Annotated in this window: 54 protein-coding genes (2 of these 54 only partly in view); 23 read left to right on the plus strand and 31 right to left on the minus strand. The window is 73.3% G+C overall.

From position 1 onward, the window contains the following. Together ACH4TP_RS26685 and ACH4TP_RS26690 are read right to left on the minus strand one after the other, a co-directional pair. Window positions 1-542, minus strand: the start of a protein-coding gene (locus ACH4TP_RS26685) for a molybdopterin-dependent oxidoreductase (RefSeq protein ID WP_398439328.1). The gene continues 1,657 nt to the left of window position 1, outside the view; only the first 542 of its 2,199 coding nucleotides appear in the window; it begins with the start codon at window positions 540-542; its stop codon lies beyond the left edge, outside the window. A 75-nt stretch (window positions 543-617) separates the two neighbouring features. Next, window positions 618-1,280: a TetR family transcriptional regulator gene (locus tag ACH4TP_RS26690; RefSeq protein ID WP_398439329.1), complete on the minus strand. Its 663-nt coding sequence runs from the start codon at window positions 1,278-1,280 to the stop codon at window positions 618-620. A 391-nt stretch (window positions 1,281-1,671) separates the two neighbouring features. Here ACH4TP_RS26690 and hmgA point away from each other — a divergent pair, with 391 nt between their 5' ends. From hmgA to ACH4TP_RS26705, 3 genes are read left to right on the plus strand one after another with little or no spacing between them, the layout of a single operon-like run. Then, entirely contained in the window at window positions 1,672-2,985 is a 1,314-nt protein-coding gene (hmgA, locus tag ACH4TP_RS26695; protein WP_398439330.1) for a homogentisate 1,2-dioxygenase, read from the plus strand. Between the two features lie 42 nt (window positions 2,986-3,027). Beyond that, a complete protein-coding gene (locus ACH4TP_RS26700) occupies window positions 3,028-3,777 on the plus strand; it encodes a GntR family transcriptional regulator (RefSeq protein ID WP_389228629.1) in 750 nt (249 codons plus the stop codon). 14 nt (window positions 3,778-3,791) lie between these two features. Further along, the gene (locus ACH4TP_RS26705; RefSeq protein WP_398439331.1) at window positions 3,792-5,003 is read left to right on the plus strand and encodes a type ISP restriction/modification enzyme; all 1,212 of its coding nucleotides are present in this window, start codon (window positions 3,792-3,794) and stop codon (window positions 5,001-5,003) included. Here the strand turns inward: ACH4TP_RS26705 and ACH4TP_RS26710 are convergent. Beyond that, the gene (locus ACH4TP_RS26710) at window positions 4,990-5,733 is read right to left on the minus strand and encodes a TetR/AcrR family transcriptional regulator (RefSeq protein ID WP_398439332.1); all 744 of its coding nucleotides are present in this window, start codon (window positions 5,731-5,733) and stop codon (window positions 4,990-4,992) included. The genes ACH4TP_RS26705 and ACH4TP_RS26710 overlap by 14 nt on opposite strands. Before the next feature lie 63 nt (window positions 5,734-5,796). On the opposite strand from ACH4TP_RS26710, the gene ACH4TP_RS26715 reads away from it, so the two are divergent. Genes ACH4TP_RS26715 through ACH4TP_RS26725 form a run of 3 tightly spaced genes read left to right on the plus strand, consistent with a single transcriptional unit; the run spans window position 5,797 to window position 8,754 of the window. Then, window positions 5,797-6,735, plus strand: a complete 939-nt coding sequence (locus tag ACH4TP_RS26715) for an ATP-binding cassette domain-containing protein (RefSeq protein ID WP_398439333.1) — start codon at window positions 5,797-5,799, stop codon at window positions 6,733-6,735. Next, complete coding sequence (locus ACH4TP_RS26720) at window positions 6,732-7,508, plus strand: ABC transporter permease (protein ID WP_398186156.1); 777 nt, start codon at window positions 6,732-6,734, stop codon at window positions 7,506-7,508. Before ACH4TP_RS26715 ends, ACH4TP_RS26720 begins: the two co-directional genes overlap by 4 nt. A 49-nt stretch (window positions 7,509-7,557) precedes the next feature. Next, window positions 7,558-8,754 (plus strand): CaiB/BaiF CoA transferase family protein, encoded by a 1,197-nt coding sequence (locus ACH4TP_RS26725; RefSeq protein WP_398439334.1) that lies wholly within the window; start codon window positions 7,558-7,560, stop codon window positions 8,752-8,754. A 152-nt stretch (window positions 8,755-8,906) separates the two neighbouring features. Here the strand turns inward: ACH4TP_RS26725 and ACH4TP_RS26730 are convergent, their stop codons facing one another. Beyond that, entirely contained in the window at window positions 8,907-9,179 is a 273-nt protein-coding gene (locus tag ACH4TP_RS26730) for a hypothetical protein (protein WP_389228646.1), read from the minus strand. A 321-nt stretch (window positions 9,180-9,500) separates the two neighbouring features. Between ACH4TP_RS26730 and ACH4TP_RS26735 the strand changes: the two genes are divergently transcribed. Then, on the plus strand, window positions 9,501-10,454 hold the full coding sequence (locus ACH4TP_RS26735) for a protein kinase (RefSeq protein ID WP_398186149.1): 954 nt from the start codon (window positions 9,501-9,503) through the stop codon (window positions 10,452-10,454). Here the strand turns inward: ACH4TP_RS26735 and ACH4TP_RS26740 are convergent. After that, window positions 10,438-11,244, minus strand: coding sequence for an SGNH/GDSL hydrolase family protein (locus ACH4TP_RS26740; protein ID WP_389228652.1), 807 nt, complete (start codon window positions 11,242-11,244; stop codon window positions 10,438-10,440). The two genes, ACH4TP_RS26735 and ACH4TP_RS26740, sit on opposite strands and share 17 nt — an antisense overlap. A gap of 212 nt (window positions 11,245-11,456) precedes the next feature. Between ACH4TP_RS26740 and ACH4TP_RS26745 the strand changes: the two genes are divergently transcribed. Continuing rightward, complete coding sequence (locus ACH4TP_RS26745) at window positions 11,457-12,578, plus strand: DUF5925 domain-containing protein (protein ID WP_398186144.1); 1,122 nt, start codon at window positions 11,457-11,459, stop codon at window positions 12,576-12,578. A 1-nt stretch (window position 12,579) separates the two neighbouring features. Here ACH4TP_RS26745 and ACH4TP_RS26750 read toward each other — a convergent pair whose 3' ends face one another. Then, window positions 12,580-12,954 (minus strand): GntR family transcriptional regulator, encoded by a 375-nt coding sequence (locus ACH4TP_RS26750; protein ID WP_389228658.1) that lies wholly within the window; start codon window positions 12,952-12,954, stop codon window positions 12,580-12,582. A 74-nt stretch (window positions 12,955-13,028) separates the two neighbouring features. Here ACH4TP_RS26750 and ACH4TP_RS26755 point away from each other — a divergent pair, with 74 nt between their 5' ends. Continuing rightward, window positions 13,029-13,952: a GNAT family N-acetyltransferase gene (locus ACH4TP_RS26755; RefSeq protein ID WP_398439336.1), complete on the plus strand. Its 924-nt coding sequence runs from the start codon at window positions 13,029-13,031 to the stop codon at window positions 13,950-13,952. Continuing rightward, window positions 13,933-14,412 (plus strand): DUF402 domain-containing protein, encoded by a 480-nt coding sequence (locus tag ACH4TP_RS26760; RefSeq protein WP_389228664.1) that lies wholly within the window; start codon window positions 13,933-13,935, stop codon window positions 14,410-14,412. Before ACH4TP_RS26755 ends, ACH4TP_RS26760 begins: the two co-directional genes overlap by 20 nt. Window positions 14,413-14,440: 28 nt before the next feature. On the opposite strand, the gene ACH4TP_RS26765 is transcribed toward ACH4TP_RS26760, so the two are convergent. The 4 genes from ACH4TP_RS26765 to ACH4TP_RS26780 form a co-directional block, all read right to left on the minus strand. Next, complete coding sequence (locus ACH4TP_RS26765; protein ID WP_389228667.1) at window positions 14,441-14,851, minus strand: DUF6299 family protein; 411 nt, start codon at window positions 14,849-14,851, stop codon at window positions 14,441-14,443. Between the two features lie 127 nt (window positions 14,852-14,978). Further along, window positions 14,979-16,469, minus strand: coding sequence for a tripartite tricarboxylate transporter permease (locus ACH4TP_RS26770; RefSeq protein WP_389228670.1), 1,491 nt, complete (start codon window positions 16,467-16,469; stop codon window positions 14,979-14,981). A gap of 3 nt (window positions 16,470-16,472) precedes the next feature. Beyond that, the gene (locus ACH4TP_RS26775; protein ID WP_389228673.1) at window positions 16,473-16,967 is read right to left on the minus strand and encodes a tripartite tricarboxylate transporter TctB family protein; all 495 of its coding nucleotides are present in this window, start codon (window positions 16,965-16,967) and stop codon (window positions 16,473-16,475) included. Continuing rightward, entirely contained in the window at window positions 16,964-17,947 is a 984-nt protein-coding gene (locus tag ACH4TP_RS26780; RefSeq protein ID WP_398186135.1) for a Bug family tripartite tricarboxylate transporter substrate binding protein, read from the minus strand. Before ACH4TP_RS26780 ends, ACH4TP_RS26775 begins: the two co-directional genes overlap by 4 nt. Before the next feature lie 133 nt (window positions 17,948-18,080). On the opposite strand from ACH4TP_RS26780, the gene ACH4TP_RS26785 reads away from it, so the two are divergent. Together ACH4TP_RS26785 and ACH4TP_RS26790 are read left to right on the plus strand one after the other, a co-directional pair. Further along, on the plus strand, window positions 18,081-18,749 hold the full coding sequence (locus ACH4TP_RS26785; protein ID WP_398439337.1) for a response regulator: 669 nt from the start codon (window positions 18,081-18,083) through the stop codon (window positions 18,747-18,749). 108 nt (window positions 18,750-18,857) lie between these two features. Continuing rightward, window positions 18,858-19,811 carry a lytic polysaccharide monooxygenase gene (locus ACH4TP_RS26790; protein WP_398439338.1) on the plus strand — a complete coding sequence of 318 codons (954 nt, stop codon included), beginning with the start codon at window positions 18,858-18,860 and terminating at the stop codon, window positions 19,809-19,811. Here the strand turns inward: ACH4TP_RS26790 and ACH4TP_RS26795 are convergent. Next, window positions 19,808-20,677: an esterase/lipase family protein gene (locus ACH4TP_RS26795; protein ID WP_398186123.1), complete on the minus strand. Its 870-nt coding sequence runs from the start codon at window positions 20,675-20,677 to the stop codon at window positions 19,808-19,810. The genes ACH4TP_RS26790 and ACH4TP_RS26795 overlap by 4 nt on opposite strands. Window positions 20,678-20,888: 211 nt before the next feature. Between ACH4TP_RS26795 and ACH4TP_RS26800 the strand changes: the two genes are divergently transcribed. Further along, a complete protein-coding gene (locus ACH4TP_RS26800) occupies window positions 20,889-21,938 on the plus strand; it encodes a DUF3533 domain-containing protein (protein WP_398439339.1) in 1,050 nt (349 codons plus the stop codon). Between the two features lie 402 nt (window positions 21,939-22,340). On the opposite strand, the gene ACH4TP_RS26805 is transcribed toward ACH4TP_RS26800, so the two are convergent. The 10 genes from ACH4TP_RS26805 to ACH4TP_RS26850 all read right to left on the minus strand — a co-directional run bounded on the left by ACH4TP_RS26805 (window position 22,341) and on the right by ACH4TP_RS26850 (window position 32,912). After that, window positions 22,341-23,222: a S1 family peptidase gene (locus ACH4TP_RS26805; RefSeq protein ID WP_398439340.1), complete on the minus strand. Its 882-nt coding sequence runs from the start codon at window positions 23,220-23,222 to the stop codon at window positions 22,341-22,343. A 47-nt stretch (window positions 23,223-23,269) separates the two neighbouring features. Continuing rightward, entirely contained in the window at window positions 23,270-24,130 is an 861-nt protein-coding gene (locus ACH4TP_RS26810; RefSeq protein WP_398439341.1) for a S1 family peptidase, read from the minus strand. Window positions 24,131-24,318: 188 nt separating this feature from the next. Next, entirely contained in the window at window positions 24,319-25,107 is a 789-nt protein-coding gene (locus tag ACH4TP_RS26815) for a DUF1684 domain-containing protein (RefSeq protein WP_398439343.1), read from the minus strand. Next, complete coding sequence (locus ACH4TP_RS26820) at window positions 25,104-26,414, minus strand: NtaA/DmoA family FMN-dependent monooxygenase (protein WP_398186111.1); 1,311 nt, start codon at window positions 26,412-26,414, stop codon at window positions 25,104-25,106. Before ACH4TP_RS26820 ends, ACH4TP_RS26815 begins: the two co-directional genes overlap by 4 nt. Then, entirely contained in the window at window positions 26,411-27,424 is a 1,014-nt protein-coding gene (locus tag ACH4TP_RS26825) for an LLM class flavin-dependent oxidoreductase (protein ID WP_398186108.1), read from the minus strand. The genes ACH4TP_RS26820 and ACH4TP_RS26825 overlap by 4 nt, the downstream gene beginning before the upstream one ends. A 103-nt stretch (window positions 27,425-27,527) precedes the next feature. Further along, window positions 27,528-28,499 carry an ABC transporter substrate-binding protein gene (locus tag ACH4TP_RS26830; RefSeq protein ID WP_389228709.1) on the minus strand — a complete coding sequence of 324 codons (972 nt, stop codon included), beginning with the start codon at window positions 28,497-28,499 and terminating at the stop codon, window positions 27,528-27,530. 28 nt (window positions 28,500-28,527) lie between these two features. Beyond that, window positions 28,528-29,319, minus strand: a complete 792-nt coding sequence (locus ACH4TP_RS26835) for an amino acid ABC transporter ATP-binding protein (RefSeq protein WP_398186105.1) — start codon at window positions 29,317-29,319, stop codon at window positions 28,528-28,530. Then, window positions 29,316-30,227, minus strand: coding sequence for an amino acid ABC transporter permease (locus ACH4TP_RS26840; RefSeq protein WP_389228715.1), 912 nt, complete (start codon window positions 30,225-30,227; stop codon window positions 29,316-29,318). Before ACH4TP_RS26840 ends, ACH4TP_RS26835 begins: the two co-directional genes overlap by 4 nt. Before the next feature lie 34 nt (window positions 30,228-30,261). After that, the gene (locus ACH4TP_RS26845) at window positions 30,262-32,067 is read right to left on the minus strand and encodes an FAD/NAD(P)-binding protein (protein ID WP_398439344.1); all 1,806 of its coding nucleotides are present in this window, start codon (window positions 32,065-32,067) and stop codon (window positions 30,262-30,264) included. Continuing rightward, entirely contained in the window at window positions 32,064-32,912 is an 849-nt protein-coding gene (locus ACH4TP_RS26850) for an amino acid ABC transporter permease (RefSeq protein WP_398186096.1), read from the minus strand. Before ACH4TP_RS26850 ends, ACH4TP_RS26845 begins: the two co-directional genes overlap by 4 nt. Window positions 32,913-33,316: 404 nt before the next feature. On the opposite strand from ACH4TP_RS26850, the gene ACH4TP_RS26855 reads away from it, so the two are divergent. After that, window positions 33,317-33,796, plus strand: a complete 480-nt coding sequence (locus tag ACH4TP_RS26855; protein WP_398439345.1) for a GNAT family N-acetyltransferase — start codon at window positions 33,317-33,319, stop codon at window positions 33,794-33,796. Continuing rightward, entirely contained in the window at window positions 33,793-34,770 is a 978-nt protein-coding gene (locus ACH4TP_RS26860; RefSeq protein WP_398186093.1) for an ABC transporter substrate-binding protein, read from the plus strand. The genes ACH4TP_RS26855 and ACH4TP_RS26860 overlap by 4 nt, the downstream gene beginning before the upstream one ends. Window positions 34,771-34,807: 37 nt before the next feature. Here ACH4TP_RS26860 and ACH4TP_RS26865 read toward each other — a convergent pair whose 3' ends face one another. Further along, window positions 34,808-36,127, minus strand: a complete 1,320-nt coding sequence (locus tag ACH4TP_RS26865; protein WP_398439346.1) for a DUF5685 family protein — start codon at window positions 36,125-36,127, stop codon at window positions 34,808-34,810. Between the two features lie 322 nt (window positions 36,128-36,449). Between ACH4TP_RS26865 and sepF the strand changes: the two genes are divergently transcribed. Then, window positions 36,450-36,884 carry a cell division protein SepF gene (gene sepF, locus ACH4TP_RS26870; protein WP_388852841.1) on the plus strand — a complete coding sequence of 145 codons (435 nt, stop codon included), beginning with the start codon at window positions 36,450-36,452 and terminating at the stop codon, window positions 36,882-36,884. A 43-nt stretch (window positions 36,885-36,927) separates the two neighbouring features. On the opposite strand, the gene ACH4TP_RS26875 is transcribed toward sepF, so the two are convergent. Next, entirely contained in the window at window positions 36,928-38,871 is a 1,944-nt protein-coding gene (locus ACH4TP_RS26875; RefSeq protein ID WP_398439347.1) for an MFS transporter, read from the minus strand. Between the two features lie 406 nt (window positions 38,872-39,277). Between ACH4TP_RS26875 and ACH4TP_RS26880 the strand changes: the two genes are divergently transcribed. Beyond that, complete coding sequence (locus ACH4TP_RS26880) at window positions 39,278-40,162, plus strand: phosphatase PAP2 family protein (protein WP_389228737.1); 885 nt, start codon at window positions 39,278-39,280, stop codon at window positions 40,160-40,162. 80 nt (window positions 40,163-40,242) lie between these two features. Here ACH4TP_RS26880 and ACH4TP_RS26885 read toward each other — a convergent pair whose 3' ends face one another. After that, on the minus strand, window positions 40,243-40,440 hold the full coding sequence (locus ACH4TP_RS26885; RefSeq protein WP_398439348.1) for an I78 family peptidase inhibitor: 198 nt from the start codon (window positions 40,438-40,440) through the stop codon (window positions 40,243-40,245). Window positions 40,441-40,767: 327 nt separating this feature from the next. Between ACH4TP_RS26885 and ctaD the strand changes: the two genes are divergently transcribed. Beyond that, the gene (ctaD, locus tag ACH4TP_RS26890) at window positions 40,768-42,462 is read left to right on the plus strand and encodes a cytochrome c oxidase subunit I (RefSeq protein WP_398439349.1); all 1,695 of its coding nucleotides are present in this window, start codon (window positions 40,768-40,770) and stop codon (window positions 42,460-42,462) included. Here ctaD and ACH4TP_RS26895 read toward each other — a convergent pair. From ACH4TP_RS26895 to ACH4TP_RS26910, 4 genes are all read right to left on the minus strand, one after another. Continuing rightward, window positions 42,419-43,387 carry a helix-turn-helix transcriptional regulator gene (locus ACH4TP_RS26895; protein ID WP_398186079.1) on the minus strand — a complete coding sequence of 323 codons (969 nt, stop codon included), beginning with the start codon at window positions 43,385-43,387 and terminating at the stop codon, window positions 42,419-42,421. The genes ctaD and ACH4TP_RS26895 overlap by 44 nt on opposite strands. A gap of 113 nt (window positions 43,388-43,500) precedes the next feature. After that, entirely contained in the window at window positions 43,501-44,775 is a 1,275-nt protein-coding gene (locus ACH4TP_RS26900) for a glycosyltransferase family 4 protein (RefSeq protein ID WP_398186076.1), read from the minus strand. A 74-nt stretch (window positions 44,776-44,849) separates the two neighbouring features. Continuing rightward, window positions 44,850-46,142: an ABC transporter substrate-binding protein gene (locus ACH4TP_RS26905; protein ID WP_398439350.1), complete on the minus strand. Its 1,293-nt coding sequence runs from the start codon at window positions 46,140-46,142 to the stop codon at window positions 44,850-44,852. Beyond that, window positions 46,120-46,638: a hypothetical protein gene (locus ACH4TP_RS26910; protein ID WP_398186073.1), complete on the minus strand. Its 519-nt coding sequence runs from the start codon at window positions 46,636-46,638 to the stop codon at window positions 46,120-46,122. The genes ACH4TP_RS26905 and ACH4TP_RS26910 overlap by 23 nt, the downstream gene beginning before the upstream one ends. 116 nt (window positions 46,639-46,754) lie before the next feature. Here ACH4TP_RS26910 and ACH4TP_RS26915 point away from each other — a divergent pair, with 116 nt between their 5' ends. Genes ACH4TP_RS26915 through ACH4TP_RS26925 form a run of 3 tightly spaced genes read left to right on the plus strand, consistent with a single transcriptional unit; the run spans window position 46,755 to window position 50,574 of the window. Then, window positions 46,755-47,153: a hypothetical protein gene (locus tag ACH4TP_RS26915; protein WP_398186070.1), complete on the plus strand. Its 399-nt coding sequence runs from the start codon at window positions 46,755-46,757 to the stop codon at window positions 47,151-47,153. Further along, a complete protein-coding gene (locus tag ACH4TP_RS26920) occupies window positions 47,141-49,918 on the plus strand; it encodes an ATP-binding cassette domain-containing protein (RefSeq protein ID WP_398439351.1) in 2,778 nt (925 codons plus the stop codon). The genes ACH4TP_RS26915 and ACH4TP_RS26920 overlap by 13 nt, the downstream gene beginning before the upstream one ends. Beyond that, on the plus strand, window positions 49,915-50,574 hold the full coding sequence (locus tag ACH4TP_RS26925; protein WP_398439353.1) for an ATP-binding cassette domain-containing protein: 660 nt from the start codon (window positions 49,915-49,917) through the stop codon (window positions 50,572-50,574). Before ACH4TP_RS26920 ends, ACH4TP_RS26925 begins: the two co-directional genes overlap by 4 nt. Before the next feature lie 4 nt (window positions 50,575-50,578). Here ACH4TP_RS26925 and ACH4TP_RS26930 read toward each other — a convergent pair whose 3' ends face one another. Beyond that, window positions 50,579-51,256, minus strand: a complete 678-nt coding sequence (locus ACH4TP_RS26930) for a transglycosylase family protein (protein WP_398439354.1) — start codon at window positions 51,254-51,256, stop codon at window positions 50,579-50,581. A gap of 216 nt (window positions 51,257-51,472) precedes the next feature. Here ACH4TP_RS26930 and ACH4TP_RS26935 point away from each other — a divergent pair, with 216 nt between their 5' ends. Continuing rightward, the gene (locus ACH4TP_RS26935) at window positions 51,473-52,255 is read left to right on the plus strand and encodes a hypothetical protein (RefSeq protein ID WP_389228770.1); all 783 of its coding nucleotides are present in this window, start codon (window positions 51,473-51,475) and stop codon (window positions 52,253-52,255) included. A gap of 197 nt (window positions 52,256-52,452) precedes the next feature. After that, complete coding sequence (locus ACH4TP_RS26940) at window positions 52,453-52,710, plus strand: hypothetical protein (RefSeq protein WP_398186057.1); 258 nt, start codon at window positions 52,453-52,455, stop codon at window positions 52,708-52,710. Window positions 52,711-52,783: 73 nt separating this feature from the next. Here ACH4TP_RS26940 and der read toward each other — a convergent pair whose 3' ends face one another. Continuing rightward, window positions 52,784-54,232, minus strand: coding sequence for a ribosome biogenesis GTPase Der (gene der, locus ACH4TP_RS26945; RefSeq protein ID WP_389228776.1), 1,449 nt, complete (start codon window positions 54,230-54,232; stop codon window positions 52,784-52,786). A gap of 77 nt (window positions 54,233-54,309) precedes the next feature. After that, window positions 54,310-54,760 carry the 3' portion of a lysophospholipid acyltransferase family protein gene (locus tag ACH4TP_RS26950; RefSeq protein WP_389228779.1) on the minus strand. Its footprint extends 236 nt past the window's final position, so the window shows 451 of its 687 coding nt (coding positions 237-687); its start codon lies beyond the right edge, outside the window — the gene reads right to left on this strand; it ends in the stop codon at window positions 54,310-54,312.

A 54,760-nucleotide genomic window follows, 5' to 3' on the forward strand; every position in this document is an offset into this window, starting at 1 on the left:
GCGGTGCACAGGCTGCCGTTGGAGTCCAGCGGGTTGGCCCCGAGGATCAGCAGGTGGTCGGTGCGGTCCAGGTCCGGCACGGGGACGGCGAAGGGGTCCCCGAAGAGCAGCCCGCTGGAGACGTGCTTGGGCATCTGGTCGAGCGTGGACGCGGTGAAGAGGTTCCTGGTGCGCAACGCGCCGATCAGCAGGGGCGGGTAGAGGGCGCCGGCGATCGTGTGCACATTGGGGTTGCCCAGGACGATGCCCACGGAGTCCGGCCCGTGTTCCTCGACGAGCGGCCGGATTCGGGCGGCGATCGTGTCGAACGCCTCGTCCCAGGTGGCCTCCTGGAGTCTGCCGTCCTTGCGGACCATCGGGGTGCGGAGCCGGTCGGGGTCGGCGTCGATGGCGGGGAAGGAGGCCCCCTTGGGGCAGATGAACCCCTGGCTGAAGACGTCGTCGCGGTCGCCGCGCGCCCCGGTGACGCGGCTCCCGTCGAGCGTCAGGACGAGTCCGCAGGTCGCTTCGCAGAGGGGGCAGATGCGCAGGGCGGTGGGCATGGCGTCTCCCTGGGGGCGTCGGGTGACGCCGAGCATACCGACCGGTAGGCACGGGCGGGAGGGGCCTGTGGAAGGTCAGGAGAGCGAGGGCGCCAGGTAGGCGTGGAGCAGGCACCGCGTCTCGGCGACGAGCGCCGCGTCCCCGCCGGGGTCCGCGCGGAAGGCCAGCCGGACCAGGGCGTCGGCGGTCTCGACGCCGACGAGCACCTTCCGGTGCAGCTCCTCGTCGGCGGCGCGGCCCAGGTGGGTGGCGAGGAGCGCGCAGATCCGTTCGGCGACGAGCCGGTTGGGATCCTCCGCAGCGGCTTCGGCCGCTCCGTCCGCCGCGGCCTCTCCGGGGGCGGCGGCGGGCAGCCCGAAGTCGACGAGCGCGAACCCGGGGACGGTCCGCTTCATCTCGATGAACTCGTCGAGTACGCCGTCGATGGCGCCGTGCGCGTCGAGGATCGGCGCCGCGGCGAACCGGTCCGAGATCCGCTCGGCGTACCGGTCGAGGTTCCGGTGGGCGAGGGCGGCGACCATCGCCCGCTTGTTGCCGAAGAAGCGGTACACGGAACCGATGGGGACGCCGGCACGTGCGGCGACGGTCCGGGTGCTCAGCTGCTCGTACCCGGTCTCGTCGAGGAGTACGGCGCAGGCGTCGAGGATCCGGGCCAGCCGCTCGGCGCTGCGCTGCTGCACGGGGGCGCGGCGGAGCGCCGGCTGGGTTCGGGGGCGGGTCTGAGGCACGGGGTCCATGATGCCGCTCCGGTCCGGATGAGGCGATCAGCGGTCCGGCGCACGGACCGGTCGGCCTTGCGGACGAGGAGGTCGGGTTCGCCGGTGCGGAGCCTCGGCACGCTGCCGGTGCCGTCGGGGAGGGTGACGGGCCGTTCCTCGTGGGCCTGGGCCAGAGGAGCGGTGAACAGGGCCGCGGCGAGCGCCACGAGCACGACCGAGAGCACGGAGACGAGTCTTCGGGTCCACGAGGTCCACGACATGCGCGAGAGAGTAGAGCAATGTTCATCTTCTTGAACCCCCTGCGCGCGCCGATCCGGGCGCCGGAGGCCGGTGCCCCGTTGACGTGGGGCGCGCGGAATCCTACGGTCATCCATAGGATTCCCTCGCGGGCTCAGGACAGGAGCGGTCGATGACCACGGAGCAGGCCAGGAAGACGGCCGAGGCGCTCACCTACAGCACCGGTTTCGGCAACGAGCACAGCTCGGAAGCGGTCCCCGGCGCACTGCCGGACGGCCGGAACTCGCCGCAGCGCGCCCCCCTCGGCCTCTACGCCGAGCAGCTCAGCGGCAGCGCCTTCACGGAGCCGCGGGCCCACAACCGCCGCTCCTGGCTCTACCGGATCCGCCCCTCGGCCGCGCACCCGCCGTTCACCCGGATCGACAACGGCACCCTGGTCGGCGCCCCCTTCACCGAGACCGTGCCGGACCCCAACCGGCTGCGCTGGAACCCGCTGCCCGAGCCGGCGCCCGGCACCGACTGGCTGGCCGGCCTGTGGACCCTCGGCGGCAACGGCGACGCGACGCAGCGGGCCGGCATGGCCGTGCACCTCTACCACGCCAACGCCTCCATGGAGCGGGTCTTCGGCGACGCCGACGGCGAGCTGCTGATCGTCCCGGAGCGCGGCGGCCTCCTCCTCCGCACCGAGCTGGGCCTGCTCGCCGCCCACCCGGGCGAGGTGGCGCTGATCCCGCGCGGCGTCCGCTTCCGCGTCGAGCTCCTCGACGAGACGGCCCGCGGTTACGTCTGCGAGAACTACGGCGCCCCGTTCCAGCTCCCGGACCTCGGCCCGATCGGCGCCAACGGCCTGGCCAACGCCCGTGACTTCCGCGCCCCGGTCGCCGCCTACGAGGACGTCGAGGGCCCGGTCGAGGTCGTCAACAAGTACTGCGGCAACCTCTGGTCGGCGACGTACGGCCACTCGCCGCTCGACGTCGTCGCCTGGCACGGCAACCACACCCCGTACGTCTACGACCTGCGCCGCTTCAACGTCATCGGGACGATCTCCTACGACCACCCCGACCCGTCGATCTTCACCGTCCTCACCTCGCCCTCCGACACCCCGGGGCTCGCGGGCGTCGACTTCGTGGTCTTCGCCCCGCGCTGGCTGGTCGGCGAGGACACCTTCCGCCCGCCGTACTTCCACCGGAACGTGATGAGCGAGTACATGGGCCTCATCGAGGGCGCCTACGACGCGAAGGCGGAAGGCTTCGTGCCGGGCGGCGGCTCCCTGCACAACATGATGTCCGCGCACGGCCCCGACCGGGAGACCTTCGACAGGGCGAGCGCCGCCGAGCTGAAGCCGCAGAAGATCGACGACGGTCTCGCCTTCATGTTCGAGACCCGCTGGCCGGTGACCGCGACCCCGCAGGCCGCGACCGCCGGTCATCTGCAGAAGGGATACGACGACGTATGGCAGGGTCTTGAGCGCCACTTCCGGCCGTAATGTCTCGGCCGTAAGCCCGTAGCCTTTTCGTACGGAGATCCCGTGACCGCCTTCGCTCCCGACTCGCTGGTCCTGAACCGCAAGCTGCCGCTCTGGTATCAGGTCTCGCAGTCGCTGCGCGCCTCGATACTGGGCCGCACGCCCGACGCCTCGCTGCGGCTGCCCACCGAGGAGCAGCTCGCCGCGCACTACGGCGTGAGCGTGCTGACCATGCGCCAGGCCCTCAAGGAACTGGAGGAGGAGGGCCTGATCAGCCGGCACCGGCGGCGCGGGACCTTCATCGAGCCGGGCGCCCGGCGGTCCACCCCGCGCCGGCTGCTCGGCTCGATCGACGCGATCGTGGCCCAGCAGTCCGGCGAGCGGACGACGGTCCTCGGGCACGGCGCCGAGCCGGTGCCCGGGGAGCTCGCGGAGTACTTCCCGGACGTGCCGGAGGTCGTGGCGTACCGGCGGCTGCGCAGCGACGGGGAGACCGGCGAGCCGACGAACTGGGCGGAGAACGCGGTCCGGCCCGAGCTCGCCGCCGCGATCGACCCGGCCGACCTGGAGCGCTGGCCGATGACGAAGGTGCTGCGGGACGTCGTCGGCGTGCGGATCAGCCGCATCACGGACACCGTCGAGGCCCGCCTCGCCGACCCGGAGACGGCGGGACTGCTCCGGGTCCCGCTGCTCTCCCCGATCCTCCACTACACCGGCGTCACCTACGACGAGGACGGCCGCGTCGTCGACGTGGCCCGCATCCGCTACCGCGGCGACCGCTTCTCCTTCACGGTGACGGTGGAAGCGCACTGACCGCCGTCACTACCATGCGGGGCGTGACGGAAGCCCCCGGCGCTGTCGACGACGCGCCCCTTCTCGACGAGCTGATGCCGTGGTCCGTGGCCCCGCTGCGGTTCGGGCGGTCGTGGATCGTGGCGCCCGACGTCCGCACCCTGCGGACCCGCTGGGACCGGCTCGTGGCGGCCGAGGGGGCCGAGCGGGAGGCGCTGTTCCGGCCGAGCCGGGCGCGGAGCCAGACGAGCGCGGTGGGGGCGCTGCCCGGGCAGCGGACCGGCACGACGCGGTTCGCGCGCGAGTCGGGACCGTGTCCGGAGCCGGTGCGGGTGGCGCAGGGGCCGTTCGACGAGCAGTGGCTGCTGCCGGACCACCGGCTGATCGACACCGCACGGCCGGAGCTGTGGCGGGTCGCCGGGGAGCCGCAGCTCTTCGCCGTGGAGCAGGGGTACGTGCCGGGGGCGGCGGGACCCGCGCTCCTGGTGACGGCCGCGCTGCCGGAGGGGCGTTCCCCGGCGGGCCGGCCGGGCCGCATCCGGCCGCTGTTCCGGCGCCCCGGCGGCCGGGAGCCCAATCTCGCGCCCGGCCTGCTCGACTTCCTCGGGAAGCGGTACGGGTGCGAGGTCGGCGCCCATGACTGGCTGGCCTGGGCGGTGGCGGCGGCCCTCCCCTCCCCCGCCGGGTGCCGCGTCCCGCTCCCCCGGGACCCGGAGGTGTGGGCCACGGGCGTGGCGCTCGGCCGCGACCTCGCCGACGTGCAGCTGCGCGGCGCCCTGAGCGGGACGAAGCCCCGGATGCCCGGCGGACGGCGGCCCTATGTGCGGGCGGCGGTCCCGGCACGGCCGGCCACGATGGCGTACGACCCCGAGGAGGAGGTCCTCGATCTCGGCGGGGGCCGGATCTCCCCCGTACCGGTGGAGGCCTGGGAGTACCGGGTCGGCGGGGTGCGGGTCCTGGAGCAGTGGTTCGCGCACCGGACGGCCCCGGCGGAGCCGGGCTCCCTGGAGGCGATCGGGCCGGCCGCCTGGCCGCAGGAGTGGACCTCGGAGCTCCTCGACCTGGTCACCGTGCTCGCGCTGCTCGGGGCACGGGAGCCGGAGCGGGCCGCCTTCGCCGAACGGACGGCGGGCCGGGAGGAGCTGCGCGCGGCCGGGATCCTTCCCCCGCCGGACCGGGCCCGCCGTCCCGCGTCCGTCCTGGACCATCAGGAGGAGGGCCCGGAGGGGCAGTTCATGCTCCTGTGACCGGCGCTCCCGGGGCCGGGGTGTCGAACGAGTCGAGCAGCCGGGCGATGGTCATCGCGAAGATCTCGTCCGCTTCGACGGGGGCGGCGGGCGCCTCCGCGAGCAGTCCGGCGAGGTGCGGATAGCGGCCGCTGGCCACCTGCCCCATGAGGTAGGCGCCGCGCACCGCCTGTTCCTCCGCCTCGGACCAGGGCAGTCCGCGGGCCCGTTCGGCGATGGCCTGCTCGTTGGCGACGGTCGCCATGACCGTGCCGTTGACCATGGCGATCAGCTGCATCTTCAGCCCGGCGGGCGCGTCCAGCGGGGCGAGGCAGCCGAGGCACCACTCCAGGAAGCGCAGGGCGTTGGGGCTGAAGCCGTAGGCGGTGGTCATGATCCGGGCCAGCCAGGGGTGCCGGTACATGATCGCGCGGCTCTGGTGCGCGATGCCGGTCATGTCGGCGCGCCAGTCGCCGCTGGGTTCCTCGGGGAGCTCGTACTCGCCGCTGACCGCGTCGACCATCAGCTCGTACAGGTCCTCCTTGCGGGGGACGTAGTTGTAGAGCGACATGGTGCCGCAGCCGAGTTCGGCGGCGACGCGGCGCATGGAGACCGCGTCGATGCCGTCCGCGTCGGCGATGCGGACGGCGGCGTCCACGATGTCCCGCCGGCTGTAGGCCGGTTTCGGGCCTCGGCCCGTGCGCTCGGGCCGCGCCCAGATCACTTCCGGTACGGCCGCTCGGCCCGCCATGGATCATCACCTCGCTCACCATCGTAGTTACGTACGCCGTACGTAGTGGGGTATGGTCGCGCCATGACGACTACGTACGCTGTACTTAGTGAAGGCCTGCGGAAGCGTTACGGCGACGTCCACGCCCTGCGCGGCCTCGACCTCGCCGTCCCCGAGGGCACGGTCTGCGGCGTCCTCGGCCCCAACGGCGCCGGCAAGACCACCGCCGTCCGCGTCCTCACCACCCTGGTCGCGCCCGACGCGGGCAGCGCGCTCGTCGCGGGCCACGACGTGGTGCGCGACCCGGCGGGGGTACGGAAGCGGATCGCGGTCACCGGTCAGTACGCCTCCGTCGACGGCGACCTCACCGGTGCCGAGAACCTCCGCCTCTTCGCCAAGCTGCTCCGCGCCCCGCGCTCCCGCGCCGACGAGCTCCTGGAACGGTTCGGCCTCACCGCGGCCGCCGGACGGCCCGCCCGCACCTACTCCGGCGGCATGCGCCGCCGCCTCGACCTGGCCGCGAGCCTGATCGTGCCGCCGCGGGTGCTCTTCCTCGACGAGCCCACGACCGGGCTCGACCCGCACAGCCGCAACGGGATCCGGGACGCCGTAAGGGAGTTGGCGGAGCAGGGCACGACCGTGCTGCTGACCACGCAGTACCTGGAGGAGGCCGACCAGCTCGCCGACGACATCGTGCTGATCGACGAGGGGCGGGCCGCGCAGCGCGGCACCCCGGCCGAACTGAAGGCGCTCGTCGGCAGCTACGCCGAGGTCGTCGTCGCCGGACCGTCCTCCCTCGAAGCGGCCGCGGCAGTCCTCGACCAGCTGACCGGCTCGGCACCGGTCCTGGACGCCGAGCGGCGCACGGTCGGCGCGGTGACCACGGACACCACGCTCACCCTCCCCCGGATCGTCCGCGAGATCGACGCCGCCGGGGTCCACATCGTCGACGCCTCCCTGCGCCCGCCCACCCTCGACGAGGTGTTCCTGCGCCTCACCGACCGGAAGGAGCTCGTCGCGTGAGCGCCCTCGCGCACGACGGGACCGCCGTCCTCGGCCGCCACCTCCGGCGGATCAGGCACGCGCCCGCGATCACCGTCATGACCCAGACGATGCCGATCGTCTTCCTGCTCTTCTTCGGATACGTCTTCGGCAGCGCCCTCGCCGCCCCCGGCGCCGAGTACCGGGCCTACCTGGTGCCCGGCATCCTCGTGGCGACGGCGGCGGGCGGTCTGATGACCGGCATGCTCCAGGCCGCGCAGGACGCGCACCGGGGCGTCATGGACCGCTTCCGGACCATGCCCGTGAGCCGGGCCGCCGTCCCCCTCGGACAGGCCCTCGCCGACCTGCTCGCGAACGCCGTCGGCACGGTCCCGCTGATCCTCGTCGGCCTCGCCATGGGCTGGCGGATCGAGGGCACGCTCCCCGAGGCCCTGGGCGCCTTCGGCCTGCTGCTCCTCTTCCGCTTCGCGACGACCTGGATCGGCATCCTGCTCGGCCTCGCCTCGAAGAGCGAGGAGGCGGCCGGGCAGCTGGGCAGCGGCGCCTTCATGCTGCCGCTGCTCTCCAACGCGTACATCCCCACCGACGGGATGCCCGGCTGGCTGCGGACGGTCGCCGAGTGGAACCCCGTCTCGGCCGTCACCACGGCGGTCCGGCACCTCTTCGGCAACGCGCCGGTCCCGGCGGAGGCCGCCTGGCCCGTGGCCCACCCCGTCGCGGGCGCGCTGCTCTGGTCGCTCGGCCTGATCGCCGTCTTCGCCCCGCTCGCGGTGCGCCGGTACGCCCGGGGGTGACGCACCCCCTGATGACAGGGACCGGCCGGGCACGGTAGGCAGGACGGTCATGAGCACCCAGCCACTCCCCCTCGCCGGGATCACCGTCGTCGCCGTCGAGCAGGCCGTCGCCGCGCCCTTCGCCACCAGACAGCTCGCCGACCTGGGGGCCCGCGTCGTCAAGATCGAGCGCCCCGACGGCGGCGACTTCGCCCGGGGGTACGACACGGCCGCCCGGGGCCTCGCCTCCCACTTCGTGTGGTGCAACCGAGGCAAGGAGTCGGTGGCGGTCGACCTCAAGGACCCCCGCGGCCTGGCGCTCGTCCGGAAGCTGGTGGCCGGCGCCGACGTCTTCGTGCAGAACCTGGCGCAGGGCGCGGCGGCCCGCCTCGGCCTCGACGCCGCCACCCTGTGCGCGGCGCACCCGGAGCTGATCGCGGTGGACGTCTCGGGGTACGGGGCGGAGGGGCCGTACGCGCACAAGCGGGCGTACGACATGCTCGTCCAGTGCGAGGCCGGGCTCGTGTCGGTGACCGGCACGCCCGGACAGCCCGTCAAGTCCGGGATCCCGGCCGCCGACATCGCGGCCGGGATGTACGCGTTCTCCGGCGTCCTCGCCGCCCTCGTCCGGCGCGGCACGACCGGCCGGGGCGGCCCGGTGGAGGTCTCCCTGCTCGACTCGCTGGCCGAGTGGATGGGGCATCCGCTGCACCACGGGATGCACGGGGGCACTCCCCCGGCGCGCACGGGGCTCGCGCACGCGGTGATCGCCCCGTACGACGCCTATCCGACGGCGGACGGCGGTCTGGTCCTGCTCTCCGTGCAGAACGACCGGGAGTGGCGGCGGCTCGCCGAGCAGGTCCTCGGCCGACCCGAACTGGCCGACGACCCCGGCTTCGCGACGAACACGGCGCGGGTGGCGGGGCGCGCCGAGACGGACGCGGTGGTCGCGGCGGCGCTCGCGCCGCTGACGGCGGCGGAGGCACTCGCCCGGCTCGACGCGGCGGGCGTCGCCTGCGCCCGCCTCAACTCGGTCGCGGAGCTCGCGGACCACCCGCAGCTGACGGCCCGCGACCGCTGGCGGGCGGTGGAGTCCCCGGTGGGACCGCTGCGTTCCCTGCTGCCGCCGATCGTGTTCCCCGACGCCCCGGAGCCCCGTATGGACCGCATCCCCGCCCTCGGCCAGGACACGGACGAGGTGCTCGCCGAGCTCGGGGTGCCGGAGGCCGAGGTGAAAGAGCTGCGCGACGCGGGCGTGATCACCTGACGGGGACTCGGGCGCCGTACGGGGGGATGCACGGGGCCGCCGTACGGGCACCAGGCACTCGACCGGCCCCGGGCACGACAGAGCGCCGGACGGGCGGGGACACGTCCGGCGGGGTCGTGGTCGGGGCCGTACGGGCGGCCGGGGTGTCGGGGCTAGCGGCCCGTGCCGAAGAGCGAGCGGCGCAGGCGGCGGAGCGGGGCGAAGAGCGAGACCCGCGCGCTGCGGCTGCGGTGGCTGTGCACCGGCACCTCGCGCGTGCGCGTCGTCAGTTCCCGCATGAGCAGGGTCGCCTCGGCCACCTCGCGCTGAGGCAGCGCGGGGCCACCGAGCACCGCGAGATGGCGGTCGAGCCGCGAACTGGTCGCGCTGCTCCCGCAGGTGATGGCAGGCACACGCGGCCTGCTGCGCATTGCTATCTGTTCCATGTCACTCCCCACCCGTACAAGGGCACCCGACCCGGGCAGGCTAACCCTATCGCCCCACCGCGACACCCGTGTATCCCGGCGGCGGGATTCACCGCACTCGTACGGGGGTTGACGGTCACCGTACGAATCCATCTGATTCCAGGGCGAGTTGGACAGCACTCGAACACCTGCCGAACCGTCACGAACCATCCTGCACCCCGGACCGCCACCAACGGACGCGCGGACGGATGTGATCTCCGCCACCAAGATCGTCCGGACCGGCGGCCGAGGGACCTCCGCAGGACCGGGGCCGGGCGGACGCCCCTCGGCTACCGTGGATCCATGACGGTGATCGCGGGTCGTTACCGGCTGCTCGACGTCCTCGCCGAGGGGGCGACGGGCACCGTCTGGCGCGCCCTGGACGAGACGGACCGCCACGAGGTGGCCCTGGAGGAGCTCCGGGCCCCGGCCGGACTGCCGGCGGACGAGGTGCCGCTGCTGTACGCGCGGCGGGAGCGCGAGGCGCGGGCCGCCGCCCGGATCTCCCACCCCTCCGTCGTCCGGGTCCTCGGCGTGGCCACCGAGGACGGCCGGCCCTGGGTGGTGACGGAGCTGGTCCGCGGTCTCACCCTCGCGGAGACCCTCGACGCGGACGGTCCGCTGCCCCCGCGCGAGGCCGCGCGCGTCGGCGCCGAGGTCCTGGCCGGTCTGCGGGCAGCACGGGCCGCGGGCGTCCCGCACCGGGGCGTGGGTCCCGGGCAGGTGATCCTCGCGAACGACGGGCGGGTCGTCGTCACCGGCTTCTGGGGCGCGCCGGACGACGGCGCGGGCCCCGAGGCGGATCTGCGCTCCCTGGGGGTGCTCCTGGAGGCGGCGGCCGGCGGCCGGTCCGGACCGCTGGGCGCCGTGATCGACGCACTGACGGGCGAGGAGCCCGCCCTGACGGCCGATCGGGCCGAGGACGAGCTGCGCCGGGTGGCGGCGGGCGGCACGCGCCCGACGGCGGGGCCGGTGGGGGCTTCCGCCCCGGACCGGACCGGCCGGAGCGGCCTGGGCGGCCCGGGCGAGGACGACGGCGGGGCACGGGCCGGAGCCCCGCCGGCGCCTTCCCGACGAACGGCGGCGCCCCGGCGGGGGCCCGTCCTGGTGGCCGGGATCGTCGGGGCGCTGCTGCTCGCGGGTGCGTTGACGTATCAGGCGGTACGGGACGACGGACCGGACACCGGACCGGGACCGGGCGGCGCCACGAGCACCGCTCCGGCCGGTCCCGGCGGACCGGCTACAGCGCCCCGTTGAACGAGGGCAGGTAGCCGCCGGACTGTCCGGCGGCGGTCGGGTGGTACGACTCGCCGATGTTGAGCCAGTTGACGCTGTGCAGCCAGGCCGAGCTGGAGCAGATCTCGTGCCCGGTGAAGGCGGGGACGACGCTGGCGAAGGTGAAGCCGTGGTCGGCCGCGCGCTTGGCGGTGGCCGCGTTGAGGTAGTCGGAGGCGTTGTTGATGGCGCTGCGCTCGTTCTCGCTCAGGCCGGCGATGCAGCCGCCGTTGAGCTGGTAGAAGCGCGGGTAGCCGAGGACGACGACGTGGGCGGAGGGCGCCTTGCTGCGGATGGCGTCGTAGACGGAGTCGAGCTTTCCGGGGAGCGTGCTGTCCACGTAGGCCTTGGCCTGATTCACGCGGTTGATGCAGGTGGATTCGGACTGGAGCACACAGGTCGTCATGACGTCGGCGAAACCGGCGTCATTTCCCCCGATCGTGAGGGAGACCAGGTCGGTGGCGGCCGAGAGGGGTCCGAGCTGATTCGCGGTCACATCACCCGTTCGGGCGCCCGAGCAGGCGGTGAAGGCGAACGAGGAGGGGGCGTTCGCGTTCTTCCACAGGACCGGGTACGCCTTCGTGGAGCGCTTGCAGTCGCCACTGGCGCTGTCATAACTCCCGGAGCCGACACCGGAGGAGTACGAGTCCCCCAGGGCCACGTAGTCGAGTGCGGCGGTTTCGGCCGCCTGGGCCGCGCCCGCCCCGGTGAGGGTGAGGACGGCGCCGAGGAGCAGCGAGGACGAAAGCGCGACGAAGCGGGGCAGTCTCATGGAACCTCCCTGTAGCAGGATCTCTGCGTTACCAGGTAGTAGCAGCGGATCCCCCCGACCGGAAGTGTCCATGTCAAAAGTGGGAGTGAGTGGCCTCCGATCCTCCGTCAGGGACCGTCGAGATCAAGCCACTCCAGAAGGCGGCACCACCCCGTGCGCGGCGACCGCAAAACCCGGTGCGCGGCCCCGCCCCTTGTCGGATCATGGGCGACATGCCTGACACCCCCGCCGTACCGCCCACTTCGCAGCCGGCGCCGACCGCGCCGCTGCCCGTCATCGTCAACCTCGACGACAGCGACTCGCCGGGGGACGTCCTGGACGCGCTGTTCCTCGACCGGTTCGCGACCGGGGAGCAGCCGCACGCGCACGGCACCACCCTGGACCGGGCGAAGCCCGACGCGACGCTGCTCCCGGAAGGAGCACGGGTGCTGCGGGCCGCGAGCGACGACGACCGCAGCGCGGTCCTCGCCGAGGGCGAGGGCTGGACGATCCTCTCCTCCCGCTGGAACCGGCGCGCGGACGTGACCGTCACGGCGACCGACCCGGAGCTGGCGAAGCGGATCCTCGCCGAGGCCGTGGACGGGGCGAAGGACGAACCGGAGCCGGAGCCCGAGGACGTCACGATGGGCTTCTGGTACGTGGCTCCGCAGCGCGGCCCGCGCCGGATGACCCGCCGGATCAGCGCCGGGACCTGGGACGAGGTCCGGCCCAACTACTCGGCGCCGGTGGCCGACGCGATGGACCGGCTCATGAAGGTGACCCCGGAGGACATCACCGGCCGGCTCCTGCTGCTGCACGGCCCGCCGGGCACCGGCAAGACCTCGGCGGTGCGGACGCTGGCCCGGGCCTGGCAGGACTGGTGCCAGGTGGACTGCGTGCTCGACCCGGAGCGGCTCTTCAACGACATCGGCTACCTGATGGACATCGCCATCGGCGAGGACGACGGCACGGCGAAGGAGCGCTGGCGGCTGCTGCTCCTGGAGGACTGCGACGAGCTGATCCGCGGCGGCGCCAAGCACACCGCGGGACAGGCCCTGTCACGGCTGCTCAACCTGACGGACGGGCTGCTCGGCCAAGGGCGCAACGTCCTCGTCGGGGTCACCACCAACGAGGACCTGGAACGGCTGCATCCGGCGGTGGTCCGGCCGGGCCGCTGCCTGGCCCGCATCGAGGTCGGGCCGCTGAGCCGGGCCGAGTCGGTGGAGTGGCTCGGCCGCGAGGAGGGCGTGCCGCGCGAGGGCGCGACGCTGGCGGAGCTGTTCGCGCTGCGCCGCGGCACGCCCTCCACGGACCTCCCGGAACCCCGCGCGGCGGGGGCGGGCCTGTACCTGTAGGTCAGTGGTCGTACGCCGCCCGCAGGGCCTCGCTCAGCGCCGCCTCCGCGGCCTCGCGGCTGAGGCCGAGACGACGGGCCTCCTCGGCGTACTCGGCGGCGGCAGCGGCGGCCCTGCGGGTCGCCGCGTCGCCCGCGGCGGCGACGAAGGTGCCGTGGCGCCCGCGCGTCTCGATGACCCCGTCCGCCTCCAGGGCCTTGTACGCCTTGGCGACCGTGTTCGCGGCGAGGCCCAACTGCTCCGCGAGCCCCCGTACCGTCGGCAGTTTGTATCCGACCGGCAGTCTGCCCGACCGGGCACGCTCCGAGATCTGGGCTCGCAGTTGTTCGTAGGGAGCGGTGGTGGATCCGTGGTCCACAGCGATGGTGAGTGTCACCCCTCCGATTCTGCCCCCACCCCACCGGAAAATGGGAGGCGGTGGCGCGCCCCGCGCCCGTAGCGTGCCGCCACATGACTGTCATCGTCCGTGATGTACGGGCCCAGGACGCCGAGGGCTTCGCCCGGGTCCGCAGGGCGGCGCTGCCGTTCATGCTCGCGACCGCCGAGCAGCTCGCCTTCGACTGGGCGCATGCCCATCCCGACAGCCACTACCGCCCGCTGGTCGCCGAGACCGAGGACGGCGGGATCATCGGGACCGCGCAGCTGAGGATCGCCCACGACGCGCCGGAGCCCGGGATCGGCTCCGTCAACGTGTACGTGGACCCCGCGCACCTGGGGCTCGGCGCGGGGACGCTGCTGCTGCGCGCCGCCGAGGAGCACCTCGTGGAGCGGGGCGCGCGGGTCCTGTACAGCTGGGTCCTCGACGAGCCGGCGAACCGCAGGTGGGCCGAACGGCGGGGGTACGCGCCCAGCCGCAGCGCGCACTTCCTGCGGCTCGACCTGACGACGGCCGAGCTGCCGCCGCTCCAGGACCCGCCGGCCGGTGTCGAGCTGCGCACGGCGGAGGACTTCGCGGCCGATCCCCGGCCGCTGTTCGAGCTGGACGCGGTGACGACGGCGGACGAGCCGGGGGACGTGGGCACGGAGCTGGACGACTACGCGCACTGGCGGGAGACCACCTGGGACCATCCGCTGCTCGACCGGGCGCTGACGACGGTCGCGGTGGTCGACGGCGTGCCGGCGGCGTTCAGCGCGGCGCAGACGGACGGTCTGGGCCGGTACTGGTCCGGGATGACGGGCACCGCGCCGGCGTTCCGGGGCAGCGGGCTCGCGAAGCTCGCCAAGAACGCGTCGCTGCACCGGGCCAGGGACGCGGGCTGCACGGAGGCGTTCACGAGCAACGACGCCGGCAACGGGCCGATGCTGTCGATCAACGAGTGGTTCGGTTACGAGATCTGCGCGACGGAGGTGCGGCATGTCCGGACGATCGGTTGAGATCACCCTGACGAAGGCGGGCAGGACGAAGATCCGCTACCCGGCCGAGGTGCTGACGGAGGAGGGCGCCCGGATGTCGGTGCGCGCCCCGTGGGCGGCCGAGGGGGTGCGGGACTTCGGCTTCGTGCGGTTCGAGCCGGGTGACGTGTTCGTGGAGCACTACTGGCGCGACCGCTGGTTCACGGTCAAGGAGGTGTGGTCGGCCGACGGTTCCCTCAAGGGCTGGTACTGCGACATCACCCGGCCGGCCGTGTTCGACGGCTCCGGGGTGGTGGTCGAGGACCTGGACCTGGACCTGTGGGTGTCGGCGGACGGCAGCGAGGTGCTGCGGCTCGACGAGGACGAGTTCGCGGCGAGCGGCCTCGCCGCCTCCGACCCGGAGGCGGCGGCCCGTGCCGTGGTGGCCCTCGACGAGCTGGAGCTGCTCGGCCGGGAGGGCCTGGTCGACCTGCTGGGCTAGGGCCCGGCGCGGTTCGACGCCGGCCTGGTCAGCGCAGTTCGACGTCCGCCTGCTCCTTGGCGAGGAAGCCCGGCAGCGGCAGGCCCGTCTCGCCGGCCGTGAGCTGCACGAGGGTGGCCTCGACGCGGGCGGCGCCCGGCCGGTAGGCGGGGTCCTTCACGACGGCGCTGTTGGTCCAGGTGTGGAGGTGCCCGTCGCAGACGGCGCGGGTGCCGCCGATGCCGGTGGAACGGCTGTCCTGCTTGAGGTTGGAGCTGACGAAGACGGGTCCTTCGCTGTCGTCGAGGCAGCGGTACGTGCCGGAGACGGTGACCGTGGCGTCGGCGGCGAGGGTGCCGTACGCGTCGATGGTGAGGCCGTCGACCCCTTCCGCGTGGGCGAGAGGGGCGACGGCGGCGGTCAGCAGGGCTGCTGCGGCGAGGACGAGTCGGACGCGCATGGGCGGGGGTCCCTTCGGGGTGGGGGGAAGGTGCTGCCCGCCAGGGATACCGGATCCGGTCGCCGACTGTCCGAATCTCACCCCATCGACGGCGAGTTGGAGAGCCGGTACGCATACCGTCGTACGGTCAGTGCGGGGCGCGCCGGGCGGTCGCCCTCCTCACCAGCGGCCAGGCGAGCAGCAGCAGGACGACCGTGTAGACCGTGACCGAGAACGGGGTGTTCACCAGCCCGCCCAGCGAGCCGTCGCTGATCTGGAGGGCGCGGCGCAGCTGCTGTTCGGCGGCCGGGCCGAGGATGACGCCGATGACGGCCGGCAGCACCGGGAGGCCGTAGCGCCGCATCCCGAGGCCGATCAGCCCGATGACGAGCAGCACGATCAGGTCGAGCGCCTCGCCGCCCACCGCGTACGCGCCGACGGCGGCGAAGAAGAGGATGCCGGCGTACAGGTACGGGCGCGGGATGCGCAGCAGCTTGGCCCAGACGGGGGCGAGCGGCAGGTTGAGCGCGAGCAGCAGCACCATGCCGACGAACAGCGAGGCGATGAGGCCCCAGACCAGTTCCGGTTCCCGCTCGAAGAGCAGCGGGCCGGGCTGGATGCCGTACTGCTGGAACGCGGCCAGCATCACGGCGGCGACGGCGGTCGTGGGCAGCCCGAGGGTCAGCATGGAGACGAGCGTGCCGGCGGCGGAGGCCGAGGCAGCCGATTCGGGTCCGGCGACGCCCTCGATGGCGCCCCTGCCGAACTGGTCCCTGTGCTTCGAGAGCCGCTTCTCCGTGACGTACGAGAGGAAGGTCGGGATCTCCGCGCCGCCGGCCGGGATCGCGCCGAACGGGAAGCCGATGAGGGGACCGCGCAGCCAGGACTTCCAGGTCCGCTTCACGTCGTCCCTGCCGAGCCAGGGGCGGCCGACGGGGATGGCCTCGCCCGAGGTGCGGCGCAGGTGCGCGGCGACCCACAGGGCCTCGCCGATCGCGAAGAGGCCGACCGCGACGATGACGACGTCGATGCCGTCGGCGAGCTGGAGCGAGCCGAAGGTGAGGCGCTGCTGCCCGGTCATCTGGTCGAGGCCGACCAGGCCGATGGTGAGGCCGATGAGCAGCGAGGCGAGGCCGCGGATGCGGGAGGAGCCGAGGACGGAGGTCACCGCGATGAAGGCGAGGACCATGAGGGCGAGGTAGTCGGGGGCGCCGATGTCGACGGCGAGCGCGGCGACGGTCGGGGCGAGGACGACGAGCAGGGTCGTGCCGATCATGCCGCCGGCGAAGTGGCCGATGGCGGCGGCCGCGAGGGCCTGTGCGCCGCGCCCGGACTTGGCCATCGGGTTGCCCTCGATGGCGGCGACGACGGCCGCGCTCTCGCCGGGGGTGTTGAGGAGGATCGAGGTGGTGGAGCCGCCGAACATGGCGCCGTAGTAGATGCCGGCGAACATGATGAACGCGCCGGTCGGTTCGAGTCCGTAGGTCACCGGGAGCAGCAGGGCGACGGCCATGGCGGGGCCGATGCCGGGCAGGACGCCGATGGCGGTGCCGAGGAGCACGCCGATGGCGGCCCACAGCAGGTTCATCGGGGTGAGGGCGGTCCCGAAGCCGTCGATGAGGGAGTTCAGGGAATCCACGGGTCAGATCACTCCCATCAGCGGGCCGCCGGGCAGCGGGACGCCGAGCAGCTTGTCGAAGACGGCGTAGGTGAGGAGCGAGAGGGCGGCCGCGATCAGCGGGTCGCGGGTGAGGTGGCGGCTGCCGAGGGCGTAGGCGGCGCCCCAGAAGAGGAGGGCGCCGGCGACGGGGAAGCCGAGGGGGCCGATGAGGACGGCGAAGGCGAGGAACACGCCGGCGAGGAGCAGGACGGTGCGCCAGTCGGCGGGTTCGGTCAGGTCGACGTCCTCGCCGCCCTCGGCCTCGCCCCGGCCGCCGCGCAGCACGTCGACGGTGAGGAGGACGGCGACGACGAGGAGGCCGCAGCCGACGACGAGGGGGACGGTGGCGGGGCCGACGGGGCCGCGTCCGGCGATGTCGGCGTCGAGGGTGAGGGCGTCGGTGAGGACGAGGACGCCGAGGAGGAACAGCAGGGCGCCGACGCCGAGTTCGGACCGCCCGCGCAGCAGGGTCTTCACAGGCCGAGCTCCTTGAGGACGGAGCCGACCCGCCGGTCCTGCTCGGTGAGGAAGGTGCCGAACTCGGCTCCGGGCAGGAAGGCGTCGTTCCAGCCGTGGGTCTTCAGCGACTCGCGCCACTGCGGGGAGCCGTGCAGGCCGGTCACGAGGGCGACGAGCTTCTCGCGCTCGGCGTCGGAGAGGCCGGGCGGGGCGACGATGCCGCGCCAGTTGGTGAACTCGGTGTCGAGACCGGCCTCGCGGAGCGTGGGGGCGTCGAGACCGGGGACCCGCTTCGGTCCGGTGACGGCGAGGAGGCGCAGCTCCCCCGCCTTGATCTGGTCGAGGTACTCGCCGACGCCGGAGACGCCGAAGCCGACCTTGCTCCCGAGGATGGAGGCGAGGAGTTCGCCGCCGCCGTCGAAGGGCACGTAGTTGACGTCCTTGGGCGCGATCCCGGCGGCCTGCGCCATGAGCATCGGGGCGAGGTGGTCGGGCCCGCCGGGCGAGGAGCCGCCGCCGACGGGCAGCTTGCCGGGGTCCTTCTTCCAGGCGGAGAGGAGCTCCTGGATCGTCTTGTACGGGGAGTCCTTGCCGACCACGACGATGTCCTGCTCCTCGGTGAGCCGGGCGATCGGCGTGGTGTCGGCGAGGGTCCTGGGCGTCTTGTTGGTGTGGACGGCGCCGACGACACCGAGGCCCATGGACATGGCGAGGCGGCCGTTGCCGCGTTCGCCGACGAGCCGGGTGAGGCCGACGGTGCCGCCCGCGCCGGGCAGGTTGAAGACCTCGACGTCGCCGGTGAGACCGGCTTCCTCGGCGTTCTTCGCGGCGGTGCGGGCGGTGATGTCGTAGCCGCCGCCGGGGGTGTTGGGGACCATGAAGCGCAGGCCGGGTATCGCGGTGCCGGTGTCGGAACCGGTGCCCGCGGTGAGCAGCGGTGGGCCCACGAGCACCAGGAGGGCCGCCCCGAGGAGGGCGAAGGGGGTGCGCAACCGCACGTGTGCCGCCTCTCAGACAGAGGGTTGGGGGATGTGAGGTGGCCCACATGTTGCCCTCGCGTTAAGAAGCTGTCTCTCTTCCGCAATCAACGGACGTTGTGGTCGTTGTGGTCGGGACCTAGCGTGGGTCGGCGTGACGAAGGTGCTGGTCGTGGACGACGACTTCATGGTCGCCAAGCTGCACTGCCGCTATGTCTCGGCGGTGCCGGGCTTCACCGTGGCCGGGGTCGCGCACAGCGGCACCGAGGCGCTCCGCGCGGCCGAGCGCCTCCGCCCCGACCTCGTCCTCCTGGACGTCTTCCTGCCCGACATGGACGGGGTCCGGGTGCTGCGGGAGCTGCGCGCGGCCGGTCTGGGCATGGACGCGCTCTTCATCACCGCCGCCCGGGACGTCGGCACGATCCGCTCGGCCCTCCGCGCGGGCGCCCTGCACTACCTGATCAAACCGTTCACCCAGGCCGCCCTGCACGAGCAGCTCCGTCACGTCGCCTCCCTCCGCTCCCGCCTCGCCGAACTGGACGAGGCCCGCCAGGAGGACGTCGACCAGATCTTCGGCACCCGCCCCCGCGGCTCCCGCGAACTCCCCAAGGGCCTCGCCCCCCACACCGCCGACCTCGTCGACTCCGTCCTCCGCGCCCACCCGGAGGGCCTGTCGGCCACGGAGTGCGCGGAGGCCGGCTCCCTCTCCCGCGTCAGCGCCCGCCGCTACCTCGAGTACTTCGCGGAAACGGGCCGCGCCGAGGTCACCCTCCGATACGGCGGCACGGGCCGCCCGGAGCGGCGCTACCGGCGGATCGGGTAGCTGTTCCTGAGGGGCCTCTTACCTGCGCCTTAACGCGGCCCTAAGGGCCGTCATCCGTGCTTCTTCCGGGGCTAGTTTGCTGGGCGTCCCCCCTCTGAAGGAGTCCCCGTGAGCTCACGCCGTACCGTCGCCGTCACCACCGCCGCCCTGGTCCTGTCCGGTCTCGCCGTGGCGCCCGGGGCCTTTGCGCACGGGTCGATGACCGATCCTGTGAGCCGGGTGGCGGCCTGTTATGCGGAGGGGCCGGAGGCGCCGAGGTCGGCGGCGTGCAAGGCGGCGGTGGGGGCGAGCGGGGCGCAGGCGTTCTATGACTGGAACGCGGTGAACATCGCGAACGCGGCCGGGCAGCACCGGCGGTTGATCCCGGACGGGAAGCTGTGCAGCGCGGGCAACGACAAGTACCGGGGGCTCGACCTGGCGCGGGCCGACTGGCCGGCGAGCCGCATGAGTTCCGGGGCGCACACCTTCCGGTACAAGGGGACCGCCCCGCACAAGGGCTCGTTCGCGCTGTACGTGACGAAGGACGGGTACGACCCGTCGAAGCCGCTGAAGTGGTCGGACCTGGAGGAGAAGCCGTTCGTGACGGTGACCGACCCGGGGATGCAGAACGGCGACTACGTGTTCCGGGGGACGGTGCCGAAGAAGTCGGGCCGTCACCTCATCTACTCGATCTGGCAGCGCTCCGACTCCCCCGAGGCGTTCTACACCTGCTCGGACGTGGTGTTCGGGCAGGAGGCCCCCGCCACGACCGCGCCCGCCACGACCCCTCCCGCCACGACCGCGCCCGCGCCCACCGCCTCGGCTCCCAGCGAGGAGCAGATCGCGGACGGTGCGGACAAGTCCACGGTCGGGCACGGCGGGCACGGCGGGCACGGGTCGGCGTCCACCGCGCCGGCTTCTCCCGACGCGCCCGCCCCCGCCGCCGCTCCGGGTTCCGGTGTGGAGCTGGCGGAGACGGGCGGCGACGCCACCACGCCGTATCTGGCGGTCGGTGGCGCCGCCGTGCTCGCGCTCGGTGCCGCGGTGCTCTTCGGGACGGCCCGGCGGCGCCGGACGCGCTAGCCGACGACCGAGAGGCAGGTGGTCGGGGTCGCGTGGGCCGGGTCGAGGGCGTTGGCCACCTCGTGGAAGGTGACCCGGTCCACCGTGCCGATGGCCACGTGCTCGGACAGGTCGAGCGCGCACTTGTCCTGGATGAGGACGTTGGTGACGTTCGGGCCGCTCAGGAACTGGGAGCGGTACGGGGTGACGACCTCGTCGTACTGGCTCGCGATGACGTGGTAGCGGACGCCGGGGACGGTGTCGCCGCCCTCGTTGAGCTTCGTGATGAAGGCCGAGCCGGCGATCTGGTCGGCGAGGCCGGGGGTCGCGGAGCTGATGAGGTCCTCGGCGCCGGGGAAGTACGGCAGGAGCTTGGTGAGGCCGCTCAGGGTGGTGCCGTGGTTGTCGGGGGCGATGCCGACGAGCGTGTTCACCTTCTCGGCCCCGCCGAGGAACTTGAGGTACCAGCGGGGCATCATGCCGCCCTGCGAGTGCCCGACGAGGTCGGCCTCGGGGGCGCCGGTGGCGGCGAGGACCCGGTCGACGTAGGTGGCGAGCTGTCCGGCGGACGCGGAGATGGGGCCGAGCCCGTTGAAGAGGGGCACGCCCGGCAGCTGGCCGTAGTCGAGCGAGAAGACGCAGTAGCCCCGGTCGACCAGGTAGGGCGCGAGGGCCAGCCAGTTGTCGACGGAGTTCCCGAAGGTGCCGTGGACGAGGACGACGGGGCGCGGGTGCGCGGCGGACGGCTTGCAGGAGAAGTCGTTCCAGCCGCGGCTGGGGGCGGTCTCCGCCTGGGCGGCGGCGGTGGGGGCGAGGGTGGCGGCGGCGGTGAGGAGCAGGACGGACAGCGCTCTGACCGCGCGCTTCCAGGACTTCGGGGGCAGCATCGGGCGATCTCCTTGCGGCTCAAGGGGAAGGTGGGGGTGCTGTGCCCTGCGGTCCGGACCACAAGTGGGGATGCTCTCCAGCCAAGCTACGCACGGGTAGCCTCGGCTGGGAAGTTACGCGTCGGTAAAAAGTGATGCGTCGTCACGCGGGCGTCAGCCGTTCGGCCCCCACCCGCCTGCGGGAACGCCCGCCGCCCCCGAGCGTGGGGGCATGAGTCTCGTCGATGAACTGAAAAGCGCCGTCACCCCCCGGGCCGCCCTGCTCGTGGTCGGCGTCTTCGCCCTCCAGCTCCTGTTCATCGCCTCGTACGTCGGGGCCCTGCACCATCCGAAGCCGAAGGACGTGCCCTTCGGCGTCGTCGCTCCGCAGCAGGTCTCCGCGCAGCTCGTCGGGCAGCTGGAGAAGCTCCCCGGCTCGCCGGTCGACCCCCGGGCGGTCGCCGACGAGGCCGCGGCGCGGGACCAGATCCTGAACCGGGACATCGACGGCGCCCTGCTCGTCGACGTCACCGGCCGCACCGACACCCTGCTCGTCGCCTCCGGCGGCGGCGCCGCGCTCTCCACCGCCCTGGAGAAGATCTTCACCACGGTGGAGGGCGCCCAGGGGCGCGCCGTGCGGACGGTCGACGTGGCCCCCGCCTCGCGGGAGGACTTCAACGGGCTGTCGTCCTTCTACCTGGTCATCGGCTGGTGCGTCGGCGGTTACATCTGCGCCGCGATCCTGGCGATCAGCGCCGGCTCCCGGCCCGCGAACCCGGAGCGCGCGATCATCCGCCTCGGCACCCTGGCGCTCTACTCGGCCCTCGGCGGTCTCGGCGGCGCGATCATCGTCGGCCCGATCCTCGGCGCCCTGCCCGGCAGCGTCGCCGCCCTGTGGGGCCTGGGCACCCTGGTGGTCTTCGCCGTCGGCGCCGCGACCCTCGCCCTCCAGTCCGTCTTCGGGATCGTCGGCATCGGCCTCGCGATCCTGCTGATCGTCATCATGGGCAACCCGAGCGCGGGCGGCGCCTTCCCCGCGCCCATGCTGCCGCCGTTCTGGCGGGCGATCGGCCCCGCCCTGCCGCCGGGCGCGGGCACCTGGGCGGCGCGCTCGATCGCGTACTTCAAGGGCAACGACATGACCGCCTCGATGCTGGTCCTCTCGGCCTGGGCGGTCGTCGGCGCGGCGGTCACCCTGGTGATGTCCTCGCTGAAGCGGCAGCCTGCGGCAGAGCCGATCGCCGAGGAGGTGTCCCCCACCTCCGGTGCGAGCGGCACGTAGGTGTCCGCGTCGGCCCGGCCCCAGTCGCTGTGGCCGGCCCCGCGACCGATTCCTCCGGCAGGGTCGCCGTGGACGACCGGTGGGCGACGCCGGCGTCCTGCGGATGGCCGCACCCCGCCCCGTGCCGGTGCTGCGCGTACGGATGCCCGGCCGATTCCGGCATGCGCGGCACCGCGGCGTTTCCGGCACCGCGTTGCAGGGCCATGAGGCCGGCGGGGTCCGCCGGGGCCGGGGTCCGGGGTGCTGACTGCTGGCCGGCGGCCTGGTCAGGGCCTCGCTCGTGCGACAACGGAACGTCTTTCGACGACGACGCGGACCCCCGTCACGAAACACGCCGCGGGCGGTGTCCGGCAGGTGCCCGGGGGGGCAGGCCCCCCCGGGCAGACCCGTTGTCCGTACGGTCTAGTACACGCTCACCCCGTACGCGCTCAGCGCCTCCGTCACGGGCTGGAAGAAGGTCGTCCCGCCCGAGGAGCAGTTGCCGCTGCCGCCCGAGGTGAGGCCGATCGCCTTGCTGCCCGAGTAGAGCGGGCCGCCGGAGTCTCCGGGCTCGGCGCAGACGTTGGTCTGGATCAGGCCGGAGACGATGTCGCCGCCGCCGTAGTTCACGGTGGCGTTCAGGCCGGTCACCGTGCCGCCGTGGATGCCGGTGGTGGAGCCGCGGCGGGTGACGGACATGCCGACGGTGGCGTTGGCGGCGCTGGTGATGTCGACGCTGCCGACCGCGCCGGACTTGGTCACCGTGGTGTTGGTGTAGCGCACGATGCCGTAGTCGTTGCCCGGGAAGCTCGACCCGGCGGTGCTTCCCAGGACGGTGGTGTGCGTGGAGTTGGACCACCAGGTGCCCGCGCCGTCGGTGCAGTGGCCGGCGGTGAGGAAGTAGTAGTTCCCCGCACTGTCCTTGACGTTGAAGCCGAGCGAGCAGCGCCAGCTGCTCGCGTAGATGGCGTCGCCGCCGGAGATCAGCTTGTTGAACGTGCCGGGGGTGCGCTCGATGCGGAGCGCGCCGGCGTTGGCCCCCGCCTTGTGCTTGATCTTCGCGATCTCGGCCGGGGAGACGGTGGAGTCGGCGGTGACGACGACCTGGCCGGTGGCGGTGTCGACGCGCCAGGCGGTGCCGGCGACGTCGGCGGCGAGGACGGCGTCGCCCGCGGCGGAGAGCTGGGTGGCGCTGAACGTCTGCGCGGAGTCGGCGTTCGCGGTGGGGACGCCGAGCGTCGCGGCGGCGGCGACGAGACCGGCGGTGAGGGCGAGCAGCCGGAACTTCTTGGTGGGGGTGGTCACTTCTTGTTCCTCCTGTGGGGGGGGGATCAGTGGGTGTCCGTGCGGGGTCAGAAGAGGCTGACGTTGTACTTGGCGAGCGCCTCGGGCACCGGCTGGAAGAAGGTGGTGCCGCCGGTGGAGCAGTTGCCGCTGCCGCCGGAGGTGAGGCCGAGCGCCTTGGTGCCGTCGTACATCGCGCCGCCGGAGTCTCCGGGCTCGGCGCAGACGTTGGTCTGGATCAGGCCCTTCACCGTGCCGCCGCTGGAGTAGTGGACGGTGGCGTTCAGGCCGGTCACCGTGCCGCCGCGGGTGCCGGTGGTGGAGCCGGAGCGCTTGACGGCCTCGCCCACGTAGGCGTCGGCGGCGGTGAAGCCGCCGGTGTGGGCGAGCGAGGTGTTGTCGTAGCGGACGAGGGCGTAGTCGTTGCCCGGGAAGCTGGAGCCGACGGTGGCGCCGATCGGGGTCGACTGGGCCGAGTTGGTGTACCAGGTGTTGGCGACGTTGCCGCAGTGCCCGGCGGTCAGGAAGTAGTACGTCCCGCCGCTGTCCTTGACGTTGAAGCCGAGCGAACAGCGGTAGCCGCCGCCGTAGATGGCGTCTCCGGCGGCGAGGAGGGGCTTGAAGACGCCGGGGGTGCGCTGGACGCGGAGGGCTCCGGCGTCGGCGCCGGCCGCCTTCCGGATCTTCGCGAGTCCCGCGTCGGTGACGGTGGAGTCGGCGGTGACGACGACCCGGCCCGAGGCCTTGTCGACGTACCAGGCGGTGCCGCCGACCCCGGCGGCCTCGACGGCGGCGTCGGCGCGGGCGAGCTGGGCGGGTCCGGGCGCGGGGGCGGCCTGGGCGCCGGGGAGTCCGAGGGCGGTCGCGGCGGCGATACCGGCGGCGACGGCGAGCAGACGGGTGCGGGTGTTCCTCACTGTGCTCCTCACGGTTCTCCTTCTGGGAAAAGCGGAGGGGCCCGTGGATGGCGGGCCCGTGAGGCGCCATCAGGTGACGTGTTCCTGACATGCACCGCCAGTGATAGTGGCCCTCCCGGAGCGGGCGCACAAGACCGCCGTACGTACAAGCGCCCCCGACCTTCCCGGCCGGGGGCGCAGCACTACGGCAAAAGACCAGTTCAGGAGGCGTTCAGCCGCCGCTCCCCCGCCGCCACCGCGGTGTCCAGCGTGTTCCCGGGCGGCGGGAACGGGCAGATGAAGTGGTCCGCGAAGGCGCACGGCGGCAGCAGCGCGCGGTTGAAGTCCACCGTCACCGAGCCGTCCGCCGCCGGGGCCTCGGGTCGCAGGAAACGGAAGCGGTAGCTGTCCCGGCCGCTGGTGGCGTCCGCGAAGACCGCCCACAGGGTGCCGTCGTCCTCGACGGCCACCTGCAGGACGTGCTCGCCGCCGTGCAGCTCGAAGACCAGCTCCCCGGAGAGCCCGAGGCCGCGCTCCCGGCCGTCGGCGTTCTCCACCCGTACGCTGCGCGTCTCCCCGTACGGACGGAACACGCCGGGCACCACCCAGCGCTCGTCGTACGGGGTGGCCTCGATGCCCCGGAAGGCGCGGCGCGCCCCCGAGTCCGGGTCGAAGTCCCGTACGGCCCAGAGCCCTTCGCGCCGCAGCACCACGAGCCGCCGGCCCGCCGACTCGACCCGGGACTCGTGGATCGGGGCGTGGTCGGCGGTGAGCCGGACCGTGCCGGTGAAGGGCTTGCCGTCGACGGTGATCCCGTCCTCGGCGCCCGCCGTCAGGACCACCTCGTCACCGTCCTCCCGCCACTCGCCGGGAATGGCCGGAACACGCCCCTCGGGGTGGTCCGCGAGCCAGTGGGTGCCCGTGAGGGAGAGCGGGCCGTACGAGGAGGCGACCGCGGCCTCCCGCTGCTCGTGCCAGTGCTGCCAGTCCTGCTGTGGATCCGTACTCATGGTGTGTCAGCCTTCCATACGGGCTCGGGAAGCCCGAGGTGCGAGCGCAGCGTGGTGCCCGCGTACTCCGTACGGAAGACCCCCCGCTCCTGGAGCAGCGGGACGACCCGGTCGACGAAGTCGTCGAGGCCGCCGGGGGTGAGGTGCGGGACGAGGATGAAGCCGTCGGCGGCGTCCGTGGCGACGTGCTCCTCCAGGGCGGCCGCGACCGTCGCCGGAGAGCCCACGAAGGACTGCCGGCTGCCGCTCTCGATGACGGTCTGCCGGATCGAGAGCCCCTTCGCCTCCGACAGCGCCCGCCACTTCCTGGCCACTCCCACCGGATCGGCGACCCGCACCCGGCCCTGGACGAGCGTGGAGTCCGGATCGGGATCGACGTCCGGCAGCGGCCCGTCGGGGTCGTATCCGGACAGGTCGCGGCCCCAGACCTGTTCGAGCGCGAGGATCGCGTTCTGCGGGGAGACCTGCTGCCGCCGTATCTCGGCCGCCCGCTCCTGCGCGTCGGCGTCGGTGTCGCCGAGGACGTACGTCACCCCCGGCATGATCTTCAGGTCGCCGGGCTGCCTCCCGTACCGGGCGAGGCGTCCCTTGACGTCGGCGTAGAACTCCCGCCCGGCCTCCAGGGTGGAATGCCGGGTGAAGATCACATCGGCGGCGGAGGCCGCGAACTCCCGGCCCTCACCGGAGTCCCCGGCCTGGATGACCACCGGATGCCCCTGCGGGGAGCGCGGTACGGGGAACTCGCCCGAGATCCGGAACTGCGGCCCGCTGTGCGCGAAGGGCCGCTGCTCGCCGTCCGGGGTCCAGGAGTCCCACAGCTCCCGGGCGGTGGCGAGGAACTCGGCGGCCCGCGTGTACCGGTCGGCGCGGTCCAGATAGCCGCCGCGCCGGAAGTTCTCGCCGGTGAAGGCGTCGGACGAGGTCACCACGTTCCAGGCGGCGCGACCGGCGCTCAGGTGGTCGAGCGAGGCGAGCCGCCGGGCCAGCTCGTACGGCTCGTTGAAGGTGGCGTTGACCGTGGCGGCCAGGCCGAGCCGCCCGGTGACCGCCGCGAGGGCGTTCAGGACGGTGATCGACTCGGGCCGGCCGACGACGTCCAGGTCGTGGATCCGGCCCGCGTGCTCGCGCAGCCGCAGCCCCTCGGCGAGGAAGAAGAAGTCGAAGAGCCCCCGCTCCGCGGTCCTGGCCAGATGCTCGAACGAAGAGAAGTCGATCTGCGATCCGGACCGCGGATCGGCCCAGACGGTGGTGGAGTTGACGCCGGGAAAGTGCGCGGCGAGATGAACCTGCTTCTTGCCCCGGCTCATACGTCCGCCCCCGCCCTCGCGTACTGGCTGACCGGCCGGACGAGCCCCAGGTGATCGCGCAGGGTGGTCCCCGCGTACCCGCTGCGGAACAGTCCGCGCTCCCTGAGCCGGGGCACGGTCTCCCCGGCGAACCGCTCCAGGTCCCGCTCCGGCACGGCGGGCACGAGGTGGAAGCCGTCGACGGCGCCGCCCCCGGCCCAGTCGGCGATCAGCTCGGCGAGCGCCCCGGGCCCACCCTCGTACGCGTCGAAGTCGACGCTCAGCGAGAGCAGCACGCGCAGCTGCCCGGGGTCCCGGCCGTGGGCGCGGGCCCCCCGGTGCAGTTCGGCACGGAGGGCGGCGGCCTCCTCGGCGGACGAGGCCCGGATCAGGGCGACGTCGGCGTGGTGGGCCGCGGTCTCCCGGGCGGCCGGGCGGGTGGCGTCGACGACGGTCACCGGATTGCCCTGCGGCGGACGGGGCACGATCGAGGGCCCCTTGACCGAGAAGGTCGCGCCCTGGAAGTTCACATGATGCAGCTTGCGGCGGTCGACGAACCGTCCGGTGGCCACGTCCCGTATCTCGGCGTCGTCCTCCCAGCTGTCCCACAGCTTCCGCGACACCTCGGCGACCTCACCCGCCTCCTGCCAGAGCTCGGCGGTGGGGGGCGCCGGACGGCGGCCGACGAGCCGGGCCTCGGCCCCGGCCGGGGAGACCGCGATCCGCCAGCCCGCCCGGCCCCGGCTCACCCAGTCGAGGGTGGCGACGGCGGCCTGGACGTGGAAGGGCTCGGTGTGCGTGGTGGTGACGGTCGGCACGAGACCGACCGACCGGGTCTCGGGGGCGACCCGGGCGAGCACGGCGAGCGCGTCGAGACCGGGCCCGCCGAAGGAGTCGTCATGGGTGAGGAAGTCGAGCGCGGCTGCCTCACCGAGCCGCGCGAGCGCGACGGTACGGGCGACGGGGCCGGGATCGGCCCGGCCGGAGCCGACGAGCTCGGCGGCGAGGTGGAGCGGTCGGATGCTGGTCATACGGTCTCTTTCCATACAGGGCGAGGTACGGATCCCGGCGCGGACCCGGAAGCCGACCCCGGCCCCGGCCCCGGCGGAACACCGGGGCCGGCACACGGCGAGGTCAGTTCTTGGTGCGGGGCAGGCCGGGCGGGTTGATCTCCGACTTCGGCACGGCCTCGGCGCTCAGCCCCCACCGCTTGAGGACCTGCGCGTAGGTGCCGTTCTCGATGAGGTGGTCGATCGCGGCCGCGTAGGCGGCGACGAACCCGCTGTCCTTCTTCGTGGTGGCCGCGATCTTGCCCTGGAGTCCGGCGCCCGCCCCGGAGAACTTGCCGACGGTCTCGGTCTGTCCGGCGGAGGCCACGTGGTAGGCGACGGCGGGGTTGGGGCCGAGGTAGCCGTCGATCCGGCCGGACTGGAGGGCCAGGTAGTAGTCGGTCGTGTTGTCGTAGTACTTGATGTCGACGCCCTTGCGGCCGGCCTTCTCGTTCTGCTTGGACCAGTCGACGAGGATCTTCTCCTGGTTGGTGCCGGAGCCGACGGCGATCCGCTTGCCGGACACGTCCTCGGGGCCCTTCACCGTCCAGCCGGACCCCTTCTTCGCCTCGAAGGCGAGGTCGTCGAGGCGGTAGGTGGCGAAGTCGTACTTGTCCTTGCGCTCCTCGGTGACGGTGACGTTGGAGAAGACCGCGTCGTACTTGCCGCTGTCCAGGCCGACGAAGAGGTTCTCCCAGGAGACCGGGTTGAACTCGGGCTTCAGGCCGAGGGTGTCGGCGACGAGGGTGGCGATGTCGAGCTCGACGCCGATCAGCGTCTTGTCGTCGGTGGCGCGGAAGGCGAGCGGCGGATTGCTCTTGGCGGAGACGCCGATGATCAGGGTGCCTCTCTTGCGGACGGCCTCGGGCAGCTTGCCGGCCGCCGTCTCGTCCTTGGCGGTGTGGATCCGGTTCTGGTTCGGACCCACGTTGATGCCGGTGTCCTTCTGGCCCTCCGGCTTGATCTCGGTGGCGGCGTCGCCCGAGCCGCAGGCGGTGAGGACGCCGAGGGCGGTGAGCGAGGCGAGGGCGGTGAGGACGGTACGACGGGTCTTCATGGCGGTACAGCTCCTTCGGGTGAGGGGGTCAGAGAACCTTGGAGAGAAACGCACGGGTCCGCTCGTGGCGCGGACTGTCGAGGACCTCGGCCGGCGGCCCCTGCTCGACGATCCGGCCCTCGTCCATGAAGACCACGGTGTCGGCGACCTCGCGGGCGAAGCCGATCTCGTGGGTGACGACGATCATGGTGGTGCCGGAGGCGGCCAGGTCCTTGATGACGTCGAGGACCTCGCCGACGAGTTCGGGGTCGAGCGCGGAGGTGGGCTCGTCGAAGAGGAGCAGGCTCGGTTCGAGGGCGAGCGCGCGGGCGATGGCGACCCGCTGCTGCTGTCCGCCGGAGAGCTGCTTGGGGTAGGCGTCGGCCTTGTCGGCGAGTCCGACGCGTTCGAGCAGCGCGCGGGCCGTGGCCTCGGCGTCCTTGCGGGGCCGCTTCAGCGCCGAGACGGGCGCCTCGACGATGTTCTCCAGGACGGTGAGGTGCGGGAAGAGGTGGAAGTTCTGGAAGACGAAGCCGATGCGGGTGCGCTGCTTGAGGATCTCGCGTTCGCGGAGCTCGTAGAGCTTGTTCCCGGAGCGGCGGTAGCCGACGAGGACGCCGTCCACGCCGACCGTGCCGCTGTCGACCTTCTCCAGGTGGTTGATGGTCCGCAGCAGGGTGGACTTGCCGGAGCCCGAGGGGCCGAGGACGACGGTGACCTCTCCGGCCCGGACGTCGAGGTCGATGCCGCGCAGGACGTGGAGGGCGCCGAACCGCTTGTGGACGGCGCGGATCTCGACCTTGGCGGTGGAGGGGTCGGCGGAGACGGTGTCGGAGCTCATCGGACGCTCCCCTTCGCGTAATGGCGTTCGACGTAGTGCTGGACGACGGAGAGCGCGGTGGTGAGCAGGACGTACCAGGCGGTGGCGACCATGAGGAGCGGGACGACCCGTCCGTTGCGGCCGTAGACGACCTGGACCTGGTAGAAGAGTTCGCCGATCGCCATGACGGAGACGATCGAGGTGCCCTTGAAGAGCGAGATGATCTCGTTGGCGGCGTTGGGCAGGATCGAGCGCATCGCCTGCGGCAGCACGATCCGCCGCAGCTGCCGGAGCCTGGGGATGCCGAGGGAGGCCGCCGCCTGCAACTGGCCCTCGTCCACGGCGAGTACGCCGCCCCGGACGATCTCCGCCGCGTAGGCGGCCTGGTGCAGGGCGAGGCCGAGGACGGCGGCGCTCATCTCGCCGACGAGGCCCATCGTGTCGAAGGAGAGGAAGCTCGGCCCGAAGGGGATGCCGATGCTCAGTTCCTTGTAGAGGTAGGCCAGGTTGAACCAGAAGAGCAGCTGGACGATGAGCGGGATGGAGCGGAAGGCCCAGATGTAGCCGAAGGCCACCGAGCGCAGGAACGGGCTGGCGGACAGGCGCATGAAGGCGAGCACGATGCCGATCGCGAAGCCGAGCGCGGTGCCGTAGAAGGTCAGCTGGAGGGTGACCCAGACGGCGCGGAGGATCGTCTCGGTGGTGAAGAAGGCGGCGAAGACGTCCCATTCCCAGCCGGGGTTGGTGACGAGTCCGTGGACGAACTGGACGAGCAGGACGGCGGTGACGACGACGGCCGCCCAGCGCCAGGGGTGGCGCACCGGGACGACGACGAGCTCGGGCGCGGTGCTCCCGGGGGTCTTCGTGACGGGCGCGGTGGCGGGCTCGGTGGCGGGTGTGGCGGCGGGTGGGTCGCTGGTGAGAGACATGGCGGTTCCTCGGAAAGGGGTCGGGCAGCGGGGTTCAGACGCTCAGCGGGGCGGGGAGCCGACACGCCCGGTCGCGCAGCAGGGTCAGGGCGGCCCGCGCGGTGACGTCGTTCTGCCCGAAGGCGATCCCGCCGGTACGGGGCCGGGTGAAGCCGCTCCCGGCGCGGGTGGTGGTGTGCGGGCCGAGGGCGAAGCGGCGCGGGTGCGGGCGTCCGTCGTGCTCCAGGAGCCGGCCGTCGTCGGGGTCGACGACGAGGAGGCCGCCGGCGGTGGTCCGGGTCCCCTCCTCGTACAGGGCGCGGAGCAGCGGGCTGCGGGTGAGTTCCAGGGTGGGTTCGGGGATCCGGGCCTCGACGAGGGCGCGGGCCTCGGTCCACTCCCCCGGCAGGGCGGCGGACACGGCCCGGAAGAGGCCGCGTTCCTCGTCGGCCTCGACGGTGACCTGCGGGCCGAGGAAGCGGACGACGCCGGCGCGGGAGAGCGCGAGGAGCTGCCGCAGCCGGGGGCCGGGCGGCCCGGAGGCGAGGTAGCTGAAGAAGCCGTGCCACCAGCCGTCGGGGTCGAGTCGCCGGCTGAGCCGCACGAGCTGGCCGTAGACGGAGAGGAGTCCGGCGAAGACGGCGGCGTCGGGGCTGTGGGCGGGGTCGTGGCGGCGGGTCAGGTCCTCGGTGATGTAGTCGCGCAGGCCCTGCTGGAGGGCCTCGGCCGAGGGGTAGCGGATGCCGTCCAGGGGGTGGTCGAGGGCGTCGAGGTCGAGCCGGTCGGCGGGGTCGGGGACGGCGGCGGCGACGAGCGCGGCGAGTTCGGCCGAGCGCGGCGGCGCCTCCTCGTAGGCCTTCTCGAAGTCGCTCCGGTCGAGCGCGGTCCGCTCGGGGTGGGTGGAGAAGAGCCGGTGGTAGTGGGCCCAGCCGAGTTCCTTGTCGATGAGCGGCCACACGTCGCGCCGGAAGTCGACCGGTCCGGGGCGCCGGAGCAGGGCGTCGGTCTGCTCGGCGCCGAAGAAGCGGGGCAGCGGGGGCCGTTCGCCGTCGAGGTCGTAGCCGATCTTCGAGTGGTACGGGACGCCCCGGCGCGATCCGACGTACAGGACCGGTTCCTTGCCGGAGGGCACGTAGACGAGCTCGTCGCCCTCGCCCTCGTACCGTCCGCCGCGGCCCTCGGTGAGCAGCACCATCAGGTCGACGAAGGCGAGGCCGAAGCCGCGGACGAGGACGGGTTCGCCGGCGGGGACGGCGGCGAGGTCGCTGTCGGCGGTGAAGTCGGGCGGGAGGTGGACGAGCCGGTGGCGGGCGGCGAAGGCGGCGAGCTCCCGCTGTTCCCGGTCGGGTTCGGCTTCCTGGTGGCCGACGGTGAGGACGACGAGGTCGGCGAGGAGGGGGCCGTCGGCGCCCTCCAGCCAGACCCGCTGGCGTCCCTCGCGGGGGCCGCTGACCCGCAGGGCGGTGGTGCGGTGCTCGTGGACGGTGACGGAGGCGGGCAGGGCGCCGCGGGCCCGCTCGTACACCCAGCGCAGATAGGCGCCCTGCTGGGGGCGGCTGGGGAAGCTGCGGCCGTCGATGCCGGCCCATTCGGCGAGGGTGGGTCCGGGGCGGACGGGTCCTTCGAGGGCGACGGTCTCGTCGGTGAACATGGTGACGTCGTCGGCCTCGGAGTTCATCCAGAGCAGCGGGGACTGGGCGGTGCGCCAGATCCGGCCGGGGCCGGGCGGGTGCGGGTCGACGAGGTGGATGTCGAGGGGCTCGTCGCCGTACAGCCCGGGCAGGTTGGCGGCGAGCCGTTCGAGGAGGCCGGTCCCCCGCGGCCCGGCACCCACGATGACCAGGGAGGGGCGCGGGCTCATCGGGCACCGGCCGTTCCGCGGGCGTAGTGCCGCTCGACGTAGTACTGGCCGACGCTGAGGACCGAGGTGACGGCGACGTACCAGAGGGTGGCGACGAGTAGCAGCGGGATGATCTCGTACGTGCGGTGGTAGATCAGCTGCGTCGAGTAGAGCAGGTCCTGCACGGCGATGACGGAGACGATCGAGGTGCCCTTGAGGGTGCCGATCAGCATGTTCCCGGCGGGCGGGACGATGGCGCGCATGGCCTGCGGCAGCACGATGCGGGTGAGCCGGCGCCACCGGCCGAGGCCGAGGGACTGGGCGGCCTCGATCTGGCCCCGGTCGACGGAGAGGATGCCGCCGCGGACGACCTCGGCGGCGTAGGCGGCCTCGTGCAGGGTGAGGCCGATGACGGCGACGGCGACGGGGCCGAGGAGGTTGACCGTGTTCACGCCGAGGATCTGCGGGTAGAGCACGCCGATGTTGAACCAGAAGAGCAGCTGGACCAGGATCGGGGTGGACCGGAAGAACCACACGTAGCCCCAGCTGACCGCGCGGAGCACGGGGTTGGCGGAGAGCCTGAGGACGGCGAGCAGGGTGCCGAGGACGAAGCCGAGGGCCATGACGAGGGCGGTCAGCCACAGGGTGAGGCCGAGGCCGCGCAGGACGGACGCGGAGGTGAAGTACTCGGCGACGACGTCCCACTGGAAGGCCTTGTTGCGCACGACCGAGACGAGCGCGAGGGCGAGCAGGACGAGGACGACGGCGGCGGCGGTCCACTGGCCGGTGCGGCGGGTGGGGACGATGCGCGGGGGCGGTTCGGCCGGCGGGGCCGTGGAAGGGGTTTTGACGAGGGTCGCGGACATGCGAAGGCTCCGTGGATGCCAGAGGGCGGATCGAACACGGGGTGCGCCTTCACACGCGCTGAGTCGCGGATCCGGGCCCCTCAGCCCGATCCGCCCTTCGAGGCTATGCGGTCAACACGGCCCGCTGTCAAGGCTGTCCGCACTGTGAGCCGTACGTCTCATCGCGGTTGACGCGGGACCGGATGCCTGTTCCACTGGGGCCATGCATCCGCAGCAGCTGGTCACGCGCTCCCACATCGACTTCGGTCGCGTGTGGTCCTCTTCCTGTTGAGCCGACCCGCTGCTCCTCCCCGTCCGCGTGCTGTTTTCCGCGGCGCCTTCACACCCAGGCCCTTGCTGAGCGCCTGAGCTCTCCCCTCCCCTCGCCTGCCCTTTTCTCCCTTCCTTCGTCCTGAAGGACCGTCATGACCTTCCCGTTGTCCGTGCACCGGACCACGACCACCGACCCCCTGGCCCGCCCGCTCCTCGACGAGCTGGCACACGAGTACACGACCCGGTACGGCTCCGCGCACGACCTGAACCGCTACCCGGCGGCGGAGTTCGCCCCGCCGCACGGCGCCTTCCTGCTCCTCCTGGAGCAGGGCCGGCCCGTGGCGGGCGGCGCCTACCGCCGCTACGACGAGGACACCGCCGAACTGAAGCGGATCTGGACGCACTCGGCGCACCGCAGGCGCGGGCTCGCCCGCCGCGTCCTGACCGTGCTCGAACGGGAGGCCGCCGCCCGCGGCTACTCCCGCGTCTATCTGACGACGGGGCCGCGCCAGCCTGAGGCCAAGGGCCTCTACCTGGCGAGCGGCTACCGCCCGCTGTTCGACGTGTCCGCCGATCCCGAGTCGATCGGCCCGCTGCCGTTCGAGAAATTCCTGGAGAACCCGAAACCATGAGAACGCGTACGACTTCCGGCACCGCACGCACCGCCCTCGTCTTCTCCCTGATCACCGCGGCCGCGCTCGGCCTCACCGCCTGCTCGGGCGGCGAGCCCGCGACCGCCCCGGCCGGGGCCTCGGGAGCGCCGGGCTCCGCGAAGGGCGCGCTCCCGACCGAGGACGTGGTGGGGGCGGTGAAGAAGAACGAGGCGGCGGCGGGGCTGCTCCCCGCCGAGGTGCGGCAGCGCGGCAGTCTGACGATCGCCTCCTCGGTGGCGAGCCCGCCCAGCTCCGCGTACCTGCCGGACGGCAAGACCGCCGTCGGGGTGGACATCGACTTCTCGGCCGCCGTGGCGAAGGCCCTCGGTCTGGAGCTGAAGCGCGAGGTGGTCGGCTTCGAGGCGATCCTGCCGGCGCTGGGCAGCGGCAAGTACGACGTCGGCACCGGGAACTTCGGCGTGACCGAGGAGCGGCGCAAGACCATCGACTTCGTGACGTACGTCAACGACGGGCAGGGCTTCGCCGCGCGCGCCGACAGCACCCTGGGGGCGGTCACGGACCTGACCCAGCTGTGCGGTCTGAAGGTGGCCGTGAACGCCGGCACCACCTTCGAGCGGACCCTGGAGAAGAACAAGGGCCGGTGCGCGGAGGCCGGGAAGCCGGCTTACGAGGTGAACGTCTACAGCGAGCCCGGGGCGATCTGGATGTCGCTCCAGCAGGGCCGCAGCGACGTCGTGATGAACACGATCAACGGCGTGCGGTACGCGGTGACGCAGCAGAAGAACGTGAAGTTCCTCAACGAGTACCGGCGCCTCGACGTCGGCTTCGCCTTCAAGAAGGGCACCCCGCTGGCGCCGGCCTTCCAGGCTGCGGTGAACGGCCTGAAGGCCGACGGGACGTACGACCGGATCCTGAAGAAGTGGGGGGTGACGGCCTCGGGCATCGAGAAGTCGCAGATCTCCCCGCCGGAGATCCCCGCGCCGAAGAAGTGACGGCGGCGGGGCCCCGGCGGGGTTCGCCGACGGAGCGTCAGCAGCCGTCGCAGGGACAGCAGCAGCAGTCGCAGCCGCAGTCACCGCAGTCGCAACCGCTGCAGCCGCCGTCCCCGCAGTCGCAGTCGTAGCAGCAGCCCTCGCGCTTCTTCCGGGACCAGGGACCCTCGTACTTCTTGGCGCAGCAGATCTGGCAGGTGCAGAAGAGCCAGGTGAACATGGCGCACCCGGCGAGGAAGCCGCGCGGCTTGGGGGCCTGGGGCGCACCGCCGCCGAACTGCGGCGGGAGGCCGCCGGGGCCCATCGGGCCACCGGGACCCATGGGGCCGCCGCCCCCGTAGGGACCGCTGCCCCCGTAGGGGTTGTCGCCCCCGTAGGGGTTGTCGCCCCCGTAGGGGTTGTCGCCCCCGTAGGGGTTCCCAGGGACCGGGCCGTGGGGGCCGGCGTACGGGTTCCCCGGCACCGGGCCCTGCCCCGCGCCCGGTGTCCCGTGCGAGCAGCTCGTCGTGCCGAAGGCGCGGTCGACCGAGGTCCGCAGTTCGTGGGCGAGGAGGACGTGGGCGAGCTTGCCGTCGGCGAACTCGGCGTCCTTCAGGGCGAGGCGGATGCCGTGGAGGGCGTCGTCGGCGAGCCGGCGGGCCTCCTCGCGGGAGGTGCCGGTGGCGGTGAGCGGGTTCCAGGCACCGGTCGCGGTGTCGGCGGCCTGGTCCTCGACGGCGTCGAGGAGGTGGGCGAGGCGGCCGAAGAGCCGGCCCGCCTCGGCGAGCGGCGCCGCGTTCCCGGGCCGTCCGGCGAGGACTGCGGTGTGCGCGAAGGCGGCCGCGGTCGCCGTCTCGGTCGGCTCGGTGACGGCGAGCAGGGAGGTGCCGGGTCCCGCGAGGGCCTCGATGCCGGTCTGGCGGTCGACGGCGTCGACGAGGACGGCGGTGTCGAAGCCGAGGTCCCGGCCGGTCCTTGCCCCGGCCTTGTCCCAGGAGCGGGCGACGCGGCGGGCCGCGGCGGCGACGGGCCTGCGGGCCAACAGGCCGTCCCGGTCGGCGACGTGGTCCCGTACCTTCGCGGAGGCGAGGACGAGGGAGACGGCGGCGGCGAGCCTGGCGCCCTCGCCGCGGGCGACGGGGGCGGTCCGCATGGCGCGCAGCGCGCAGGGCCCGGCCTTGCGGCGGCCCGCCTCGGTCACGCCGGTCTGAGCCTCCGTCAGAACGGAGACGATGAGCCCGTCGTAGTTGGTGACGACCCGGGCGAACTGGCCGTGGTCGGCGCGCAGCGCCAGGCAGAGGCCGCAGAGATGGGCCATCCACTCGGTCTTGAGCCCGTCGGTGAGGCGATGGGTGCAGGGTCTGACGATGCCGAACAAGGACTCCCCCGTGAGTCGTGGGCGGTGGCGGACGGAGGTCCGCCGGGCGGCCTCGCGGCATCGTAGCGAGTGGGTCCGTTCACCCGTACGCGCCCACCGTCACCCTTGTAGCCCGACTTTCATATTTTCATCTGCATGGCCCTCCATCAGGGCCCGCATACCGCAAGTTTCCTGACGAATCGCCAGGAAACAGCCCTCACGTTCTGCACCAGTACCGTCACGAATCTCCTGCGCGGCGGCTATCCACTTGGCGCGCGATCCGCATCATGGACGACGATAGGGATTGCGGAACCACACGTGACCGCGCTGAAAGGAGGCGTCCATGGGATCGGTGCGCAAGGCGAGTGCCTGGCTGGGACTCGTCGAGGACAACGACGAGCGTTACTACGACGACGAGTACGCCGACGGTGCCGAGGGCGGCGACGCCTGGGTGACGGACCCCCGGGTCCGGGTGGCGACGGACACCGCCGAGGAGCGGGGCCGCCGGATCGCCACCGTCTCCCCGGACGGCTTCCGGGACGCCCGCGCCATCGGCGAGCTCTTCCGGGACGGGGTTCCGGTGATCGTGAACCTGACCGCGATGGAGGGGAACGACGCCAAGCGCGTGGTCGACTTCGCCGCCGGTCTCGCCTTCGGTCTGCGCGGCTCGATCGAGCGCGTGGCGACGCGGGTCTTCCTGCTGACCCCCGCCGACACCCAGATCCTCACCGGCGAGTCGGGCCGGCGCCGGCAGGACGGTTTCTTCAACCAGAGCTGAGCGGGCCCGCCGGCCCGACCGGGCGCCTCCCGACCGAGTCGGGTCAGTGCGCCGGGTGCCCCGAGCCGGCGGGCTCGATCGCTTCCCGCGTCGCGGGCACACGCGGCTCCGCCGCCCCCGCAGCACCGGACCGCTCCACCGCGACGGAGGCCTCCGGGCACTCGGCCGCCCCCGCGCAACCGTGCCGCTCCGAGCCCCCGGGCCCCTCTGCGGCACCGGGCGCCTGCGCGGCACCGGACGGCTCCGAAGGGCCGGGGCCCTCCGAGACACCGGCTCGCTCCGAAGGCTCGACGGGTGCCGTTTCCGGCGCCCCCGCCGACCCCACCGGCTCCGCCGATCCGGCCGACTCCACCGGCCCCGCCGCACCCCGACGCTCCTCACCTCGGTCCGGAGCCGTCGCGAGCGCCCCCTGGGCCTCTCGTGCGTCGAAGGCCTCCTCCGGGTCGACCGGGCACTCCATGACCTCCGGCAGGCGCCGGGCCATCAGGGCGCCGACGAGCAGCAGTCCGGCGCTGACGCAGAGGGTGATGTGCAGGCCGGTCACGAAGGAGTGGCGGGCGGCCTGGTGGAGGGCCTCTCCCGCCGCGCCGCCGAGCTGGTCGGCGACCTTGTACGCCTCGCCGAGCGAGTTCGCGGCGGCCCGGCTCGCCTCCGCGGGCACCCCGGGGACCGAGGCGAGCCCGGGGGCGTACGCCGCGTTCATCACGCTGCCGAGCAGCGCGATGCCCATGCCCGCGCCGAGCTGGTACGAGGTCTCGCCGATCGCGGCCGCGCCGCCCGCGCTCGCCTGCGGCGCCTCGCTGAGCATCGACTCGTACGCCGAGAAGAGCGTGGTCTGCAGGCCGAAGCCGAGCAGCACGAAGCCCACCGTGAGCAGCGCCGGCCGGTCGTGCTGCCCCATGAGGGTCAGCAGCAGCACGGCGGAGGCGGTGAGCAGGAAGCCCCAGCCGACCATCCGGCGCGGCCCGATCCTGCGCAGGGTGTACGAGCCGGTGGCGCCGGCGGCCATCGCGGCGAAGGTCAGCGGGAGCAGCCGGAGCCCGGTCTCCAGGGGGCTGAGGCCCAGGACCAGCTGGAGGTACTGGATGGCGATGAGCTCCAGGCCGACCAGGGCCAGCATGCCGATGACGATGCAGCCGACCGAGGTGGTGAAGGCGGCCCGGGAGAAGAGGCTGACGTCGATCAGCGGGTGCGGGCGCCGCTTCTGCCTCCGCACGAAGAGGACGAGGAGCGCGAAGCCGGTGAACAACGGTCCGGCGGTCGTGAGGGAGAGCGGCGAGCCGCCGGCCCCGACGTGCTTGACGCCGAGGACGCAGAGCAGGACCCCGGCGGCGGCCATGAGCGCGCCGAGCACGTCCCAGGGGCCGTCGGCGGCGCCCCGCGACTCGGGGAGGAGGCGGCGGCCGAGCGGCAGGATCAGCGCCATCAGCGGGATGTTGATGAGGAAGACGGAGCCCCACCAGTAGTTCTCGACGAGGAAGCCGCCGAGCACGGGTCCGGTCGCGGCCCCGATCGCCGCGGTGGCGGTCCAGATGCCGATCGCGGTGGCGCGCTCCCGCCGGTCGGGGAAGACCGTCCGGATGAGGGAGAGCGTGGCGGGCATGATCATGGCGCCGCCGACGCCGAGCAGCGCGCGGGCCCCGATGAGGACCGCGGAGTCGGTGGCGAGCGCGGCGACCGCCGAGGCGATGCCGAAGAGCCCGTAGCCGAGGAGGAGGACCCTGCGTCTGCCGACCCGGTCGCCGAGGGTGCCGAAGAGGATCAGCAGCGACGCGCAGACCAGGGGGTAGGCGTCGACGATCCAGAGCAGCGCGGTGGAGCTGGGGCGCAGGTCCTCGGTGAGCGAGGGGACGGCGACGTGGAGGATGGTCGCGTCGAGGGCGACCAGGAGAAGGCTGACGCAGAGGACGACGAGGACGGCCCAGCGGTTGGCTCCACCGCCGGCGGCGGTACGCGATCGTGCTCGGGCCGTGTTCGTCCGCGTCATGTACGTACCTCCCAGTGAAGCTCTCGCGCTCGGCGGGCCCCGACCAGGTCTTATGTCCCCGGGGCGGCCCGGCATCGACGGGCGAGTGAGCCGTCAGCGTACGCGAGTTCAAGGCCCGAGCGCGTGGCGCAGCTCTCACCCCGGCGGACCTCCTGGTGTGGCGTACGCCACTCACCGGGGACCGCGCGTCGCATGGAATTCCGCACGGACGTCTGTTTGAGGAAATTCCCGCGCGTTCAAACATGCTTCCGGAATCGGCCCTCACTCCAATAGGGCCGAAGGTCGTCGGATTTCCCGACGGACGCCTGGAATAGACCACTCGATGAGACCCACTCCACATCACACGATCATCACGAAGGGAGCGGAACGACCGGGTCTGCTTCTCACTCCCTGTAACGTCGATTGGGTGCGTACCGACATCTTTGCCCGGCTGGACCGGGAGCCGGAACCGCCGAAGATAGAGGTCCCGCGGATGACCCGCACGCGTCTCGCCCTCTTCGGCGGGACGTCGGCGTTCTATCTCGCCATCGTCGTGGCCGTCCTGCTGTCGACGTGGCTGGTGACCCTCGACTGGAAGATCATGCTCTTCCGGCCGTACCAGCAGTGGCCCGAGATCCACGGCTTCCTCGACTACTACGTCGTCCTCGGCCAGCGCGGCCCCACGGCCGTCATGGTGGCCGCCTGGCTGGGCTGGCGCTCCTGGCGCCAGCACACCCTGCGCCCGCTGCTGTGCCTCGGCGCCGCCCTTCTGCTGCTGAACGTCTCGGTGGGCGCGGTCAAGATCGGACTCGGCCGCCTCGGTCCCCACTACGCGACCCAGATCGGCTCCGCCGAGCTCTTCGGAGGCGGCGACATATTCCCCTCGGGGCACACCGCGAACGCGGTCGTGACCTGGGGCATCCTGGCCTATCTGGCGACCACCCCGAGAGCCCGGCGCTACCTGTCGGCCCTCTCCGCGGTGGTCGCGCTCGGCGTCGGCCTCACCACCGTCTACCTGGGCACGCACTGGCTGAGCGACGTGCTGCTGGGCTGGGCGGCCGGGCTCCTCGTGCTGCTCGCGCTGCCCTGGTGCGAGCCGGTCCTGGCCGTGGCGGAGGCCTGGATCCTCGCCGCGCGCGACCGGGTGCGGGAGCGGCTGCGGGAACGCCGCCGGCTCGTGCCCTCGCTGCCCGTGGCCTCCGGAGGGCCGCGCCCCGCGTTCTTCCCGCCCCGCCCCGCCCCGTCCGAGGAGCCGGTCAGGGAGCCGGTGGCGGTGGCGGGCGGCCGGCGCGCTCCGGTGACCCGCGGCTGATCCGCACTCCTCCCCCGTGTACGGGAAAGGGCCCCGGCCACATCGGCCGGGGCCCTTCCGCGTACGGCCCCACGGGCTCCTCAGCCGACCCAGCAGCGCGTGACGCCGCCGTCCTCGACCTCGAAGTTGATGCGGCCCACCAGGTACTCCATGGTGATGATCGAGCCGGGCGGCAGGGACCGGACGACCCGCCAGCCGCGGGTCCTGGCGAGCCGCTCGGCTCCTTCGGCGTCGAGGCCCACATAGGACTCGGGGGCGTCGCGAGGCGGTTCGGGCATGCGCGAAGTGGGTGACATGAACCTCACGTTAGTCCCTCGCCGGTCACGCTTGTGTCACAAGTTCTCGACATATGTTCGGACCGCCCGCCGCCCGTCGCGGGCCGGGTTTCCGACTATTTCTCCAGTAATTCGGAACGGCGCCCGGCAGTTCGCACGAAGGGTCCGGAAGGATGGTCAAGGGGCCTTCAATTCCGCGCTTCCCGCGAGCCCGTCCCGAATTGCCTCCGCGACGCGCACCCGGGTCACACACTCTTTCCTTACACAATGCTTACGCTGTCCCAACGCCCGGAGACGCGGAGCCGGGAGGACGGCGAGGCGGAGGCAGCGATGGGCAACGGGACAGCGACCGCGGCCGCCGAATCGGCCCGGCCACGGCACGGCCGCATCCTGATCGACTGGCTCACCACGACCGACCACAAGAAAATCGGCCATCTCTATCTGGCCACTTCGTTCGTCTTCTTCCTGCTCGCCGGGCTCATGGCGATGCTGATGCGGGCCGAGCTGGCCCGCCCCGGGCTCCAGCTCGTCACGAACCAGGAGTTCAACCAGGCCTTCACCCTGCACGGCACGATCATGCTGCTGCTCTTCGCCACGCCCACCTTCGCCGGCTTCGCGAACGAGCTGGTGCCGCTGCAGATCGGCTCGCCCGACGTCGCCTTCCCGCGGCTGAACATGTTCTCGTACTGGCTGTTCCTCTTCGGCGGCCTGATGGTGCTCGGCTCCCTCTTCACCCCCACGGGACCCGCCGCCTTCGGCTGGACCGCCTACGCCCCGCTCAACAGCCTGGAGCGGTCACCGGGCACCGGCGTCGACCTGTGGATCATGGGCCTCGCGCTCTCCGGCTTCGGCACGATCCTCACCTCGGTGAACTTCCTCGCCACCATCGTCGGCATGAGGGCACCCGGCATGACCATGTTCCGGATGCCGATCTTCACCTGGAACGTCCTCTTCACCACGGTCCTGGTGCTCGCCGCCTTCCCCGTCCTCGCGGCGGCGCTGCTCGTCCTGGAGGCCGACCGGCGCCTCGGCTCCGTGGTCTTCCAGCCCGAGAACGGCGGGGCGCTGCTCTGGCAGCACCTCTTCTGGTTCTTCGGCCACCCCGAGGTCTACATCATCGCGCTGCCGTTCTTCGGGATCATCACCGAGATCATCCCGGTCTTCGCCCGCAAGCCGATCTTCGGCTACACGACGCTGATCGGCGCCACCATGACGATCACGGGCCTGTCGGTGGTGGTCTGGGCCCACCACATGTTCGCGACCGGCGCGGTGCTCCTCCCCTTCTTCTCGATGCTCTCGTTCCTCATCGCCGTGCCCACCGGGGTGAAGTTCTTCAACTGGACCGGGACGATGCTGCGGGGCTCGCTCTCCTTCGAGACCCCGATGCTCTGGTCCGTCGGCTTCCTGGTGTCCTTCCTCTTCGGGGGGCTCACCGGCGTCATCCTCGCCTCGCCGCCGATGGACTTCCACGTCACCGACTCGTACTTCGTGGTCGCCCACTTCCACTACACGGTCTTCGGGACGGTCGTCTTCGCCACCTTCGCGGGCTTCTACTTCTGGTGGCCCAAGTTCACCGGCCGGATGCTCGACGAACGGCTCGGGAAGATCCACTTCTGGACCCTCTTCATCGGCTTCCACACCACCTTCCTGGTGCAGCACTGGCTCGGCGCGGAAGGCATGCCCCGGCGGTACGCCGACTACCTGTCCGCCGACGGCTTCACGGCGCTCAACACGGTCTCCAGCATCGGCGCCTTCCTCCTGGGCGCCTCCACCCTGCCGTTCCTCTACAACGTCTGGCGGACCTGGCGGTACGCGGAGAAGGTCGACGTCGACGACCCCTGGGGCTTCGGGCGCTCCCTGGAGTGGGCCACCTCCTGCCCGCCGCCCCGGCACAACTTCGCCTCCGTGCCCCGGATCCGCTCCGAGGCGCCCGCCTTCGACCTCCACCACCCCGAGTTCGCCGAGCACGAGCGGATGCGGATCAGCCCTCCGACCGGTCGAGGGCCCGGGACAGACGGTCCCTGAGCGTCCGCACCGCCTCCCCGAACTCCGGCGGATCGACCACCTCGAAGTCGAAGCCCATGAACATGACGTGGAACACCATCACGTCCAGACCGGACGCCCCCGTCCGCAGCAGACAGGCGTCCTCGCCGTCCGCCGTCAGGACCCCGTCCAGCGGGCCGACGACCGCGGCCGCCTCCGCGAGCGGCGCGAAGAGCCGGACCGTCGCCTCCGTCGCGTAGGCCGCGCCGGACACCCCCCTCGCCACATAGGCGGCCAGGTCCTCGGCGGGCGGCTCGCGGGGCGGGAAGCGGGGACCGTGCGGCGGGGTCGGCTCCAGCCGGTCGACCCGGAACGTACGCCAGTCGCCCCGGTCCAGGTCCCAGGCGACGAGATACCAGCGCCGCTCCGTACAGACCAGCCGGTGCGGCTCGACGACCCTGCGGCTCACCGTCCCGCCGTGGTCGCGGTACTCGAAGCGGAGCCGCTCGCTGTCCCGGCAGGCGTTGGCCAGCTCCGTCAGGACCGCCGGGTCGACCCGCTCCCTCGGGGTGCGCAGCAGGGGCACCGTGAAGGCGTTCAGCGCCCCGATCCGCCGCCGCAGCCTTCCCGGCAGCACCTGCTCCAGCTTCGCCAGCGCCCGTACGGAGCTCTCCCCGATCCCCTCGACTCCCTGCCCGGCGGCCGACCGCAGCCCCACCGCCACCGCGACGGCCTCCTCGTCGTCCAGCAGCAGCGGCGGCAGCTCCGCCCCGGCCCCGAGCTGATACCCGCCGCCCGTCCCCGGACTCGCGTGCACCGGGTACCCCAGCTCCCGCAGCCGGTCCACATCCCGCCGCACCGTCCGCGCCGTCACCCCGAGCCTCTCGGCGAGATCGGCACCGGACCACTCCCGGTGCGCCTGAAGCAACGACAGCAGCCGCAACAGCCGCGCGGACGTCTCCAACATGCCCCGAGTCTCCCACCGCCCGTTCGGGGCGGAGCACACCGCCCCGCGCGGGCGTGGTTCGCCCCGAACGGGTGGTGGCGCGACGGGAGATGTCCCTCGCGTGAGGGACCCCGTCAGCGGAGGCGGCGGACCAGCCGCCCCGCCCGGGCCTTCTGCGCGTAGACCGCGTCGATGAGGCGCCCCACCCCCCGGTGCAGCCGGACCCGCCCCGGCGAGTGCGTCCGCCGCCCCGCGCCCCGTGCGACGAGTTCCGCCCAGAGGGCCTCGTGGCGCGCGGCGATCCGCGCGGGGTCGAAGCGTTCGGAGGCGGTGAGCGCGGCACGGCCGGTCTTGGCGCGGAGTTCGTCGTCCTCGACGAGTTCGCGGAGGGCGGCCGCGACGGCGGCCACGTCGTCGACCGGGACGAGCCGTCCGTCGACCCCGTCCTCGATGATCTCGCGCGGCCCGTGGGGGCAGTCGGTGGAGACGACGGGCAGTCCGCACCGCATCGCCTCGACGATGGTCATGCCGAAGGACTCCCGCTGCGAGGTGACCGCGGCGATCGAGCCCTTGGCCCATTCCGGTTCCATGGGGGTGACGCTCCCCATGAGGAAGACCTGCTCGCCGAGCCCGAGCTGCTGGATCTGCCGGGTCAGCGGGCCCTTGAGGTCCTGGACGGCGTCGCCGGAGCCGTAGATCCGCAGCTTCCAGTCGGGATGGTCGGCGGCCACGGACGCGAAGGCGTCGATCAGCAGGTCGTACCGCTTGACGCGGGTGAGCCGGCCCGCCGCGACGACGGTCCGGGAGGCGGGGTCGGCGGGCGGCACGGAGGGCGCGGGCACGCTGTTGGGCACGGACTCGATGCGCACGCCGGGCAGGCGGAGCTTCCGGTAGGCGCGGGCGTCGGCCTCGGTGACCGTGGTGACGGCGTCGAGGAGCGCGTACTCGTGGCCGATGTCGCGGCGCAGCCGGTAGCTGTGGCCGTCGAGGATCAGGTGTTCCTGGCCGACGAGGACCGGCCCCCGCCGGGCCTGCCGGGCGAGCTGCACGTTGAGTCCGGGGCGGGTGGCGACGAGGACGTCGGCCTCCACACCGCGCAGGTGCTCCCCGATCCGGGCGTCGGTGAGCGCGCTGTACTGCTTCCAGCGGCCGTCGCCGCGCGGGAAGACCTCGGCGGGCCGGTGGAAGTCGGGGTGGTCGCCGTCGTATCCGGGGCTGTCCTTGCGCAGGTCGACGAGGTGACGCAGGGTCACCCCCGCCGGCAGGCCGAGGATCGGACGGTCCCGGTGGCGGAACACCGAGACGATCTCGACCTCGTGCCGTTCCGCCAGTTCCTCGGCGAGGGTGAACGTGGTCCGGATCGTCCCGCCGTAGTGATAGCCGTTGTGGAGCAGAAAAGAGATACGCATCGCGCCGCCGGTTCCCCCCGGTCAGTCAGTCAGTCGGTCGGTGCCCGACTGTACTGCCGGGGCGGGGGCGCCGCTCACGGGCGGTAGCCGAGCTGGGGTACGGTCGCGCAGTTCTCCGTCATGTCGCCCTGGCTCACCCAGCCCCGCCCGTCCTGCCAACGGGCCACGGACAGACAGGTGTTCCGGGTCGCGGGCGGCCGGGCCAGGTGCTCGAACCGTACGGGAAGGAGCAGCCCTTGCGCGGTGTACGGCTCCGGACGGTTCATGAACTCCTCGACGCAGCCCCGGGTGAGCGCGCCCCTGGCCAGGCAGGAGCGGGCCGCGTCGGTGAACCACATCGCCGCCGCCCACCCCTCCAGCTGCCATTGGGACAGGGGCCGGTCGCCCATCGCCGTACGGAACGCGCGGACCGCCGGCTGTCCGGTGTCCTGGTAGTTCCGGCTGGAGCCCGTCACCCACAGCGAGGCCCGGCAGCCTGGGGCCCGGGCGTAGTCGCGGGGGACGGCCGAGGACCAGTTCTGCACGTTGGTGACCTTCGCGGCGACCCGGACCCCGAGCGCCTCCATCGCCTCGCACAGGCGCACGTTGCCGTGGGTGTCCATCGCGTCGAAGAGGAGGTCGACGTGTTCGGCCCGCAGATCGGCGGCGACGGCGCGGAAGTCGGGCAGGGCGAAGTCGACCTGCTCGTCGACGACGCGGTAGCCCTCGGCGCGCAGTCCGCGGGCGACCAGCCGGGCGTAGGCGGCGGAGGCGGCCTGGTTGTAGGAGACGACGGCGGCGGTCCGCGCGCCCAGCTCGTCGCGGAACCAGCGGTAGACCTCGGTGCCGCCGTAGAGCGTGCCGCCCCAGCCGGGTGCGCGGCCGGTGCGCGGGGCGGAGCTGCCGTAGATGCCGTAGAGGTGCGGATAGGTGTCGTAGGCGGGGGTGAGGGGCTGGCCGCCGATGTCGGGGACCCCGGCCTTCGCGACGAGGGGCGCGCCCGCGTAGTCGAGGGCGGTGGTGGCGACGAGGGCGAAGACGCCGCGCTCGTCGATCAGCCGGTGCACGCATGCGTTGTTGCCGACGCCGCTGCCGCCGTCGTCGCAGGTCTCGACCTCGATCCGGCGTCCGCCGAGGCCGCCGCGCGCGTTGAGGGCGTCGAACCAGGCGCGGGCTCCGTCGCGCGGGCCGGTGAAGGCCTCGCCGCCGACCGGGCTGGTGGTGCTGGTGATGATGCCGACGCGGAGCGGCTCACCGCCGGAGGGGTTGGCGGTGGGCCGCGTCTCGAAGGCGCTCTCCGGGAGCCGGCTGCCGCAGCCCGCGAGGAGCGCGAGCAGCAGGGCCAGGAGCAGCGCCGCGGCCGTCTCAGCAGCCCGGGACGGTGACACCGCTCAGCTCGACCAGGCCGCACAGGGTCTTCACGGAGACCTTCCAGGTGTCGTTCTGGAGGACGGAGGTGCCCTTCGCCCCGGGCAGGGCCGGGGACCCGCCGACCAGCAGGTCGTAGGTGACGTTCGCGCCGGTGGCCGAGGTGAACTCGATGCCGGTGACCTTCGCGGCGGTCATGGCCGCGTTCTTGTCGCCGGCGAAGGCGGCGAGCACCGGGCGCATCTGCTCCCCGTTCTCCAGGAGCTTCACCTTCTCGGCGAGGGGCGTCTTCGGGTCGAAGAACGCCGTCCAGTTCTTGGTGATCCGGGCCTTGGCGGCCACCGGATCGGCGGGGGCGGAGGCCGGCGAGGACGAGGACGAGGAGGGGGAGACGGTGCCGCCGCTCTTCCCGCCGTTGTCGTTCGAGCAGCTCGTGAGGGCGGGCGCCAGGGCGAGGACGGCGACGGCCCCGAGAACCGCGAGACGGGAGCGTCCACCGCGTCGTGCGACATCCATCTGGCTCACCACCGGGTGTCCCTCCAGTCCGGAGCGGCTGGTGTTTCCAGGGTGGGACGGATCAGGGCATAGTGCAAGGAAAGACCCGGCAAGGGGAGGAGACGAGGGAGGCCCGCGTGCCGACGTCCCGGATCCTGCTGTGGAGCGGTCTCGCGGCGGCCGCCGGGGGCGCGGTGCTCTGCGCGCTCGGCTGGTACGGGATCTCCGGCGAGCGCTTCTCGGAGCGCCAGCTGCCCTATCTGGCCTCGTGCACGGTGCCGGGGGCGGCGCTGATCGTGGCGGGCGCGGTCCTGGCCGCGGCGGCGGCGCTGCTCCCCGTACGCCCTCCGGAGCCGCGGCCCGCCGAACCGGAGGAGACTCCCCCGCCGTCCTCGGACGGCCCCCTCCTGAGGGTCCCGGGCGGCACCCTCGCGCACCGCCCGGACTGCCCGCTGGTGGCGGGCAAGCCGGAGGCCGTGGCGGCGGGGGACGCGGAGCTCGCCCCCTGCCCGGTGTGTGAGCCGTGGCCTCCCTGACGTACGAACTGACGCTCGCCGGCCTCGCGGTCGGCAGCGCCGCCGCGCTCACCGGCATCGGCCTTGTCGTCACCTACCGGGCGACGGGGGTCCTGAACCTGGCGCACGGCGCGGTCGCCATGGTCTGCGCGTACGTGCTCCGCCAGCTGGTGGTCGGCTGGGGCTGGCCGCTGCCCCTGGGCGCCCTGGTCACCCTCCTCCTCGTCGCCCCGGGCATCGGCCTGGCCCTCGACCGCGGCGTCTTCCGCCCCCTGGCGCTGCGCGGCTCGAACCCGGCGCAGACCCTGGTGGCGACGATCGGCGTCTTCGTCCTCCTGGTGGGCGGGGCGGTGCTGCTGTGGGGGCCGGGGGCGCGGGACGACGCGCCCGTGCTGCTCGGTGACGACCCGTGGGCGCAGCTCGCGGCGGTGGTGGCGCTGGCCTGCCTGGTGGGGGCGGTGACCCGGTGGACGCGGTTCGGCCGGGAGCTGCGGGCGGTGGTGGACAACCGGCCGCTCGCCGTCCTGGCGGGGATCGACGCGGACCGGGTCGCGGCGGCTGGCTGGGCGTTCGGCTCGTTCACGGCCGGGCTCACGGGGGTGCTGCTCGCCCCGTACGTACGGCTCGACCCGTACGGGATGCCGCTGCTCGTGGTGGAGGTGATCGCGGTCGCGGTGATCGCCCGGATGCGGTCGCTGCCGGTGGCGGTCGGGGCGGCGCTGGCGATCGGCGTGGCCCAGGCCCAGCTGACCCGGCTGCACCCGGAGGGCTGGGCGGGACCGCTGCTCCAGGCCGTCGGGGCGAACCTGTTCGTGGTGGCGCTGCTGGTGGCGGCGCTCGTCCTGCCGGGCGTCGGCGGCAAGGGCCGCGACGCCCTGCCACCGCCGACGCGCGCCGCCCGTGTCCCGCCCGCCCTGTGGCTGGTGGTCGGCGTCCTGCTCCTGCTCCCCCTGGGCCTCGCGGGCTCCGACCTGCACACGGCGGTCCAGGTGCCCGCGCTCGCCGTGATCCTCCTGTCCCTGGTCGTGGTGGCGGGCCGGGGCGGCCAGATCGCGCTGGGCCAGGCGGCGTACGCGGGGCTCGGCGCCCTGCTCACGGCGGCCCTGGCGACGGCGGGGGTCCCGGCCCTGGTCGCGCTGGCCCTGGCGGTGCCGATGGTGGCGGTCACGGGCCTGGTGACGGGCCGGCCCGCGATCCGCCGGCACGGCCTGGCCCTCGCCCTGGCGACCCTCGCCGTCGGGGTCGCGGTGAGCCGCTTCGTCCTCACCCAGCCGTACGCGACGGCGGGCCTGACGCTCGGCCGCCCTGCGGGCTTCTCCGACGACCGCGCCTACTACGCCCTGGAGCTGCTCGTCCTGGCCGGCTGCCTGGCCCTCGTGGCGGCCCTCCGCCGGGGCCGCACGGGCCGCGCCCTCGCCGCCCTGCGGGACCACGAGCCGGGCGCCGAGGCGGCGGGCGTCCCCGTCCCCCGCCTCAAGCTCCTCGCCTTCGTCCTGGGCTCGGCCCTGGCCGCCCTCGGCGGCGGCCTCCTCGGCATGGGCCTGCGCGCCTTCGACCCCGAGCAGTACGACCCTGTCCGCGGCCTCCTCTGGTTCGCCGCCGTCCTCGTCCTCGGCGCCGACAGCCTCCTCACCCCCCTGGCCGCCGCCGCCCTCCTCACCACCCTCGACGCGGGCCCCCACGCCGGCACGGCCGCCGCCCTGATCGGCCTCCTCGCCACCCTGACCGGCCGAATCCCCCCACTGGCGAACCTGCTGCCCCCGGCCCGACGGGCACCCATGGGAGCCGGGGGCTCCCCCACCCCGCGCCCCGAACCCGGCCCGGCCGGAGGTCGGACGTCCTCCCCCGGCGGGCCGCCCGCCGACGGCGCCGAGCCCCCCACGGGAAGACCGGCACCCCGCCCTCCCACCCGCACGGCCGGTGCGGGTGGGAACCCCAATCCAGCCGAAGGCCGGGCCCACCCCCACGGCGGGCCGCCCGCCGACGGCGCGGCACCCCCCACGGGAAAACCCGCACCCCGTCCAACCACCCGCACGGGCGGGGCTCGTGGGAACCCCAGTCCGCCCGAAGGCCGGGCGCGCCCCCACGGCGCCGCGCCCGGCAACGGCCCCACGCCCCGCGCGGGCCCCCGCACGGGGCTGCACGTCCACGACCTCACCCTCACCTACCCCGGAGGGGTCACCGCGCTCTCCCACGTGACGCTCGGCCTCGCTCCCGCCCGCGTCACCGCCCTCGTCGGTCCCAACGGCGCGGGCAAGAGCACGCTCTTCGACTGCCTGGCCGGGACGCTGAGGCCCCGCCGCGGGCAGGGGCGGATCACACTCGACGGTGCCGACGTCACCGCGCGTCCGGCCCACGCCCGGGCCCGTCTCGGCGTCGCCCGGACGTTCCAGCGGCTCGCCGTCTTCCCGTCGCTCACCGTCGAGGAGAACGTCCGCCTCGGCGCGGAGCGGAGCGGCGGACGGCGGGACCCGGCCGCCGTGGAGCGGAGCCTGCGGCTGCTGGGGCTCGCCGGGCCCGTACGGCACCGGCCGGCGGCGGACCTGCCCACGGGGACGCTGCGCCGGGTCGAGCTGGCCCGCGCGCTGGCCGGGCGGCCGCACACGCTGCTCCTCGACGAGCCGGCCGCCGGGCTGGACGCCGCCGAGACGGCCGCGCTCGCCCGGATCCTGGCGGCCCTCGCGGCGGACGGCCTGACCGTCCTCGTCGTCGAGCACGACCCGGACCTCGTCGCCGGGATCGCGCACACGGTGCACATCATGGAGGGGGGCCGGATCCTGTCGTGAGCGTCGAGATGGCCCTGCGCGCCGCCCGGGTCCGCTACGGTCCCCTGGAGGCCCTGCACGGCCTCGACCTGCCCGTGCCGGCCGGGACGGTGACCGTCCTCCTGGGACGCAACGGCGCGGGCCGGACGACCGCCCTGCGCGCCCTCGCCGGCACGGTGGGCCTGTCGGCGGGCCGGGTGGAGTGGCGCGGGGCCGACGTGACCCGTCTGCCGGCGCACGCGCGGGCGCGCCGCGGGCTGTGCTTCGTACCGGATCTGCGGGCGGTGTACGCGGGCCTCACCGTCGCGGAGAACCTCGCGCTCGCCGCGCCCGGAGCCACCGCACCCGACGCCACCGCCCCGTACCCCGAGCTCGTCCCTCTCCTGCCCAGGACCGCCGGAACGCTGTCCGGCGGGGAGCGCCGGATGCTGGCGGTGTCCCGCGCGTTCCTGGCGCCACGCGCGCGCGTGGTGCTGGTCGACGAGCCGTCGCTCGGCATGGCCCCGCCGGTCGCGGCTCGTACGTACCGGATGCTCGCGGCGCTCGCCGTGGAGCGCGGGGCGGCCGTGGTCCTGGCCGAGCAGCGCGTACCGGACGGGCTGCCGCCCGGCTCGCTCGTGCACGAACTGCGGCGCGGCTCCCGCGCGTCGAGCGGCGAGCCGGCCGAGTACCGCTGACCCCTCAGAGCGGGGCGATCCGCAGCATGGTGCCGACGATGATCCGGTTCGGGTCGGACCCGATCAGGCTCCGGTTCGCCGCGTACAGCGCCTGCCAGCCGCCCTTGACCGCGAAGCGGCGGGCGATCGAGCCGAGCGTGTCGCCGGCCTGGACGGTGTGGACGCGCCCGGACAGGCCGTACTGCTTGGAGCAGACGGGCCAGGCCCCCCAGCCCTGGGTGCGCAGCACCTCCTCGGCGACGGTGATCTGCCGCTGCCGGGTCGCCAGGTCGGCGCGCCGGGCGTACTTCAGGCCGCCGTGCTCGACCCAGGTGGGGTGCCAGAACTGGAGTCCGCCGTAGAAGCCGTTCCCGGTGTTCGCGTTCCAGCGTCCGCTGCTCTCGCACTCGGCGACGCACCCCCACGGCCACTGGTCCTTCGCGCAGGCGTACGAGGGCACGGCGGCGGCCGGGGACGCGGAGGCGGCGGCCTCCCTGAGCGCGTCCGACACGTCCTGGAGCGCGGCGGAGGCCTCTTCCCGGGCCCCGGCGGCCGCCTCCCGGACGACGTCCGAGGCGGCGGGCGCGTCCCCCGGTCCGGGAGACGCGTCCCTGGCCTGGGCGGACGCCGGGGCCAGGGACAGGAGCGCGGCCACGGACGCCGCCACGAGGGAACCGGCTGTCCAAAATCGGATCTTCGACATCGGGGAAGGCTAGGCAGCGCCCCGGCGCCCCCGGCCCGTGCCGCGCGGAACACTGTTCACACCCCACCCGGTCGGAGTCACGCGCCCCCTCGCACACGCCACGGGCAACTTGCCTCGCTTCCACGCGTGACCCCGGCCGAGGCTGACCCGTTGAACTCGGCATGAGGCGCCCGGGAACGGCCCGGCGTCCCCCCGTACCGAGTCCAGGGAGCCCCCGTGCCGCGCATGCTCGACGTCAGCGAGGACGTACGCGCCGAGATCGGCGACGAAGAAGCGGACCGGCTGCTCGCCGGCGACAACGCCCCGGGCAGCTACGACTGCACCTCCTGCCGCACGCCGGGGGACTCCGAGCAGGAGCGCACCAGCACGGTGCTGTTCGTCGGCGAGGAGACCGCGGTCCTCGCGTTCGCCCACGCCAGCTGCATCCCCTCGCAGGTCGTCCGGGTGGCCGAGGAGCAGCTCCAGGGCGCCGTCGCCTCCATCACGGCCTCCGACGCGGCCGACGCGCTCTCCGCCTCCCACCCCGAGCAGGCCGTGCTCGGGGTGACCAGCGGGCTCGTCCTGATCCAGGGCGAGCTGCACCCGGCGCTCGTCGTGGAGCCGACCGCCCCGGTGGCCCGTCCGGGCTCGGACGGGCTCACCGACGAGTTCCTGCCGCTCCTGGCCGAGCAGGGCTTCCAGCCGGTCATGAGCCTCGACGAGACGCCGACGGCGCTGCCGGGCTGGTCGGTCCTGGTCGCCATGGGCCAGCTGCACTCCGTGCTCCAGCCGGGGCCGGGCGGTGCCGGCCAGGCCGCCTGGTGGCAGGCGCACCAGCCGCTCCAGGTCACCGAGGGCTGGCGGGCGGCGGCCAACAAGTCGCACACGGTCCTGGTCTTCGCCGCCCCGGTGGGCTCGATCGGCCAGCAGCCGCGCGAGGACCTGCTGCGCGACGCCCTGGAGAAGGCCGCCGCGAACGGCCGTCTGGTGGCCGCCGCGATGCCGCTGGCCGGCACCTGATGGAGGACCGCCGGCCCGGCATAGGGTGGGCGCGCGTCCCCGGGGCGGGGGCGGGACGGGGTGTTCCGACCGTGCCGCGCCCCCGGGGCGCTCCCCTTTCGGAGAGCCGCCCGCATCCGACGGGCGGCGGTGTCGTTGGCACCTACGTGCACCCATACGACCCGTTCCTCCAGCCGTATCCGAACCAGATCCCTCCGATGCGCCCCGCGCAGGACGCCTCGGCGGGCCCTTCGCCCACGCCGATCTTCGACGCCCTGTACTCGGAGTACCGCAGGTCGTTCCGCACGCTGCCGGGCGACCGCAGCGGCGAGGAGGAGCTGGGCTTCCGGGCCTTCGGCACGGTCCTGAGCACGGGCCTGTACGGGCAGGGGCACCGGCCCGCGGCGGCGTACCCGGCGCAGCAGCATCCGCACCCCCAGGCAGCGCTGCCCCCGGGCCCCCGCAGGGGTCTCTAGGCGCGGACGGCGCGGTACGGCGGAGGGCCGGGACTCGATCGAGTCCCGGCCCTCCGCCGTACCGGAAAGGGTCCTACTTCTTGCGGCCGCGCTTCTCGCGGACCCGCACCGAGAGGTGCAGCGGGGTGCCCTCGAAGCCGAACTCCTCGCGCAGCCGGCGCTCGATGAAGCGGCGGTAGCCGGCCTCCAGGAAGCCGGAGGCGAAGAGCACGAAGCGGGGCGGCTTGGTGCCGGCCTGCGTGCCGAAGAGGATGCGGGGCTGCTTGCCGCCGCGGACCGGGTGCGGGTGGGCGGCGACGATCTCGCCCAGGAAGGCGTTGAGCCGGCCGGTGGGGACGCGGGTCTCCCAGCCGGCGAGGGCGGTCTCGATGGCCGGGACCAGCTTCTCCATGTGGCGGCCGGTCTTGGCGGAGACGTTGACCCGCGGCGCCCAGGAGACCTGCTGCATCTCGGTCTCGATCTCGCGCTCCAGGTAGTAGCGGCGCTCCTCGTCGAGCTCGTCCCACTTGTTGTAGGCGATGACGATGGCGCGGCCCGACTCGACCGCCATCGTGATGATGCGCTGGTCCTGGACCGAGATGTTGTCGGTGGTGTCGATGAGGATGACGGCCACCTCCGCCTTCTCGATGGCGGCGGCGGTCCGCAGGGAGGCGTAGTAGTCCGCGCCCGCCTGGAGGTGGACCTTCTTGCGGATGCCGGCGGTGTCGACGAACTTCCACGTCACGCCGCCGAGCTCGATGAGCTCGTCGACCGGGTCGCGGGTGGTGCCGGCCAGCTCGTTGACGACGACCCGGTCCTCGCCCGCGACCTTGTTGAGCAGGGAGGACTTGCCGACGTTCGGGCGGCCGATGAGGGCGATGCGGCGGGGGCCGCCCACCGCGGTGCCGAAGCGCTGTTCGGGGGCCTCGGGCAGCTTCCTCAGGACCTCGTCGAGGAGGTCGCCGGTGCCGCGGCCGTGCAGCGAGGAGACGGGGAACGGCTCGCCGAGGCCCAGGGACCAGAGCATGGCCGCGTCGGCCTCGCCGGACTGGCCGTCGACCTTGTTGGCGGCGAGGACGACCGGCTTCCCGGCGCGGCGGAGCAGCCTGACGACGGCCTCGTCGGTGTCGGTGGCGCCGACGGTGGCGTCCACGACGAAGAGGCAGGCGTCGGCGGCCTCGATGGCGTACTCGGCCTGGGCGGCGACGGAGGCGTCGATGCCGAGGACGTCCTGCTCCCAGCCGCCGGTGTCGACGACCTTGAAGCGGCGGCCGGCCCATTCGGCCTCGTACGTGACGCGGTCGCGGGTGACGCCCGGCTTGTCCTCGACGACGGCCTCGCGGCGGCCGATGATGCGGTTCACCAGGGTCGACTTGCCGACGTTCGGCCGGCCGACGACGGCGAGAACGGGGAGCGGGCCGTGGCCGGCCTCCTCGATCGCGCCCTCGACGTCCTCGACGTCGAAGCCCTCTTCCGCGGCGAGCTCCATGAACTCCGCGTACTCGGCGTCGCCAAGTGCCCCGTGGTCGTGCTGGTCGTTCATGAAGTCCGTTCCTTGATCATTCGTGGTCGGTGGTCCCGGGCGGCCGGAGCCGTGGGGGCCACTACTGAGAGTGTCGCTCAGCGCCCGGTGAGGCGCCTGGCGTTTTCCAGGTGGGCGGTGAGCCGGCCCTGGATCCGTACGGTGGCCTCGTCGAGGGCCTTGCGGGTGCGGCGGCCCGATCCGTCCCCCGCCTCGAAGGCGTCGCCGAAGACGACGTCGACGCGGCCGCGCAGCGGAGGCAGTGCCTTGACCAACCGTCCGCGGCGCTCGGTGCTTCCCAGGACGGCGACCGGGACGATCGGCGCGCCGCTGCGGACGGCGAAGTACGCCAGGCCCGCGCGGAGCGAGGCGAAGTCGCCGTCGCCGCGGGTGCCCTCGGGGAAGATCCCGAGGACGCCGCCCTGCTCCAGGATGCCGAGCGCGTTGCCTATCGCGTGGCGGTCGGTGCTCTCCCGGTCCACCTTGAGCTGCCCGATGCCCTCCAGGAAGCTGCCGAGCGGGCCGACGAACGCCTCCTTCTTGATGAGG

The sequence above is a fragment of the Streptomyces sp. NPDC021012 genome (assembly GCF_044333355.1).
Taxonomy (GTDB): Bacteria; Actinomycetota; Actinomycetes; order Streptomycetales; family Streptomycetaceae; genus Streptomyces.

What these genes read in the sequence shown, in the direction of transcription:
- ACH4TP_RS26690 (WP_398439329.1), bottom strand. Translation starts at nt 1,280, where the DNA reads ATGGACCCCGTGCCTCAGACCCGCCCCCGAACCCAGCCGGCGCTCCGC.
- hmgA (WP_398439330.1), top strand. Translation starts at nt 1,672, where the DNA reads ATGACCACGGAGCAGGCCAGGAAGACGGCCGAGGCGCTCACCTACAGC.
- ACH4TP_RS26705 (WP_398439331.1), top strand. Translation starts at nt 3,792, where the DNA reads ATGCGGGGCGTGACGGAAGCCCCCGGCGCTGTCGACGACGCGCCCCTT.
- ACH4TP_RS26710 (WP_398439332.1), bottom strand. Translation starts at nt 5,733, where the DNA reads ATGGCGGGCCGAGCGGCCGTACCGGAAGTGATCTGGGCGCGGCCCGAG.
- ACH4TP_RS26715 (WP_398439333.1), top strand. Translation starts at nt 5,797, where the DNA reads ATGACGACTACGTACGCTGTACTTAGTGAAGGCCTGCGGAAGCGTTAC.
- ACH4TP_RS26725 (WP_398439334.1), top strand. Translation starts at nt 7,558, where the DNA reads ATGAGCACCCAGCCACTCCCCCTCGCCGGGATCACCGTCGTCGCCGTC.
- ACH4TP_RS26730 (WP_389228646.1), bottom strand. Translation starts at nt 9,179, where the DNA reads ATGGAACAGATAGCAATGCGCAGCAGGCCGCGTGTGCCTGCCATCACC.
- ACH4TP_RS26735 (WP_398186149.1), top strand. Translation starts at nt 9,501, where the DNA reads ATGACGGTGATCGCGGGTCGTTACCGGCTGCTCGACGTCCTCGCCGAG.
- ACH4TP_RS26740 (WP_389228652.1), bottom strand. Translation starts at nt 11,244, where the DNA reads ATGAGACTGCCCCGCTTCGTCGCGCTTTCGTCCTCGCTGCTCCTCGGC.
- ACH4TP_RS26745 (WP_398186144.1), top strand. Translation starts at nt 11,457, where the DNA reads ATGCCTGACACCCCCGCCGTACCGCCCACTTCGCAGCCGGCGCCGACC.
- ACH4TP_RS26755 (WP_398439336.1), top strand. Translation starts at nt 13,029, where the DNA reads ATGACTGTCATCGTCCGTGATGTACGGGCCCAGGACGCCGAGGGCTTC.
- ACH4TP_RS26760 (WP_389228664.1), top strand. Translation starts at nt 13,933, where the DNA reads ATGTCCGGACGATCGGTTGAGATCACCCTGACGAAGGCGGGCAGGACG.
- ACH4TP_RS26765 (WP_389228667.1), bottom strand. Translation starts at nt 14,851, where the DNA reads ATGCGCGTCCGACTCGTCCTCGCCGCAGCAGCCCTGCTGACCGCCGCC.
- ACH4TP_RS26795 (WP_398186123.1), bottom strand. Translation starts at nt 20,677, where the DNA reads ATGCTGCCCCCGAAGTCCTGGAAGCGCGCGGTCAGAGCGCTGTCCGTC.
- ACH4TP_RS26800 (WP_398439339.1), top strand. Translation starts at nt 20,889, where the DNA reads ATGAGTCTCGTCGATGAACTGAAAAGCGCCGTCACCCCCCGGGCCGCC.
- ACH4TP_RS26815 (WP_398439343.1), bottom strand. Translation starts at nt 25,107, where the DNA reads ATGAGTACGGATCCACAGCAGGACTGGCAGCACTGGCACGAGCAGCGG.
- ACH4TP_RS26820 (WP_398186111.1), bottom strand. Translation starts at nt 26,414, where the DNA reads ATGAGCCGGGGCAAGAAGCAGGTTCATCTCGCCGCGCACTTTCCCGGC.
- ACH4TP_RS26825 (WP_398186108.1), bottom strand. Translation starts at nt 27,424, where the DNA reads ATGACCAGCATCCGACCGCTCCACCTCGCCGCCGAGCTCGTCGGCTCC.
- ACH4TP_RS26830 (WP_389228709.1), bottom strand. Translation starts at nt 28,499, where the DNA reads ATGAAGACCCGTCGTACCGTCCTCACCGCCCTCGCCTCGCTCACCGCC.
- ACH4TP_RS26835 (WP_398186105.1), bottom strand. Translation starts at nt 29,319, where the DNA reads ATGAGCTCCGACACCGTCTCCGCCGACCCCTCCACCGCCAAGGTCGAG.
- ACH4TP_RS26840 (WP_389228715.1), bottom strand. Translation starts at nt 30,227, where the DNA reads ATGTCTCTCACCAGCGACCCACCCGCCGCCACACCCGCCACCGAGCCC.
- ACH4TP_RS26845 (WP_398439344.1), bottom strand. Translation starts at nt 32,067, where the DNA reads ATGAGCCCGCGCCCCTCCCTGGTCATCGTGGGTGCCGGGCCGCGGGGG.
- ACH4TP_RS26850 (WP_398186096.1), bottom strand. Translation starts at nt 32,912, where the DNA reads ATGTCCGCGACCCTCGTCAAAACCCCTTCCACGGCCCCGCCGGCCGAA.
- ACH4TP_RS26855 (WP_398439345.1), top strand. Translation starts at nt 33,317, where the DNA reads ATGACCTTCCCGTTGTCCGTGCACCGGACCACGACCACCGACCCCCTG.
- ACH4TP_RS26860 (WP_398186093.1), top strand. Translation starts at nt 33,793, where the DNA reads ATGAGAACGCGTACGACTTCCGGCACCGCACGCACCGCCCTCGTCTTC.
- sepF (WP_388852841.1), top strand. Translation starts at nt 36,450, where the DNA reads ATGGGATCGGTGCGCAAGGCGAGTGCCTGGCTGGGACTCGTCGAGGAC.
- ACH4TP_RS26875 (WP_398439347.1), bottom strand. Translation starts at nt 38,871, where the DNA reads ATGACGCGGACGAACACGGCCCGAGCACGATCGCGTACCGCCGCCGGC.
- ACH4TP_RS26885 (WP_398439348.1), bottom strand. Translation starts at nt 40,440, where the DNA reads ATGCCCGAACCGCCTCGCGACGCCCCCGAGTCCTATGTGGGCCTCGAC.
- ctaD (WP_398439349.1), top strand. Translation starts at nt 40,768, where the DNA reads ATGGGCAACGGGACAGCGACCGCGGCCGCCGAATCGGCCCGGCCACGG.
- ACH4TP_RS26895 (WP_398186079.1), bottom strand. Translation starts at nt 43,387, where the DNA reads ATGTTGGAGACGTCCGCGCGGCTGTTGCGGCTGCTGTCGTTGCTTCAG.
- ACH4TP_RS26900 (WP_398186076.1), bottom strand. Translation starts at nt 44,775, where the DNA reads ATGCGTATCTCTTTTCTGCTCCACAACGGCTATCACTACGGCGGGACG.
- ACH4TP_RS26910 (WP_398186073.1), bottom strand. Translation starts at nt 46,638, where the DNA reads ATGGATGTCGCACGACGCGGTGGACGCTCCCGTCTCGCGGTTCTCGGG.
- ACH4TP_RS26930 (WP_398439354.1), bottom strand. Translation starts at nt 51,256, where the DNA reads ATGTCGAAGATCCGATTTTGGACAGCCGGTTCCCTCGTGGCGGCGTCC.
- ACH4TP_RS26940 (WP_398186057.1), top strand. Translation starts at nt 52,453, where the DNA reads ATGCGCCCCGCGCAGGACGCCTCGGCGGGCCCTTCGCCCACGCCGATC.
- der (WP_389228776.1), bottom strand. Translation starts at nt 54,232, where the DNA reads ATGAACGACCAGCACGACCACGGGGCACTTGGCGACGCCGAGTACGCG.